Origin of the sequence: Desulfovibrio sp. SGI.230 (genome assembly GCF_050313065.1) — a bacterium.
Lineage (GTDB): Bacteria > Desulfobacterota > Desulfovibrionia > Desulfovibrionales > Desulfovibrionaceae > Desulfovibrio.
In genome coordinates this window covers 171,125-222,587 of record NZ_JBNPKS010000004.1, presented here as the reverse complement: position 1 = coordinate 222,587, position 51,463 = coordinate 171,125, and the positions used below count along the sequence as shown (strand labels likewise).

43 protein-coding genes, 5 tRNA genes, 1 other RNA gene and 1 pseudogene (1 of these 50 only partly in view) are annotated in these 51,463 nt (G+C 63.5%); 25 read left to right on the top strand and 25 right to left on the bottom strand.

Going from position 1 to position 51,463, the window contains the following annotated elements; translation table 11 throughout:
• The 8 genes from ACQRAG_RS06185 to ACQRAG_RS06150 form a co-directional block, all read left to right on the top strand.
• A partial coding sequence (locus tag ACQRAG_RS06185) for a hypothetical protein (protein WP_427805288.1) occupies nucleotides 1-363 on the top strand: 363 nt, incomplete at its 5' end.
• 319 nt (nucleotides 364-682) lie between these two features.
• Complete coding sequence (locus ACQRAG_RS06180; protein WP_168936202.1) at nucleotides 683-1,816, top strand: sulfite exporter TauE/SafE family protein; 1,134 nt, start codon at nucleotides 683-685, stop codon at nucleotides 1,814-1,816.
• Nucleotides 1,817-1,871: 55 nt separating this feature from the next.
• Complete coding sequence (locus tag ACQRAG_RS06175) at nucleotides 1,872-2,387, top strand: hypothetical protein (RefSeq protein WP_427804145.1); 516 nt, start codon at nucleotides 1,872-1,874, stop codon at nucleotides 2,385-2,387.
• A 32-nt stretch (nucleotides 2,388-2,419) separates the two neighbouring features.
• Nucleotides 2,420-4,519 carry a molybdopterin-dependent oxidoreductase gene (locus ACQRAG_RS06170; protein WP_427804146.1) on the top strand — a complete coding sequence of 700 codons (2,100 nt, stop codon included), beginning with the start codon at nucleotides 2,420-2,422 and terminating at the stop codon, nucleotides 4,517-4,519.
• Nucleotides 4,519-5,031: a 4Fe-4S dicluster domain-containing protein gene (locus ACQRAG_RS06165; protein ID WP_204625220.1), complete on the top strand. Its 513-nt coding sequence runs from the start codon at nucleotides 4,519-4,521 to the stop codon at nucleotides 5,029-5,031. The genes ACQRAG_RS06170 and ACQRAG_RS06165 overlap by 1 nt, the downstream gene beginning before the upstream one ends.
• 200 nt (nucleotides 5,032-5,231) lie before the next feature.
• Nucleotides 5,232-5,693, top strand: a complete 462-nt coding sequence (locus tag ACQRAG_RS06160; RefSeq protein ID WP_204625221.1) for a MarR family winged helix-turn-helix transcriptional regulator — start codon at nucleotides 5,232-5,234, stop codon at nucleotides 5,691-5,693.
• On the top strand, nucleotides 5,690-6,814 hold the full coding sequence (locus tag ACQRAG_RS06155; protein ID WP_289616584.1) for an efflux RND transporter periplasmic adaptor subunit: 1,125 nt from the start codon (nucleotides 5,690-5,692) through the stop codon (nucleotides 6,812-6,814). The genes ACQRAG_RS06160 and ACQRAG_RS06155 overlap by 4 nt, the downstream gene beginning before the upstream one ends.
• Nucleotide 6,815: 1 nt before the next feature.
• The gene (locus ACQRAG_RS06150) at nucleotides 6,816-11,306 is read left to right on the top strand and encodes an efflux RND transporter permease subunit (protein WP_427804147.1); all 4,491 of its coding nucleotides are present in this window, start codon (nucleotides 6,816-6,818) and stop codon (nucleotides 11,304-11,306) included.
• Between the two features lie 60 nt (nucleotides 11,307-11,366).
• On the opposite strand, the gene ACQRAG_RS06145 is transcribed toward ACQRAG_RS06150, so the two are convergent.
• The 5 genes from ACQRAG_RS06145 to ACQRAG_RS06125 all read right to left on the bottom strand — a co-directional run bounded on the left by ACQRAG_RS06145 (nucleotide 11,367) and on the right by ACQRAG_RS06125 (nucleotide 16,294).
• The gene (locus ACQRAG_RS06145; RefSeq protein ID WP_168936194.1) at nucleotides 11,367-12,047 is read right to left on the bottom strand and encodes a hypothetical protein; all 681 of its coding nucleotides are present in this window, start codon (nucleotides 12,045-12,047) and stop codon (nucleotides 11,367-11,369) included.
• Nucleotides 12,048-12,153: 106 nt separating this feature from the next.
• Nucleotides 12,154-12,729 carry a hypothetical protein gene (locus ACQRAG_RS06140; protein WP_168936193.1) on the bottom strand — a complete coding sequence of 192 codons (576 nt, stop codon included), beginning with the start codon at nucleotides 12,727-12,729 and terminating at the stop codon, nucleotides 12,154-12,156.
• A 139-nt stretch (nucleotides 12,730-12,868) separates the two neighbouring features.
• Entirely contained in the window at nucleotides 12,869-13,627 is a 759-nt protein-coding gene (locus tag ACQRAG_RS06135) for a phosphate ABC transporter ATP-binding protein (protein ID WP_427804148.1), read from the bottom strand.
• Nucleotides 13,624-15,408, bottom strand: a complete 1,785-nt coding sequence (locus tag ACQRAG_RS06130; RefSeq protein WP_427804149.1) for an ABC transporter permease subunit — start codon at nucleotides 15,406-15,408, stop codon at nucleotides 13,624-13,626. The genes ACQRAG_RS06135 and ACQRAG_RS06130 overlap by 4 nt, the downstream gene beginning before the upstream one ends.
• 52 nt (nucleotides 15,409-15,460) lie before the next feature.
• The gene (locus tag ACQRAG_RS06125) at nucleotides 15,461-16,294 is read right to left on the bottom strand and encodes a phosphate ABC transporter substrate-binding protein (protein WP_427804150.1); all 834 of its coding nucleotides are present in this window, start codon (nucleotides 16,292-16,294) and stop codon (nucleotides 15,461-15,463) included.
• 549 nt (nucleotides 16,295-16,843) lie between these two features.
• On the opposite strand from ACQRAG_RS06125, the gene ACQRAG_RS06120 reads away from it, so the two are divergent.
• The 5 genes from ACQRAG_RS06120 (at nucleotide 16,844) to ACQRAG_RS06100 (ending at nucleotide 20,041) form a co-directional block, all read left to right on the top strand.
• Nucleotides 16,844-17,110, top strand: a complete 267-nt coding sequence (locus ACQRAG_RS06120) for a DksA/TraR family C4-type zinc finger protein (RefSeq protein WP_204625229.1) — start codon at nucleotides 16,844-16,846, stop codon at nucleotides 17,108-17,110.
• A 26-nt stretch (nucleotides 17,111-17,136) separates the two neighbouring features.
• A complete protein-coding gene (locus tag ACQRAG_RS06115) occupies nucleotides 17,137-18,045 on the top strand; it encodes a DMT family transporter (protein ID WP_168936188.1) in 909 nt (302 codons plus the stop codon).
• A 365-nt stretch (nucleotides 18,046-18,410) separates the two neighbouring features.
• Nucleotides 18,411-19,355 (top strand): diguanylate cyclase domain-containing protein, encoded by a 945-nt coding sequence (locus tag ACQRAG_RS06110; protein WP_427804151.1) that lies wholly within the window; start codon nucleotides 18,411-18,413, stop codon nucleotides 19,353-19,355.
• Between the two features lie 171 nt (nucleotides 19,356-19,526).
• Nucleotides 19,527-19,603: transfer RNA gene (locus ACQRAG_RS06105), tRNA-Arg, on the top strand.
• A gap of 264 nt (nucleotides 19,604-19,867) precedes the next feature.
• Nucleotides 19,868-20,041: an HTH domain-containing protein gene (locus ACQRAG_RS06100; RefSeq protein ID WP_006004519.1), complete on the top strand. Its 174-nt coding sequence runs from the start codon at nucleotides 19,868-19,870 to the stop codon at nucleotides 20,039-20,041.
• Between the two features lie 86 nt (nucleotides 20,042-20,127).
• Here the strand turns inward: ACQRAG_RS06100 and ACQRAG_RS06095 are convergent, their stop codons facing one another.
• The 4 genes from ACQRAG_RS06095 to ACQRAG_RS06080 are packed head-to-tail and all read right to left on the bottom strand — an operon-like array spanning nucleotide 20,128 to nucleotide 24,637.
• Nucleotides 20,128-20,949, bottom strand: a complete 822-nt coding sequence (locus ACQRAG_RS06095) for a lysophospholipid acyltransferase family protein (protein WP_304038290.1) — start codon at nucleotides 20,947-20,949, stop codon at nucleotides 20,128-20,130.
• Entirely contained in the window at nucleotides 20,949-22,175 is a 1,227-nt protein-coding gene (locus ACQRAG_RS06090) for a replication-associated recombination protein A (protein ID WP_168936240.1), read from the bottom strand. Before ACQRAG_RS06090 ends, ACQRAG_RS06095 begins: the two co-directional genes overlap by 1 nt.
• A 9-nt stretch (nucleotides 22,176-22,184) precedes the next feature.
• Complete coding sequence (locus tag ACQRAG_RS06085; protein ID WP_204625233.1) at nucleotides 22,185-22,922, bottom strand: 16S rRNA (uracil(1498)-N(3))-methyltransferase; 738 nt, start codon at nucleotides 22,920-22,922, stop codon at nucleotides 22,185-22,187.
• Nucleotides 22,919-24,637 carry a hypothetical protein gene (locus ACQRAG_RS06080; RefSeq protein ID WP_168936238.1) on the bottom strand — a complete coding sequence of 573 codons (1,719 nt, stop codon included), beginning with the start codon at nucleotides 24,635-24,637 and terminating at the stop codon, nucleotides 22,919-22,921. The genes ACQRAG_RS06085 and ACQRAG_RS06080 overlap by 4 nt, the downstream gene beginning before the upstream one ends.
• A gap of 198 nt (nucleotides 24,638-24,835) precedes the next feature.
• Here ACQRAG_RS06080 and ACQRAG_RS06075 point away from each other — a divergent pair, with 198 nt between their 5' ends.
• From ACQRAG_RS06075 to ACQRAG_RS06045, 7 genes and pseudogenes are all read left to right on the top strand, one after another.
• Nucleotides 24,836-25,870, top strand: a complete 1,035-nt coding sequence (locus tag ACQRAG_RS06075) for a GAF domain-containing protein (protein WP_006004530.1) — start codon at nucleotides 24,836-24,838, stop codon at nucleotides 25,868-25,870.
• A gap of 3 nt (nucleotides 25,871-25,873) precedes the next feature.
• Nucleotides 25,874-26,899, top strand: coding sequence for a rod shape-determining protein (locus ACQRAG_RS06070; RefSeq protein WP_168936237.1), 1,026 nt, complete (start codon nucleotides 25,874-25,876; stop codon nucleotides 26,897-26,899).
• A 154-nt stretch (nucleotides 26,900-27,053) separates the two neighbouring features.
• Nucleotides 27,054-27,863 (top strand): inositol monophosphatase family protein, encoded by an 810-nt coding sequence (locus tag ACQRAG_RS06065; RefSeq protein ID WP_427804152.1) that lies wholly within the window; start codon nucleotides 27,054-27,056, stop codon nucleotides 27,861-27,863.
• Nucleotides 27,860-28,327 carry a ribosomal protein S18-alanine N-acetyltransferase gene (rimI, locus tag ACQRAG_RS06060; protein WP_204625236.1) on the top strand — a complete coding sequence of 156 codons (468 nt, stop codon included), beginning with the start codon at nucleotides 27,860-27,862 and terminating at the stop codon, nucleotides 28,325-28,327. The genes ACQRAG_RS06065 and rimI overlap by 4 nt, the downstream gene beginning before the upstream one ends.
• 16 nt (nucleotides 28,328-28,343) lie before the next feature.
• Nucleotides 28,344-29,090: a triose-phosphate isomerase gene (tpiA, locus tag ACQRAG_RS06055; protein ID WP_427804153.1), complete on the top strand. Its 747-nt coding sequence runs from the start codon at nucleotides 28,344-28,346 to the stop codon at nucleotides 29,088-29,090.
• A 42-nt stretch (nucleotides 29,091-29,132) separates the two neighbouring features.
• Nucleotides 29,133-29,504 (top strand): annotated as a pseudogene (secG, locus tag ACQRAG_RS06050) (preprotein translocase subunit SecG); the annotation flags it as partial.
• 166 nt (nucleotides 29,505-29,670) lie between these two features.
• On the top strand, nucleotides 29,671-30,663 hold the full coding sequence (locus ACQRAG_RS06045; RefSeq protein ID WP_427804154.1) for a Smr/MutS family protein: 993 nt from the start codon (nucleotides 29,671-29,673) through the stop codon (nucleotides 30,661-30,663).
• Nucleotides 30,664-30,925: 262 nt separating this feature from the next.
• Here the strand turns inward: ACQRAG_RS06045 and ACQRAG_RS06040 are convergent, their stop codons facing one another.
• Nucleotides 30,926-31,870, bottom strand: coding sequence for a helix-turn-helix transcriptional regulator (locus ACQRAG_RS06040; protein ID WP_427804155.1), 945 nt, complete (start codon nucleotides 31,868-31,870; stop codon nucleotides 30,926-30,928).
• A gap of 290 nt (nucleotides 31,871-32,160) precedes the next feature.
• On the opposite strand from ACQRAG_RS06040, the gene ACQRAG_RS06035 reads away from it, so the two are divergent.
• Nucleotides 32,161-32,976, top strand: a complete 816-nt coding sequence (locus ACQRAG_RS06035; protein ID WP_204625241.1) for an MIP/aquaporin family protein — start codon at nucleotides 32,161-32,163, stop codon at nucleotides 32,974-32,976.
• 107 nt (nucleotides 32,977-33,083) lie between these two features.
• Nucleotides 33,084-34,592, top strand: a complete 1,509-nt coding sequence (gene glpK, locus ACQRAG_RS06030) for a glycerol kinase GlpK (RefSeq protein ID WP_204625242.1) — start codon at nucleotides 33,084-33,086, stop codon at nucleotides 34,590-34,592.
• A gap of 621 nt (nucleotides 34,593-35,213) precedes the next feature.
• On the opposite strand, the gene ACQRAG_RS06025 is transcribed toward glpK, so the two are convergent.
• The 4 genes from ACQRAG_RS06025 to ACQRAG_RS06010 all read right to left on the bottom strand — a co-directional run bounded on the left by ACQRAG_RS06025 (nucleotide 35,214) and on the right by ACQRAG_RS06010 (nucleotide 35,611).
• Nucleotides 35,214-35,289 (bottom strand) — tRNA-Lys (locus ACQRAG_RS06025).
• 31 nt (nucleotides 35,290-35,320) lie between these two features.
• A tRNA-Lys gene (locus tag ACQRAG_RS06020) sits at nucleotides 35,321-35,396 on the bottom strand.
• Nucleotides 35,397-35,428: 32 nt separating this feature from the next.
• Nucleotides 35,429-35,504 (bottom strand) — tRNA-Lys (locus ACQRAG_RS06015).
• Between the two features lie 31 nt (nucleotides 35,505-35,535).
• Nucleotides 35,536-35,611 (bottom strand) — tRNA-Lys (locus tag ACQRAG_RS06010).
• 199 nt (nucleotides 35,612-35,810) lie between these two features.
• Between ACQRAG_RS06010 and ACQRAG_RS06005 the strand changes: the two genes are divergently transcribed.
• Nucleotides 35,811-37,622: a protein-disulfide reductase DsbD family protein gene (locus tag ACQRAG_RS06005; RefSeq protein ID WP_427804156.1), complete on the top strand. Its 1,812-nt coding sequence runs from the start codon at nucleotides 35,811-35,813 to the stop codon at nucleotides 37,620-37,622.
• 415 nt (nucleotides 37,623-38,037) lie between these two features.
• Here the strand turns inward: ACQRAG_RS06005 and ACQRAG_RS06000 are convergent, their stop codons facing one another.
• The 4 genes from ACQRAG_RS06000 to ACQRAG_RS05985 form a co-directional block, all read right to left on the bottom strand.
• Complete coding sequence (locus tag ACQRAG_RS06000; RefSeq protein WP_040369113.1) at nucleotides 38,038-38,259, bottom strand: hypothetical protein; 222 nt, start codon at nucleotides 38,257-38,259, stop codon at nucleotides 38,038-38,040.
• A gap of 1 nt (nucleotide 38,260) precedes the next feature.
• Nucleotides 38,261-38,887: a GDSL-type esterase/lipase family protein gene (locus ACQRAG_RS05995; protein ID WP_204625244.1), complete on the bottom strand. Its 627-nt coding sequence runs from the start codon at nucleotides 38,885-38,887 to the stop codon at nucleotides 38,261-38,263.
• A 135-nt stretch (nucleotides 38,888-39,022) separates the two neighbouring features.
• Complete coding sequence (locus tag ACQRAG_RS05990; RefSeq protein ID WP_204625245.1) at nucleotides 39,023-41,665, bottom strand: TIGR03960 family B12-binding radical SAM protein; 2,643 nt, start codon at nucleotides 41,663-41,665, stop codon at nucleotides 39,023-39,025.
• Between the two features lie 69 nt (nucleotides 41,666-41,734).
• Complete coding sequence (locus ACQRAG_RS05985; protein ID WP_040369116.1) at nucleotides 41,735-42,070, bottom strand: hypothetical protein; 336 nt, start codon at nucleotides 42,068-42,070, stop codon at nucleotides 41,735-41,737.
• 144 nt (nucleotides 42,071-42,214) lie between these two features.
• Here ACQRAG_RS05985 and rnc point away from each other — a divergent pair, with 144 nt between their 5' ends.
• The gene (gene rnc / locus ACQRAG_RS05980; protein WP_427804157.1) at nucleotides 42,215-42,946 is read left to right on the top strand and encodes a ribonuclease III; all 732 of its coding nucleotides are present in this window, start codon (nucleotides 42,215-42,217) and stop codon (nucleotides 42,944-42,946) included.
• A 461-nt stretch (nucleotides 42,947-43,407) separates the two neighbouring features.
• On the opposite strand, the gene dtd is transcribed toward rnc, so the two are convergent.
• The 7 genes from dtd to ACQRAG_RS05945 form a co-directional block, all read right to left on the bottom strand.
• Complete coding sequence (gene dtd, locus ACQRAG_RS05975; protein ID WP_168935764.1) at nucleotides 43,408-43,899, bottom strand: D-aminoacyl-tRNA deacylase; 492 nt, start codon at nucleotides 43,897-43,899, stop codon at nucleotides 43,408-43,410.
• Nucleotides 43,899-45,638, bottom strand: coding sequence for a long-chain-fatty-acid--CoA ligase (locus ACQRAG_RS05970; protein ID WP_427803885.1), 1,740 nt, complete (start codon nucleotides 45,636-45,638; stop codon nucleotides 43,899-43,901). The genes dtd and ACQRAG_RS05970 overlap by 1 nt, the downstream gene beginning before the upstream one ends.
• Nucleotides 45,635-46,873 (bottom strand): 2-C-methyl-D-erythritol 4-phosphate cytidylyltransferase, encoded by a 1,239-nt coding sequence (gene ispD, locus ACQRAG_RS05965; protein ID WP_204674137.1) that lies wholly within the window; start codon nucleotides 46,871-46,873, stop codon nucleotides 45,635-45,637. The genes ACQRAG_RS05970 and ispD overlap by 4 nt, the downstream gene beginning before the upstream one ends.
• Nucleotides 46,874-46,893: 20 nt before the next feature.
• Nucleotides 46,894-47,257: RNase P RNA component class A (rnpB, locus tag ACQRAG_RS05960), an RNA gene on the bottom strand.
• Nucleotides 47,258-47,270: 13 nt separating this feature from the next.
• Nucleotides 47,271-48,047: a zinc ribbon domain-containing protein gene (locus tag ACQRAG_RS05955; RefSeq protein ID WP_168935761.1), complete on the bottom strand. Its 777-nt coding sequence runs from the start codon at nucleotides 48,045-48,047 to the stop codon at nucleotides 47,271-47,273.
• A gap of 10 nt (nucleotides 48,048-48,057) precedes the next feature.
• Nucleotides 48,058-48,852, bottom strand: a complete 795-nt coding sequence (locus ACQRAG_RS05950; protein WP_289615768.1) for a Nif3-like dinuclear metal center hexameric protein — start codon at nucleotides 48,850-48,852, stop codon at nucleotides 48,058-48,060.
• Between the two features lie 193 nt (nucleotides 48,853-49,045).
• Entirely contained in the window at nucleotides 49,046-49,858 is an 813-nt protein-coding gene (locus ACQRAG_RS05945) for a phosphoribosylformylglycinamidine synthase subunit PurQ (protein ID WP_006004563.1), read from the bottom strand.
• Between the two features lie 208 nt (nucleotides 49,859-50,066).
• On the opposite strand from ACQRAG_RS05945, the gene ACQRAG_RS05940 reads away from it, so the two are divergent.
• Nucleotides 50,067-51,463 carry the 5' portion of a CTP synthase gene (locus tag ACQRAG_RS05940; protein ID WP_006004567.1) on the top strand. 247 nt of this gene lie beyond the right edge of the window, so only the first 1,397 of its 1,644 coding nucleotides appear in the window; its start codon is at nucleotides 50,067-50,069; its stop codon lies beyond the right edge, outside the window.

The following is a 51,463-nucleotide window of genomic DNA, read 5'->3' as shown; positions in this document are numbered from 1 at the left end:
ATCCCCGCTCCGCCGGGGATTTTTTGTTTTGGGGACGGCAGGCAGACGCCTGGAGATGTGAAGAAAGAACAGCTTGGGGGGAGGGCAACCTTTTTGGAAAAAGGTTCTCCCTCCCCGCACCCCTCCCTTCCAAAAACTTTTGCCGGTGAGTCTGCGGTGATGTCGGCGCTTGTGTCCGTGCAACAGGGTGAATCCCCTTCTGTGTGCCTCAGACAGCGCGCGATGCTCGTTTTTATTATCGTATCAGCAAACCATGCTCCCCAGCCTGTAAACGAACCGGCGTCCAATGAGGCCTCGGGCAGCAGGCACGTTTTCAGGTGGACCATGCAGATCCCGGATCTTTTCCCGGATACGCTAGACTAAAAAAAGCTGTTGTCACAGCCGTAACCGCTGCGTCCGGAAGACTGACACGGGATAGCTGCAAAAGCAGGCCCGGCTGTGCTCTTGGCTCACGGCCTTTTGTGCCATGACGAGCTGATTTGTCATCCTACCGACTGCGGTCTGCGTTCTCTTTAGGGTAATCTTTGATTTCTTCATGCGTTAGCCTGTACCACGCCGAGAGAAGTCAGAGTGCGGGCTAATCTCCTTCAACCTGTGCCCTTCACGCTGAAATGGGCTTGCGCAAAGTGTTTCTTATGGATAGTATATAAGTATTGATTATTAAATTTATTAAGGAGGCTCCATGAAAAAAATCGTCCTGGGGACTACTCTGGTCCTGGTCGGTATCGCACTTTATACCAGTCTTGCGCTGGCGGCAGAAACGAGCCCGCTTGCCAATGCCATCGCCAAACAACTTGAAACGGCGCCGCAGTCCATCGACATGCAGGCAGCCCCCGGCTATCTGGGGATTCCCGGCGGGCCGCAGACCAACATGCTGCTGGCCTTCGGCTGGGCCCTATGGGTGGGCTGGATCTTCTCCACGGTAGGAGCTTTTGGCGGCGTCATGGCCGGTGTGGGCCACATGAGTGTGCATGGCCTGGGCGCCTATGCCAAATCCTTTGGGCAGACGCCCCTCAACAAATCCATCACCGACTCTGTGCGGGCGTCCAACCAGATGCTGGCCGGGCTTTCCGCGGCCCTGAGCACCTTCAGCTACTATCGTCTGAAGCGTATCGTGCTGCCGCTGGGGATCGCTCTGGGTCTGGGGTCCATCGTGGGCGCTTTCATGGCAGTCAAGCTGACGGCCGGTAAACTGAATTTTTCCTCGTATCAGGGCTATTTTGGTCTCTTTGTCCTGCTGCTGGGCTGCTATCTGATGTGGGAGACCTCTCCCGCCGGGCAGCGTTCCAAGGCCAAGGCCAAAGAAGCTGCCAAAGCTTTCGAAGCGTCGGTGAAAAACAAGAATCCCGGTGAGGTCGTGGAGACCGGTGTCCGTCTGCGCAGCTTCAGTCTGGGACGCTGCGTCTTCACCTTCTGCGGCGTGGAGTTCTCCTTCAATCCTGTGCTGCCGTTCGTGGGCGGTATCGTCATCTCTTCCATTGCCGCCTTTCTGGGTGTGGGTGGCGGTTTCCTGCTGGTACCTTTCCTGACCAGCATCACCCAGCTGCCCATGTATCTGGCCGCAGGAACGTCCGCTCTGGCCGTGCTGGTGAGCATGATCACCGGTATCACGACCCTGCTGCTGCATGGCGTGACCGTGGACTGGTCCCTGGTGGGGCTGGAACTGGTGGGCATCGCCGTGGGCTCGCTCATCGGGCCTTACACGTCCCGCTTTTTCTCGGACATCTGGCTGAAGCGCCTTTTCATCGTCCTTGCCCTGTATGTGGGTACGGATTACGTCTTGCGCGGCTTCTTCAATTACCGTATTTTCGGGTAACTACCGGAGGGCAGGGGCTTTCCCTGCCCTGTTTTTGCGCGGCATGAAAAGTTTTTTGTTGTGGATAGATCCCTGGTGCATCGCTCCGTACCGTTGGTTCCCTGAGCTGCCGGAATGGGGCTATATAGTGGGGACATGCGTACTGGCAGCCCAGGCCGTGCTGCTGGGCCTGCTGACCTTGCGGCTCGGGCAGCGCATGCATGCGGCCCGTCTCAAGGAACTGCGCACCGAGATGCGGCATTACCACAAGCTGAGTGAGCGAGCGTTGCGCGAGAGCGGCAAGGAGGCTTACAAGGCAGTCAATCGCCAGGGGCATGAGGCCTTTGGCTATTATTTTTCCCTCAACGGAGCCCTGTGGGTAGCGTCGTTATGGCCTGTCCCTCTGGCTCTGGCCTGGATGCAGGCCCGTTTCGGTACGGTCAGCCCCTCCCTTCCATTTTCTTTGCCCCTGCTGGGGCCTGAGCCGGGCTTCGTCTTCTGGTTCGTGCTGGCCTACATCCCCTTGCGCCTGCTGCTGGGACGTCTGGTATGTCCCGTCGGGCAGGACGGACAAGGGGCGATCATCGACTAATACGCGCCCGCCATGCGGGCAGGAGTCCATATATGGCGTCATCCATCGTCTACTCCTTGTGCGGCATGTGCAATACACGCTGCCCTGTGGAGATCCATTGTGAGAACGGCGTGCCGCGCTGGATATGCGGCAACAGCCACAGTGCTTCCGGGGCGGCCCTGTGCCCCCGGGGCGCCGCGTCCCTGGCCCTGTATGCTGATGATGAACGTCCGCAGGGGCCGTTGATCCGTGCCGGAGAGCGCGGCGCAGGACTGTGGCGTTCCGTGAGCTGGGACGAGGCCCTGGATTATGTGGCGGAACGGTTGAAAACGATCATGGCCACCTACGGGCCGCGCAGTGTGCTCTGGTCCGAGCGGCCCGGGCCGTTCTCCGACATGAGCAAGGCCCTGATGCGCGGTCTGGGCTCGCCCAATTACTGCACTCATGATGACGCCTGTGCCCATAACGTCAACCAGGCCTCCTATTCCCTGACCGGTCACGGGCGCGGCAAATGGATCTATGATTTCAAGAACTGCCGCCATATCGTCGTGCAGGGCCGGAATTTTCTGGAATCTCTCAAGGTCGGGGAGCTCAATCAGGTGCTGGACGCGCTGGACAAGGGCTGTCGTCTGACCTGTGTGGACGTTCGCCCCACGGTGACGGGGCTCAAGGCGCAGCAGAACCTCTGCATCCGTCCCGGCACGGATCTGGCTCTCAACCTGGCAGTGCTGCATGTCCTGATCGGAGAAAAACTCTACGATGCCGCGTACGTGGAGCGTTATGTCCAGGATTTCGAAGCGCTGGCGGACTTTGTGCGTCCCTATTCGCCGCAATGGGCCGAAAGCCAGTGCGACATCCCGGCAGATGTCATCGCAGAGCTGGCGCGTTCCCTGGCCGCTGCGGCGCCGCAGGTCATCTGGCATGGCGGCTGGATGAGCACACGTTATCCCCAGTCGTTCATGGTCTGCCGTACGGCCTACCTCATCGACGCGTTGCTGGGCGCTTTCGGCAGTAAGGGCGGCCTGCTGCTGGCGGCGGGTCCCAAGGATGCCGGCCGCAAGGGCCTGCGCTCCTTCACCTCGCTGTATGCCGCCCCCAGGGAAAAGCGGGCGGACGGCGTCGGCTGGGCCGAACCGGCCTTTGCTCCCGGCGCCAGCCTGCTGCACAAGGCCTTCCGGGCCGTGGAAAGCGGGGATCCGTATCCCGTCAAGGCCTACTTCACCCTCAAGCACGACCCCCTGTCCGCCATGCCGGACCCTGAACGGCAGAAGGCCCAGCTGGCCGGTCTGGAGCTGATGGTCTCGCTGACCTTTTCCTGGTCGGATACGGCCTGGTTCAGCGATGTGGTGCTGCCCATGCCGTCCTTTGTGGAGCGGGGATCCCTGCTCCAGGTCAAGAGCGGCAGCAAGCCTGCCTTCATCATGCGCAGCCCGGCTGCGGATGTCCGTTTCGATACCCGGCCGGACTGGTGGATCCTGGGACAGCTGGCCCGCCGTCTGGGGCTGGAGGGTCTGGCCTGCGAGACGCTGGAAGATGTCTGGCGCTTCCAGCTGGAAGGGACTGGTGTCTCCGTGGAGGATTTCCGGTACGGTTCCGTCTCTCTCGCAGATGCGCCCATCGATCTGGGCCCCCGTTTCGCGACGCCTTCCGGCAAGATAGAAGTCCTTTTCGGTCCCTGGCGGGAAGCCGGTCTGCCTTCGCTCATGCCTTGGCAGGACGTGCCCCGGCCGGGAAAGGGGCAGTTTCGCCTGATCGTGGGACGCAATGCGCGCCACACCCATTCGCACACCCAGAACAATCCCTTGCTGTACGACAGCCTGCCGGAAAACCGTGCCTGGATCGCCCCTGAACGGGCCCGCGAGCTGGGCGTGGAGGATGGAGATGCTGTCCGTATGGAAAGAGCTGACGGCAAGGGTGGCGAGATCCGGGTGCGTGTCATCCCCGGCATGCATCCCGATGCCGTGTTCATGCTGCATGGTTTCGGGCATCGCCTGCCGGTGGAGAGCAGGGCCCGCGGCAAGGGACTGGCAGACCAGGAGTTCATGCATGGCGGACTGGACAAGGAAGATGCCATGGTCCACGGCCTTGCCCTGCAGGAGCACTTTGTGACCCTGCGCCCCGTCCGCAATGATCATGCCCGGGAGGAAAACTGATGAGCAGTTCCACCTGTATCGTTTTTGACGAAAAACGCTGTGTCAATTGCAAGGCCTGCGAGATCCACTGCCGTCAGTGGCACGGGATCTCCCTGCCCCTGTGTCGGCAGCTGGGCGGCACGCCCGCTCTGAAAGAGGGCAAGGTCAGCCTGCCCATGGGCTTCGTGACCTGTGTGCACTGTGCGCGGCCCGCCTGTCTTCGCGCCTGTACGCATGATGCCATGTGGCTGGATGAGGAAAACATCGTCCATATCGACGCCGACCGTTGTACGGGCTGCGGTGCCTGCGTGACGGCCTGTCCCTACCATGTGCCCCATCTGGATGCCGTTACCGGCAAGGCCTGTAAGTGTGATCTGTGCCATGACCGGCGCAAGGCCGGGCTGGAGCCCGTCTGTGTGGCCGGTTGTCTGGCCCGGGCCCTGCATGTGAGCAATGATGAGGACATGCATCGAAAGATGAGCCGTCAGACCATCCGCTGGATCAAGGATCTGGCAGGAAGCCTGCCGGAATAGACCATACGGCCGTCCAGACCGGTCCGCAGGGGACCAAGACAGCAGGGAGGCTTTGCCGTACGGGCAGGCCTCCCTGCTGGCGTTTCGGGCCCTTCCGGGAGGGCTTTGCGTGCGGAGCGGTTGACAAGGAGAGGAGGGCGACATAAAGAAATAGTTTAGTAACTAAACTATTTTTCAAATAAATAATTAAGAGGGCTCACATGGAATGGACGCAGATACCGGATCTTTCGGAGATCCTGCTCTCTTTGGGAAAACACCCCACCCAGGGGCCGGATATGCCGGAAGGCACACTGCCCACGGCACCGGGGCGGATCATCGAGGCCCTGGTGGCCTGTGCCCCCAGAGGGCTCATGGTCAAGGAGCTGGCCCAGTTGCTCTACCTTTCGCCGGGCTGCATCTCGCAGACGGTGCAGGGGCTGGTCCTGGAGGGGCTGGTGGTGCGGGAACCATCGGAAAAGGACCGGCGGGCGGTCTCCATCCGTATGACGGACAAAGGCATGGAGCGCTACCAGTATCATCACGACAAGATCAACGGCATCCTGGACCATCTGCTGCGTGATGTGTCGGCGGAAGACAGGGCGACCTTCGAGCGTGTCCTTGCCATCGCCCTGGAGGAAGGCAAAAAACTGCGGGCAGCGCAGGCGCAGGGAGCGGGCAAATGAGAAGATCCCTCCTGTTGTCCCTGCTGCTGTTCCTGTGTGCCGTCCCCTTTGTCCGGGCGGCCATGCCGGGGCCGGGCATGCCGGTACCGGCGCCTGTGGTGGAAGTGGGGGAAGTCCTTGCCGTACAGGACACCCAGAGCCGCCGCTATACCGGTCGGGTGGTCTCGCCTGCCACGGTATCGCTGGTGCCCCGGGTGGCGGGCGAGATCCTGGAAGTGGGTTTTCGCGATGGCGATACGGTCCAGGCCGGCCAGATGCTCTACCGCATCGATCCGGTGCGCTACGAGGCCGCGGTGAAGAATGCCCGGGGCAAGGTCGTGCAGTACAAGGCGGAGCACGCTTATGCCCGGGCCGACCTGGCCCGCAATCGCAGCCTGTTCAAAAAGCAGGCCGTCAGCCGTGATGTGCTGGAAAGCGCCGAACGGACGGAGCAGGTGGCCTATGGTGAACTGCTGGCGGCGGAGGCCGACCTTGTGACGGCCCAGGATGACCTGCGCAACACCCGGATAGTGGCGCCCATGGCCGGGCGTATCGGGGTCACGGCCTTCACGGCCGGGAATTATGTGACCACCTCGTCCGGCACGCTGGTGACGCTGGTCAGGACGGATCCTGTGCGTGTGCGCTTTGGCCTGAGCGTACGCGACATGCAGGCTGTTTTCGGTTCCGAAGAGGAACTGCGCTCGCTGGGGCGGGTGCGGGTCCGGCTTGCCGACGGTACGGACTATGGGACCGAAGGCCGGGTGACCATCGTGGACAACACGGCGGAGGGCAGGACGGACACGATCCAGGTCTACGCCGAGCTGGCCAATCCCCAGAGCCGTCTCGTGCCTGAGAGCACGGTGGTGGTGACCCTGTACCGGCAGACGGACAGCCTTGTGCCTGCCGTGCCCCCGTCGGCCGTGCAGCATGACGCGCAGGGAGCGTTCGTCTATGTGGTGCAGGAGGACGACCGGGTGAGCCTGCGCCGCGTGACGCTGGGGAATCTGGTGGGCGAATCCCAGACGGTCCGCTCGGGGCTGACCGCCCATGAGCGGGTCGTCACGGACGGCACGCACAAGGTGGCTGACGGGATGAAGGTGGACTATGCCCGCAAGGGCGCGGATGCCGGAGTGCGGGACTAGCATGTTTTCGCGCATCTTCATCGAACGTCCCCGCCTTGCCGCTGTGGTGAGCCTGATCCTGCTGCTGGCCGGCGGCATCTCCCTGGCCAACCTGCCGGTGGCGGAATATCCCGAGATCGCGCCCCCCACGCTCTTCGTTTCGGCGACCTATTCCGGGGCCAGTGCCGACGTGGTGGCCCAGACCGTGGCCATGCCTTTGGAGAACGAGATCAACGGCGTGGAGGACCTGCTGTACTTTTCTTCCACCAGCAGCAATTCCGGCTCCTATTCCTGCTCCGTGACCTTCCGCTCCGGCACGGATTCCGACATCGCCCTCGTCAACCTGCAAAATGCCGTCAAACGGGCGGAGGCCCAGCTGCCCAGCGAGGTGACCAAGGTCGGCATCACGGTGGAGAAGCGCGGCAACGATATCCTGGCCATGCTGGCCTTCCAGACCGACGGCACCTCCCTGAGCCTGAACGAGCTGGTCAACTATGTGAACAACAACGTCAAGGATGCCCTGGCCCGTCTGGAGGGGGTCTCCTCGTCGGACATGATGTCGCAGCAGGAATACGCCATGCGCATCTGGATGGACCCCTTGCGCATGTCCGGGCTCGGCATCTCGTCCAGCGAGATCAGGAGCGCCGTGGAGGCGCAGAACGTGCAGGCGGCCGCGGGTACGCTGGGGGCCGAAGGCAGCAACCGTTACGTTTCCTACAAGCTCAATGTGCAGGGGCGCCTCAAGACGGCGGAAGAATTCGGCGAGATCGTGGTCCGCTCCGATGCCGACAGCGGCCGGATAGTACGCCTGCGGGACGTGGCCACCGTGGAGCTGGGCTCCAGCAGCTATTCAGGACGTTCCACCTTCAACGGCAAGGAAAGCGTGGGCCTGTCCCTGTACCGGAGCCCTGATGCCAATGCGCTGGCGACCATGAACCGCATCAAGGCCGAGCTGGCCACCTGGGAGCAGCGCTTTCCGCCCGGTGTGAGCTATTCCATCGCCTATGACCCGACCAAGTTCATCGTCGCCTCCATGCGGGAGATGGTCTCCACCCTGGTGGTGGCCCTGATCCTGGTCGTTCTGGTGACGTGGCTGTTCATCCAGGACTGGCGGGCCACGCTCATCCCGGCGGTGGCCATCCCCGTGTCGCTGGTGGGGACCTTCAGCGTCATGTACGCCCTGGGATACAGCATCAACACCCTGACCATGTTTGGCCTGATCCTCGTCATCGGTTCCCTGGTGGACGATGCCATCGTGGTGGTGGAGAACACGCAGGGCATCATGGAACGCGAAGGCCTGCCCGCCCGTGAGGCAGCCATAAAAAGCATGCGGCAGATCACCGGGGCCGTCATCGCCACGACCCTGGTCACGGTGGCCTGCTATGCGCCTCTGGCCTTTTACGGCGGCATGGTGGGGGCCATCTACCGCCAGTTCGCGGTGAGCATGTGCGTGGCCCTTTGCCTTTCCACCGTGGTGGCGCTGACGCTCAGCCCGGCTCTGTGCGCCCTGGTCCTGCGCAGGTCGGGCGGGCAGTGTGCCCCCATCTTCCTGCCCGTCAACAGGTTCCTGGATGCCCTGCGCGGCCGCTACCTGGGCATGACGGGGCGCCTTGTGCGGCGCGGCGGGTTGACGCTGGGCATACTGGGCGGGACCTTCCTCGGCGTATGGCTCCTGTACGGGCATATCCCGCCGTCGTTCCTGCCCATGGAAGACAAGGGCGTCATCTTCTGCAATGTGGAATTGCCCGGCGATGCTGTCCAGGAACGTACCGATGCGGTGCTGGCCACGGTGCGCGAGCGTCTGGCGGCCATCCCCGGCATCCGTTCCGTCATGCAGGTCTCGGGCATGAGCATGCTCAGCGGCAGCGGGGAGAACGCGGCCATGTGCATCGTGGAGCTGGATCCCTGGGAGGAGCGCAGCGCGCCGCAGACCCGCCTTTCGGCCATCATGGGACAGATCCAGGGACGGACGCATGACATCGCCGCCGCCAGCATCGTGGCCTTCACGCCGCCGGCCATCATGGGCCTGGGCGCCACGGGCGGTGCCTCGTTCGACATCTGCGGCATCGGGGACATCGATGCTTCCGCACTGGCCACCGTCACAGACGCCTTTGTCCGTGATCTGTCGGCACGCCCCGAGACCATGTTCGCCATGACTGCCTATGATGCGGCCACGCCGCAGCTCCGCCTGCGCCTGGATCGCGAAAAGGCCGAACTGCTGGGCGTACAGGCCGGGACCGTGTTTTCCACGCTCCAGGATGTGCTGGCGTCCTACTATATCAACGACTTCACCCTGAGCGGCAACAATTTCGAGGTCAAGCTCCAGGCCGGGGCCGACTCCCGCTCGTCGCTGCATCATGTGGAAGAATTGCTCATCCCCAACAGCAACGGCGACATGGTGCCCCTGAGCGCTCTGGGCACGCTCCAGTATGAAGTGGGGCCGCGCCAGATCACGCGCTTCAACAAGATGGTCGCGGCGGAGATCAACGCCCAGAGCGCCCCCGGTGTCAGCTCCGGCGACCTGTACGCGGCCATCGAGGGCATCAAGCTGCCCGCGGGCTACCATATCGAATGGACGGGCCTCAGTTATCAGGAAAAGCAGAACACCGGGCAGATAGTCTTCCTCATGGGGCTGGCCCTGCTGTTCGCCTATCTTTTCCTGGTGGCGCAGTACGAGAGCTGGACGATCCCCGTGCCGGTGATGCTGACCGTCAGCTTTGCCGTGCTGGGGGCCCTGCTGGGGCTGACCGTCTGCGGGGAATCCATGAGCATCTATGCCCAGCTGGGCCTGGTCATGCTCATCGGCCTTGCGGCCAAGAACGCCATCCTGATGGTGGAGTTCTCCAAGCAGGAGCGCGAGGGCGGCAAAGGCATCGAGGAGGCGGCCCTTTCGGGGGCTAACCTGCGTTTCCGCGCCGTGATGATGACGGCCTGGAGCTTCCTCTTCGGCGTTCTGCCCCTGGTGTTCGCGGACGGTGCGGGTGCCGCCAGCCGTCAGGCCATCGGCATCACGACCTTTGCCGGCATGCTGGCGGCCACATGTGTGGGCATCGTGTTCACACCGGCCCTGTATGCCGTTTTCCAGCGCCTGCGAGAAAAGGCTTCGAGAAAGTTCCGCGGCGGTCGCGCGGCCCTGTGCCTGCTGCTGGCCGTGGGCCTGTCCGGTCTGGGCGGCTGCACCCTGGGGCCTGACTTCAAGCGGGCGGACGCGGACGTACCGGAAAACTTCCTGCCCGGCACGCTTGCCGGTACGGGTGCTCCCCTGCGCCCGTCCTGGTGGGAGGATTTTCATGATCCGCTGCTGACGGCCCTGGTGCTCGAAGCCCAGGAGGGGAGCCTTTCCGTCCGGCAGGCCGTGCAGCGGGTGGCCCAGTCGCGGGCGGCACGCATGGAGGCCCGTGCGGAATTCCTGCCGGATGCCACGGGGACGGGCGAGCTTGCCCGCTCCCGGAACTATGCGCCCGACGGGACAGCCACCAAACTGGACGCCTCCGTGCAGCTGGCCTTGGCCGTGGACGTGTTCGGCGGGCTGCGGCGCAGCCTGGAAGCTGCCGGGGCCGATCTGGAGGCCGCGGGCATAAGCCTTGCCGACGCACGCGCCTCCCTGGCGGTGGAAGTGGCCAATGGCTATGTGGATCTGCGGCTGGCACAGGAAAAACTCCGCATCGCGCTGGAGAACGTGGCCGTGCAGCGGGATACGGTACGCGTCATCCAGGCCCGTGCCGATGCCGGTACCGTGGCCATGCTCGACCTGCATGCCGCCCGGGCCCAGATGGAGACCACGCAGGCGTCCGTGCCGTCGGCGGAAGCGGAGGTCGTGGCGGCCATCCGCGGTCTGGAGGCCCTTGCCGGCCGCAATCCCGGCATGTTCGATGCCCGGCTGTCCCCCGCCGGGCCCATACCGGAATTGCGCAGTCTACCTTCGGCCGTGCCTTCCGATCTGCTGCGCCGCAGGCCGGACGTCCGCAAGGCCGAAGCCGAGCACCATGCGGCCACGGCACGCATCGGGGTGGCCCAGGCCGCGCTCTTCCCCAGCTTTTCCCTTGTGGGCAGCGGGGCCGTCACTTCCTCGGACTTCGTCTCCTGGAGCGACGCCATGAAGAGCCTGGGCGTGGGGCCCATGGCAAGCTGGAACATCTTCTCGTTCGGCCGGAACAAGGCCATGGTGGATCAGGCCCGGGCAGCCGCGGCAGAGGCCGCTCTTGTGTACCGGGAAACGGTCCTGGAGGCCCTGCATGACGTGGAGACGTCCTGGTCGGCCTATGAAAAGGAATCACGCCGGGAAGACGGCCTGCGTGCGGCCCGGGACCATCAGAGACAGGCCCTGCGGCTTTCCCGCGATCTGTACGCGGGGGGCAAGGGCGACTATCTGGATGTCCTGACGGCCCAGGCATCCAGCTTGAGCGCCGAGACGGAATACGCCTCGCATCGGGCGGCCATGGCCAAGGATGCTGTTTCTCTCGTCAGGGCCCTTGGCGGCGGCTGGACAGGTGAAAACATGACGCAGCCTTGATGAAGAAGAGCCCTGCCGGAGACCGGCAGGGCTCTTTCATATCGGTGGACCGGCCGCATCTCAGTTGGCCGTGACTTCCTTTTCTTCCACCACAGGCGCTTCATCCTCATCCAGCGTCACGACGAAATAGCGTCGCCCGCCGGTATCCTTGCCCAGGTGCTGCTGCAAAACGGGCAGCATGGCCTGCAGCAGGGTGCGGAAGTCATCATCCCGTCCCGTACAGCGGATCTCTGTCCGCCAGAGGTTCTTGCCGCGTCCGCCGTCCGGTGCCCGTGTGCAGCCTTCCAGCAGCAGCCCGGCATGGAAAAAGACCTTGGTCCGCGTCTCTTCCTCGCGCACCCAGCGGGTATGGCGAAAATGCCCCCGGCCCCAGGTGTAGGGCACATAGCTGACCGTGGTGTAGATGCGCACGTCGGGCTCGCTGATGCCGAAGCTGATGAAGACCAGGTTGTCGCTTTTGTCCTGCGGCTGTCCGTCCAGTTTCAGGGTGTAGCCCCGGGCCGTGAAGCAGGGCTCCAGCTGTGCGGCCACATCCCGGAACAGCAGGTCGTCCTCGGCCATGCCTTCCACGCCGGGGCGGGGCACATAGACGGTGCCGGCGCTGTCGGCCTGGGGGCCGCGCAGGGAATCCACGCTCACGCCGTACTGGGGAGCGCAGGCGCCCAGCCAGGGCAGGAGCAGCAAACAGAGCAGAATCAGGCAGCAAGGCCTGCCGGTATGACGGAAGCGGGGACGGATCATGCGACACCCCCCTTGGTATGCCGAGGTTCAGGAACTGTCCGCCTGTGCCACGGGGCACCGGCAGGCAGGGCACTTTTTGCACCCGGATGTTTTTTGACGGGGCCTGTTACAGGGTCGCGCCGAGGGCGGCGAGGCACGAGACCCCGGCCAGCAGGACGGCCAGCAGCAGGGTCAGCAGCTTGCCGCCGGTGGAGATACGGCGCGGGGCCACCTGCATCTTCAGGGCCACCATGCCCTGGAGGATGCGCTGCAGGGGCCAGAGCACGCTCAGCAGGAGACCGCCGGCACAAATAAGGATCATGCCTTTGACGCCCTGGACTTCCAGCAGCTGGACGAAGGCGTCCTTCCAGGGCATCTGCTGCCGGCTCATGGCGGTGCTGATCTCGTTGATGCGCTGCTGGGACTCCGCTCCGATCAGTGTCGAGCTGGCGGTGGCCATGCCGCCGATGAGCAGGAAGACCAGCAGAAGGAAGAGCCCGGCCGAGCCCATGATCCAGGAGGCGTGCTGGGCATCGTCCTCCAAGCCTTCCTTGCGGGCGCTGTTGCGGATCGTCAGGGCCAGCAGGGGGGCGATGATCCAGAGCAGGAAACTCAGGTTGGACAGGGGCGTGGCGAACATGGCCACAAGCAGCAGGAAGTACAATCCCCACAGCGGCAGGGGATTGCGGATGGCAGCAGACATGACGGATCCTTGCAAGGGGTTAGACGATCTGCCCGTCACGGACAGGGGTTCCTTCTTTCTGGATAGCATGATGCCTGCCGCCCTGCCAGCGGAAAAACACCGGCCCGCCGGACGTGGTGTTGACTGCGAGCCCCTCGTCTCAGGCCTGTCCCGTCGCATCCTCATGGGGGAAGATGCGGGCCAGCTCTTCCGGCGGGAAGGGGCCGCGGGCATGGCCGTCCTCAAAAAGCAGGAGTCGGGTCGCCAGACGGCGTGCCTGGGCGATCCCGTGCGAGACGAGGATGATGGCGTAACGTTCCGAAAGCTGCAGGAGCAGATCCTCGATGCGGCGGGTACTGGTCGGGTCGAGGGATGCCGTGGGCTCGTCCAGCAGGAGGATCTGCGGCTCCAGGGCCAGCGTGCGGGCCAGACAGAGGCGTTGCTGCTGGCCGCCGGAAAGGGAGCCGGCAGGGTCGCCCAGCCTGTCATGGACTTCCGGCCACAGGCCCACGTCTTCCAGACTGCGCCGGGCCCGTGAGCGGGCCTCGGCCATATCCAGCCCGGCAGCCAGCTGCAGGGGCAGCAGCAGGTTTTGTCCGATGCTGGCCGGCAGCACATTGGGGGTCTGGAAGACCATGCCCACCTGACGGCGCAGACGGGAAAGGGCCTCCTCGCCCCGCAGGCGGCTGATGTCCCGCATCTCCCCGTCCAGCAAGAGTTCCACCTGCCCCTGCATGCGGCTGTCCTTGGTGCAGTCGTGCAGGCGGTTCAGGCAGCGCAGGAAACTGGTCTTGCCGGAACCGGAACGCCCCAGCAGGACGCTGATGCCGTGGCGCGGCAGTTCAAGATCCACATGGTGCAGGATGGCGCGGCCGTTGAGGTGCAGGCACAGATCATGGATGCGGACAAGAGGGGTCATTGCGGTCCTCCCGAAAACGTCAGGGGCGTCATGCCCGGCTGCCGTTCCCGGCGGAAACGTTCATGCAGCCACCAGGCCAGCAGGAGCAGGCCGCCGGAAAGGGCCAGCAGGGTCAGGGCGGCGCCGAAGCCCCGCTGCAGCTCTTCCGGTGTCTGGTATTGGGCAGCCGTGTAATAGATGAAAAAGGGCAAGGCTTCGAAACGCAGGCCCAGACCGGCGGGGAGCCCCGCGTTGGCCACTACGCCGGTAAGCAGGATGACGGCCGTATCTTCGGCGGAGCGGCCCAGGGCCAGCATGACGCCGCTCAGGATGCCGCGGCTGGCCTGCGGCAGCAACAGGTGGCGCACGACCTGGCCGTGACGCAGGCCCAGGGCGGCCCCGCTCAGGCGCAGGGAGGCGGGCAGGCTCTCCAGGGCGGTGCGCGTGGTCACCACCAGCGCGGGCAGGACCAGCAGGGCCAGGCAGCCCCCGGCCAGCAGCAGGCCGGAACTGGCCCCGGCAAAGCCCAGACGATGCAGGAACAGGATGAGGGTGAAGCCGAAGATGCCCATGACGATGGACGGGACGCCGGACAGGATGTCCATCAGGCTGTTGAGCAGGCGCTGCATACGGGGCGGGGCGTATTCCGCCAGGTAGATGCCGCAGCCGATGCCGGGCACGAGGGCCAGGGCCATGGTGATGCCCAGCAGGCAGAGGGTCCCCAGACAGGCGGGCCAGATGCCGTCCCAGATGGGGAAGCGTCCCAGCAGGGCGGGCCAGAACGGCGCGTCACCCACCAGAAGCGCGGCATCCAGCACCGGCAGCCCCCGCCAGAGCAAAAAGCCCAGCAGCGCGAGGACACAGGCGCTGCACAAAAGACCGGCACCGCGCGCCAGCAGATGCAGGCCCGCGGGAGCATGGCGGCGCCAGAGGGCGGGCACGGGCGGCAGGAGCACGTCCTGCTTCTTTTCCAGACGCCGCAACACCAGGCTGACGCCGGTACTGATGCAGAGCAAAAGCCCCCCGGCCACGAACAGGGAATTGTAGGCCGGGCCGCCCACGTCCGTGGCCGTGACCAGCCCCATGTGGGCGGTCAGGGTCCGCAGCCCGGCGAACAGGTTTTGCGGGACGTTGGGCGCATTGCCGCTGAGCATGAGCGGGATGAGGGTGTCCCCGATGGCCCGGCCGAAGCCCAGCAGGCCGGCGGTCAGCAGCCAGCGGCGGACGGCGGGCAGGGCAAGGCAGGCAAGGACGGTATCCCTGCTCATGCCCAGGGAAAGGGCGGGCAGGAGCAGGCGGCGCATCTGTTCGCGCAGGGCCACATCCATGACCAGCACCATGGTGGGGCTGATGAGCAGGGCTAGGACACAGGCGGCGGAGAGCCAGCACAGGCCGGAGCCCTGTCCGGCGGCTTCCCTGACCAGAGGCGTGAGCAAGAACACGGCGGCAAAGCCGTAGACCACCGTGGGGATGGCGGTCATGAAGCGGATGAGGCCCGTGAGCCATTTTTGCCGGAACGCCGGGCGGGGATCCTGCAGGGCGCAGGCCAGCCCCAGGGACAGGGGCCAGGCCAGCAGCAGGGCGGAAAAGGACAGGATGAGGGAGCCCGCCAGCATGGGCAGGATGCCGAAGTCCGCGGGGGGACGCCACGCCCAGGAGAAGATCAGGCTGCCCTGCGCGCTCCAGAGCACCGGCAGGGCAAAGCAGCCCACCAGGGCGAACAGGGCGCCCGTGGCAAGGATGACGAGCAGGCCGCACAGACGGGGCAGGGTCCCGCTGCGCCGCAGAAAAGGAAATGCCATGTTCAGGATCCCGGCGGGGCGGCATGGCCGCCCCGCATAGTGTGGTGACAGATTACTTGCGGCCGGTGGGGATGTAGCCGCTCTTTTCGATGATGGCGCTGCCTTCAGGCGAGTAGATATAGTCGATGAAGGCCTTGGTCAGGCCGGAGGGCGCACCCTTGGTGTTCATGTACAGCAGGCGGGTCAGGGTGTAGGCGCCGGAGGCGGCGTTTTCCTGCGAGGGGACCATCTTGTCGAAGGTCAGGGCAGCCACGCTCTTGTCCACATGGCCGATGCCCACATAACCGATGCCCAGCTTGTCCTGGCCGATGGCCGTCTTCATGGCACCATTGGAGTTCACCACATTGGCGGAAGCCACGATGGGGCCTTTTTTCAGGGCCTTTTCCACAAAGACTTCACGGGTGCCGCTGCCGTCTTCGCGGGTGTAGACCGTGATGGGGGCGTCAGCGCCGCCCAGGGTCTTCCAGTTGGTGATCTTGCCGGCAAAGATGTCCTGGGCCTGCTGGGCCGTGATGGCCCGCACCTTGTTGGCGGGGTTGACCACCAGGGCCACACCGTCGATGGCAAAGGGGAAGCTCTGCAGGCCGTACTTGGCGATCTCCTTTTCCTTGAGAGCGCGGCCGGTATTGCCGATCTGCACCAGGCCTTCGCCCACCTGCTGCACCCCCACGCCGGAGCCGCCGCCGGCCACGGTGATGCGGATGTCGGGATTGGCGGTCATGATGTTTTTGGCGGCGCCTTTCATGACCGGGATGTGGGCCGTGCCGCCGGCGATATCAAGCGTGCCGGAAAGGCCCTTGAAGCTGTCCAGCGGAGCGGCGTGGGACGTCATGGCAAAGATCAGGCCCGCCATCAGGGCGGGCAGCAGGAAACGGCAGGTTTTCATGATGACCTCTCGTACGGAAAATGTGGGCTGTTGCGGGAACAGCGGGAAACGCGCCGGGCGCGTCGCCTCGAACCGGGAACACCGGCAGAGGACGGGCGCGTGCGTGCGGTCCGGGACCGCGACGGCACGCCCCGAAAGCATATCGGGACACATTATCCAGGAAAGGTGCGGGAAAGCGGCGGGCGGGCGATGCTGGGCAGCATCCTACCTCGGAGGCATCGCCCGGAAAGGTCTTGCGCTGTCTGGGAGCCGCCAGGACCATCCGTTTCCGGCACACATGCCTGAACGCACAGATCTCCCCACGGGAGTCCGGCGCATGCGTCAACAGAAACGGATATGCATGGTGACCTCCAGCCATTGCCGCCCAAAGGCGGCGTGTTCACAATAATGTCCCAGTGTAAGAAGAAAGGAAGGCGGGGTCAATACGATGCCCCTGCATACGATAACGCCTTCTTGCCTTGGAGCGGGGAGCATGACTATAGTCTGTCCCCGTTGCCGCAAGACGGTAGCGCGGCAGGATCACTGCGGAACATATCGGGGAGGTACACCATGGCGGTAGGCTGGGCGGGCGACAATGCCGTGCAGGATCAGATCCAGGATTCCATCGCTGACGAGGTGCGGCGGGCCAGAGCCTGTCTGCCCCGGGGCGAGAGCCGTGCCTTTTGTGAGGAATGCGGCGAACCCATCCCCGAAGCCCGGCGGCGGGCCCTGCCCGGTGTGCGGCTGTGCCTGGAATGCCAGCAGGAAGCCGACAAAGAGCAGCACGCCGTGCATCTGTACAACCGCAAAGGCAGCAAGGACAGCCAGCTGCGCTGATCCTGAGCAAGGACGAGGAAGATCGTATGTCGGGCTTGTTGGCGCGTCTGCGGGCGCGCATCCCCCTGGAGGAAGGTTCGCTGGTCCTGATCACCATGATCTGGGGCGCCACCTTCATCATCATCCGCAGTGCCCTGGAAGCCACGGGGCCCTTCTTTTTCGTGGGCGTGCGTTTCGCTTTTGCCGCCCTGGCCCTGATCCTGTTCTCCCTGCCGCTGCTCAAGGACTTCACCTGGCGGGAAGTCTGGGCTGGCATGAGCATAGGCCTGTGCATCTTTGGCGGTTATGCCCTGCAGACCTGTGGCCTTCAGACCATCACGGCCAGCAAATCGGCTTTCATCACGGCCTTCTATGTGCCGCTGGTGCCCCTGCTGCAATGGCTGGTCATGAAGCGCCCGCCGCATTTGATGGCCTGGGTGGGCATCGCGCTGGCCTTTCCCGGCGTCCTGCTGCTGTCCGGGCCCGATGACAGCAGCGCGGGCTTTGGCTGGGGCGAGATGCTGACGGCCATCAGCGCGCTGGCCATCGCCATGGAGATTATCCTCATCGGTCTGGTGGCCCGCAGCGTCAATGCCCGGCGCGTCACCATCGTGCAGGTGCTCATGGCCTCTTTGCTCAGTTTTGCCACCATGCCCCTGGTGGGCGAAAGCGTGCCGCCGCCTTCCTGGCTGGTGCTGGGCAGCGCCTTTGCCCTGGGCGTTTCCACGGCGGGCATCCAGTACGCCATCAACTGGGCGCAGAAAAAGGTTTCGCCCACCCGTGCCACGCTCATCTATTCCTGTGAACCGGTCTGGGCGGGCATCTTCGGCCGCATGGCCGGGGAACGCCTGCCGGGGCTGGCGCTGCTGGGCGGGGCCATGATCCTGGCAGGGGTGCTGGTCAGCGAGCTGAAACCGGGCGGCCGGAAAAAGGGGAAGGACGCGGCCCGCTCCTAGCCGGATACCTGTTTTTTAGCAGGGATGCCGCTCCTGAAGGCCCGAAGGAGGCAGCAGGCTATAGCCATGCGGGACAAAAGGGGGTACCATCCAGAAAGCTCGAAGTATCATATCTTCAGCCATGATGTGTTTGGACGCCCGGATCGGTCTGCTTCGCGCGCATGGGAGCAGCTGCGTGTGGTGCGGCTGCCGTATTGGTCATCGCCTTTCGGAAGGAAGACCCGGCATGGCGGGACCGGAGCCTGAGGCCCGCGCGCATGGGGGATCGCTACCGGCAATGAAGACAAGGGGGTGCACGGATGCCGCATGCCTCTTTGACAGACGATGCGAAGCAACGGAAGATCGCGGAACTGACGCGGCTTTTTTTGCATAAGCACTACTGCGAGAACGATACGGAGCTCCTGCTCTCCCATCTTGATGATGCCTTCAGCTGGTTCGGTGCCGGAGAGCATGAGTACGCCGTCGATCCGGCGACCGTCATCAGGACGTTCCGGGCCTTCGCAGGCAGGGTGCCCCGCTGCGAGATAGGCGAAGAGCACTATGACGTCATCCGGCCCATGCCGGACCTGTTCATCTGTACGGGCATGCTCTGGGTCGCCACTGTTCCGGATTCCGGCATCTGCCTGCGCGTTCACCAGCGCATCACCACGGTTTTCCGCTGGACGGCGCAGGGGCCCCGCTGCTGTCATCTCCACCTTTCCAACCCTTACAGCGAGATGGACGCGAGCGACAGCGGATTTCCTGAAAAAATGGCTGAGGAGTCCCGCCGCTATCTCCGGGAGCAGATCGAGCTCCAGAAAAGGCAGATCGCCGAGCAGCACGACGTCATCGCCCAGATGTATGTGGAGGATCTTTCCACCGGGCTGTACAACAGAAACAGATACAACCAGGTCTGTGACTCCCTGTCCGGAAAGGATTGCGGCAGCCTGGGCATCGCCTACTTCGACCTGAACGGCCTGAAGAAGATCAATGACCTTCAGGGACATCAGGCCGGTGATGCCCTCATCCGTCGCACCGCGGAGTGCCTCCTCCAGGCCTTTGGCAAAAAGGCCTACCGCATAGGTGGCGACGAGTTCATCGTCATCGACCGCGAATCCGGCCGCGAAGCCTTCCATGCCTGTGTCGAGAATGCGCTCCGGGCCATGGAGGAAAGCCATCTCTCCATCTCCTGCGGTATTTCCTGGCGTGCCGAGCGGGGCAATATCGACGAGCAGATCAACGAAGCGGACAAAAAGATGTACCTTGCCAAGCGGGATTTTTACGCCTGCAAGGAGCATGACCGCAGGCACTATTGGCCGGAACAGGAATGACCGGCGCTCCCTGTGTTTTGCCCGTAGGGCAGGGCCGGCGGGAGAGGAGGGCTGCCCGCCTTTTCCAGGGCGGTGGAAGCATCTTTTCCGGCATCCTTTCACTTTTTTGAAAAATTCTTTTGCTAAACGCTTGACTCCGTGAGCTGTTTTCTATACATAGCTTCTCACGACGCGCTCGTAGCTCAGCTGGATAGAGCAACAGGCTACGAACCTGTAGGCCAGGAGTTCGAATCTCTTCGGGCGCACCATGCAAATTCAGGCGATCAGTTTTACTGGTCGCCTTTTTTGCTATGTACAGTGGCATTTCGAAAGGCCTGCATCAGTGTATCTGTCCTCCCTCCTGCGGCGTACTGCAAAGCAGCGCCGGGATCTCCTGCCGGGTCTCTTTTCAGGCCGCAGGCTCTATGCTACAAGGCGGACGTCGGCCCGGGCCTGCGTTCCCAGACAGGTCCGGCCGTTCGGTCCAGCCCCCCGTAACGTGCATACGCACATCCCAAGGAGGAAAACAGCCCATGGAAAACAAAGTTCTGGAAGTCCTGGTCAATGCCGGAAAGCCCCTGCGTCCTGGCGACATCGCCAAGGAACTGGGAGTGGATTCCAAGGAAGTCAGCAAGGCCATTGCCGAACTGAAGAAGGAAGGCAAGGTCATGTCGCCCAAGCGTTGTTATTACGCTCCGGCGGAATAATCCTCGCAGCAACGAGTATGGAAAAGGGCGGGCCCGCAAGGGTCCGCCCTTTGTTATTCACTTCCCCGGCCGCAAGGGGCTCAGGACTAGGCGTTGATGCCGTCCTCTTTGCGCCAGCTGGCCAGCTGGGTGCCGATGAAATCGCAGATGAAGGCCTGCTCCTCGCGGCCGTTGCCGTGGATATCCATGGGCGCGGCAAACTTGTAGCGCACCGGCAGGCCGCTTTTGATGGGGCCCAGCTCCTTGAGCTTTTTCCCCGTGCCCCAGGCATCGGTCTTGAGAGCCAGCGGCACCACGGGCACACCGGCCTTGCGGGCCAGTTTGACCCCGATGGTGTTGAAGTGCTGGGGATCGAAATCCGGGGTGCGGGTGCTCTGGGGAAAGACGATGATGGAGATGCCTTTCTTCAGGCGTTCCACCCCGCCTTCCAGGACGGCCGTCAGGTCTTCGCGGGGATTGGTGCGGCCCACAACGATGGGATCGCGGGAACGCATGACGGCCCCGAAGAAGGGCAGGGTGACCAGGCTTTTTTTCATCACGAACGTCACGGCACGGTGGGGCCGGATGATGCCGGGCAGCATGAAGGTCTCCAGCGTGCTCATGTGGTTGGCCACGAAGACGCAGGGGCCGCGCGTGGCCGAGATGTTCTCCATGCCTTCGATGCTCACCGGGCAGCCCACACGTTCGATAAGTTCCGTCACACGCAGGCTGGCGTGGACCCAGGCGCTGTCGTCACACAGACCTTTGGCGGCCCTGCGGCACAGCCAGAACACGGGGCCAGCCAGCAGGCTGCTGTAGAATCTCAGGGCCGGGAAACGGGCAGGGGCGCCCAGTTGCGGGGCCGTGCTGACATAGGTGGAAAGATCGCCGAACGGGGCCTCGACGACCCCTTCTTGATACTGCTGCATCAGGATTCTTCCGTTTTTCTGATTTTATGGATCTTGCGCCACCACTGGCTCAGGCGGGCTTCGTCGCCCATGTCGCGGGGCTGGTAAAAGCGGCGTCCCACGAGCTCGGCGGGCAGGTAATCCTGTTCCACCCAGCCGTCAGGGTAGTTGTGGGGATATTTGTATTCCTTGCCGTAGCCCCATTCCTTTTGCAACTGCGTACTGGCGTTGCGCAGATGCAGGGGCACGGGCCGCGCTCCGTTGTATTTGACTTCGCGGGCGGCGGTCAGATAGGCGGCGTAGCTGCTGTTGCTCTTGCGGGCCAGGGCCAGATAGACCACCGTCTCGGCCAGCGGGATGAAGCCTTCGGGCATGCCCACGAATTCCACGGCCTGCTGGCAGGAGACGGCCAGGGGCAGGGCATTGGGATCGGCCAGGCCCACATCCTCCGAAGCGGAGAGGATGAGGCGGCGGCAGATGAAGCGCGGGTCCTCGCCGCCTTCCAGCAGGCAGGCCAGATAGTAGAGGGCCGCGTCGGGATCGCTGCCGCGGATGGATTTGATGAGGGCCGAGGCCAGCTCGTAATGGCTGTCACCGTCCTTGTCATGGCGCATCATGACTTCGGGCAGGGCGGACTTGAGCTGCTCGGGCTCGCGCATCTCCTCGGGCAGGGAGGCGGCGTACTCCACCAGATTGAGCAGGGTACGGGCATCCCCGTGGGCCGCGGCGGTGATGATGTCCAGCACCTCGTCGCTAAGCGTCACGCCCGTCTGTTCGGCGCCGCGCCGGGCCAGCTCCATCAGTTCCGAGCGTCCCAGGGGGCGCAGGCGCAGCACGTGCAGGCGCGAGAGCAGCTGCCGGGTGACGCTGAACGACGGGTTCTCCGTCGTGGTGGCCAGCAGGGTCAGCTCGCCCGATTCCACCAGCGGCAGGAAAAAGTCCTGCTGCGCCTTGGAAAAGCGGTGCAGCTCGTCGAGTACCAGGATCTCGATGCCGTTGAGGGAGCGGCGCAGGTGCTGCAAGCCTGCCTCCGGCGCGCTGAGACGCAGATAGGGACGCTTGCGGGAACGCGCCAGCAGCAGGGCCAGCGTGGACTTGCCGCAGCCCGGCGGGCCGAAAAACAGCAGGCTGGGCAGGCGCTCCGCCGCCATGAGCGACTTGAGGCGGCTTGCCAGATGGCTCTGCCCGAGAAAAAGATCGGGATCGTCGGGGCGCATGCGCTCCGGCAGGGGCTTTTGTGCGGTCATGGCTGTCCTTTATTCCGCCGGATCCGCCAGATGGGAGGCCCACCAGTGCAGGCCCAGGCACAGGGTCGCGGCGGTCTCGCAGCGCAGCACACGGGCCCCCAGGCTGACGAAGGTGAACTGCGCCGCCCGCAGGCTGTCCAGCTCCCGCTGGGAAAAGCCGCCCTCGGGGCCGATGACGTACACGGTGGTGCCGGGACGTCCGGCCAGCTGGGGCGTGAGCATGCTCACGGTGTCCTGCATCTCCCAGGGCAGGATGCGGCGGTCGGCCGTGGCGGCGCGGCGGACCAGCTCGTCCACACCGCCGGTCAGGGCCTCCACCTGCGGCAACCAGGGATTGCCGCACTGCTTGGCTCCGGCGATGAGCTGCCCCCGGCAGGCCTCGGCGGCATCGGCAGGCAGTTTGCCCTGGCTGTGGTCTCCCTGCCAGAGCCAGACGGCATGGGCACCCAGCTCCACGGCCTTTTCCATAAAGAAACCGCGGCGCACGGCCTTGCTGAAGGCCAGCGCCATGACGGCGCGGGATTCCGGCGCGGGCGCCATCTGTTCTTCCTGCAGGACAAGGCGGGCCTTCTTTTTGGCTGTTTCGGCGATGGCGAAACGGCCGCTGCGGCCCTGGCCGTCGAGCAGCAGGACCTCCTCGCCCGGGGCCAGGCGCAGCACCTGGACCAGATGCTTGGCTTCCTGACCTTCCAGCCAGAGATCGTGGGCCCATTGTTCGGGAGGAAGATAAAAGCGGTGCAGACTCATGATGCGTTGGATCCTTTTGCCGTCCGCGCGCGGCGCACGGCCTTGAAGCCGTCCTGCAGCGAGACGAGACGGCCGTAATTCTTGCGTATCTCCAGACCGGCCTTGGTCAGCCGGGATTCGGGAGGTTCCATGTAGGTGCGGCGCAGGTAGGCATCGGAAAGGATGCGTTCCACGCTGTCCACGATGCCGTCCACCAGTGCCGGGAAAAAGTTGACGATCTCGAATTTCAGGTCCGTCAGCAGGTCGAGGGCCTCGCGCATCATCTGGCGGTAGCCCATGCGGCCCACCTTGGCCTTGCGCTGGGCCAGGTCCTCGAGGATGCGGACGCGCCGAGCCTGCTGGATGTAGCTGAAGCGGGTACAGACCTCGCGGTGCAGCTCGCGCATGTTGCTGAAGGCATCGTCATTGTCCGGCGAGTAGAGATAGCCGTTGAGTACGCGGCTGACCTTGGCAAAAAAGTCGTCGCTGTAGCCTATCATGCGCCGCTGGTGCTTGGTGAGCCAGGCATAGAGGAATTTGAGGCGCTTCTCGTCGGTATCGGTGTTCTCCACGATCTCCGTTCGCTTGAAGACGATGCGGCCGGTGTATTCACCGCGCACGATGTCGTTGAGGCGCAGGAACATGTTGGAGGTGTCCTTGATGATGTTCAGCCCGGCCAGGGGCGCGCCCGTGAGCGGATGCAGGATCTCCTGCCAGGCCACGGAAAGGGCGCGGTCCTGCTGTACGTTGCTGGCATCGAAGCGGTGCTGCCGGTAGGTGACGCGGATGATGACGACCCGGCGGTCACGGTCCAGGAAGTAGCCGCCTTTTTCCAGCGTCTCGAGGGCTTCCTCCTGATCCTCGTCCACGGAGATGAGGGCGATCTTTTCCAGCAGGGGGTAGCGGGTGCTCTGGCCCATGGACGTATAGGTGGTGATGGTACGGTCCGTCTGGCCCAGGACGCGCAGCATGAAGTGCTCGCCCAGCTTGTGCAGCTTGCGGGCAAAGAGCGCGCTGGAGGTGCGGCGTTCCGAGACGATGGGGAAGCCGTAGAGCTCCATCAGGTACTGGTAGACGAACATGCGGTTGCGTTCGTAGATCTCGCTGTCGCCATAGACGAATTTGCCGATGCGCATGCCGAAGCGTTTGAGCTCGCTGTCGATGTCCGACGGGAAGGAGGCGAAGACCCCCGCCAGGTGGAACTGCCGGTCCGCATCGAGGGCGAGCACCTGGGCCCTGTCCATGGCCAGCAGATAGGGCATGAGCGAGGGATAATTGTCCAGGATCACGGTATCGGCATTGGCGAACTGCTGGCGGAAGATGTCCTGGTGCATGCGCGGCAGGCGGGAGGCCAGGGTCTGCACGTTGCGGGCAAGGACCTGGTTCTCCAGCGGGCAGCAGGCGCCGTCGGCTTCCATGACGATGGGGTGCAGTTTGTCGAACTGGAAGGTCTCGGAAAAATAGTCCAGCTGGCGGGCAAAAGCCACCATGGAGAAGCCCGGCAGGTCCTTGTATTCGAACATGTCGTTGTCGAACGAGGGCAAAAGTTCGCGGCCTTCCACCAGCGGGTAGTTCTTGTGCTCCTGATAGGGCTTGACCAGACAGAAGCGGATATGCACGGCATCGAGAAAGCGCTTGAGCTCGTCAAGACGCGCGATGACGACCGGCTCGGATGTCGTATAGGCATCCTGCCAGTGAAAGCCGTCCTTGCTGAAGATCTCTTGCCACTTGATCATGTGCAACCTTACCCGATTCTCCGTAAAGAGTAACTGCTTTTGGGGGGAATTTCCAGAGGCGCTCCCGGGATTTGTCGTTTTTGCCCGCCGGGCCGCCGGTGCGGGCGAAAAGCTGTTGCGGGCGCTATGCTGCTTTGGTACACTTCCGTGCGTCAGTCCCGGGCTTGTGCCCGGGCCCACCATCAAACGCGTACCGACATGACTGCCAATACTCTTGAACAACACATCCTCAGCATCGTTTGCAGTGTTTTCGATGCCTACTCCGCCGTCCTTTTCCTGCCCTCCGAAAATGGTGAGGAGCATTATCTCGCGGCCTCCTTCAGCCTTGGCGAAGGGGTGGAGCAGGGGGCCATGCTTTCGTCGGGGAGCCTGGTAGACTGGATCATCCGCAACCGCCAGCAGATGCTGGTCCCCAATTTCGACCAGCACAAGCACAAGCTCGGCTATTACCGGGAAGGCGAGGAAGCCGGCATCAAGGCATTCATGGGGTGTCCCGTGCCCACGGGCGGTGCCCTGTGCGTGGACAGCAAGCGGCAGTATTCCTTCACTGACAGGGACTACAAGCTGCTGCAGCTTTTTGCCGAGCTGGTCTCCCGCCAGCAGGCCAGCAAGGGTCGTCAGGAAATGGCCGGGGACATCCCCCGCTATTTCGCCGAGCTGGCCGTGATCCAGGAGCTGCGCTTCCGTTACCGCCGCTGGTCGCAGTTCATCCAGAATTATGTGCGTACCATGGTCGATGCCACGGGCTTCGACTACTGTGCCTTCGCTTCGGTGGATGTTCCCGGCGAGAGCTACTGTGTGGAATGCGAGTCCGCCCGCCTGGTGCTGGAGAACGGCGAGCCCATGGTCCTGCCCGTAGGCAGCGGCATCGCCGGCTGGGTCTTCAGCAACGACCAGCCCGTCATCAACGAAGGGCTGGAAGGCGCTCCCTCCACCATGCTGTTCGGCAAGCTGCCGGGCATGCCCGATTTCCAGGCCATCATCTGCCTGCCGGTACAGATCAACAAGAGCACGCGCGGTGTGCTCTGTCTGGCGCATACGTCCACGCGCAGCATCGACGAGTCCCTGCGCTCCTTCGTGCGTCAGGCCGTGGACCATCTGGCCCTGTTCCTCGAAAATCTGTACCTGCGGGTACGTCTGCGTTCCCTGCTGCCGCAGGGCACGGTCCACAGCCAGGGCCCCCGCCGCTACGATCCCGATACCGCTCCGGTGCCGCCCGTCAAGAATCCTTAAGCCATGCTGTCCCGATTTTTCAGCAGGTTCCTGACCCAGGACATTGCCATGGATCTTGGTACGGCCAACACGCTGCTGTACACCAGGAAGCATGGCATTTTCATCAATGAGCCCTCGGTGGTGGCTGTGGACGCGGTCAGCCGCAAGGTGCTGGCCGTGGGCGCTGCCGCCAAGGAATATCTGGGCCGCACGCCCCAGAACATCTGCGCCATTCGGCCCATGAAGGACGGCGTCATCGCCGACTTCGACATCACCCGCGAGATGATCGCCCATTTCGTGGGCAAGTGCATCTCCGGTCTGCGTCTGGTCAAGCCGTCCATGGTGATCTGCATCCCCACGGGCATCACCCAGGTGGAGAAAAAAGCCGTCATCGACGCGGCCCTGCTGTCGGGCGCACGTTCGGTCTCCCTGGTGGAAGAACCCATGGCCGCGGCCATCGGGGCGGGCATGCCCGTGCAGGAGCCTCTGGGCAACCTGGTGCTGGACATCGGCGGCGGCACCAGCGAAGTGGCGCTCATCAGCATGACGGGCATAGCGGTCTCGCAGTCGGTGCGCGTGGCCGGTGATGCCATGAACCTGGCCGTGCAGCATTATCTGCGCGAGGTCTTTCGCCTCGAAGTGGGCGAGAATACGGCGGAAAACGTCAAAAAGATCCTTGGTGCGGCCCTGCCCCAGAACAACAGCCTGCGGCTGGAAGTGTCCGGCAAGGATCTTGTCTATGGCGGTCCCCGGGTGGTGACCGTGACCGAGGGCGACATCTGCGAGGCCCTGCACGACCCTGTCCAGGCCGTGGTGGAGACCGTGCTGCGCGCGCTGGAGCAGGCGCCGCCGGCACTGGCCGCCGACGTGTACGACAACGGGCTGCTCATGGCCGGCGGCGGGGCCCTGCTGCGCGGTCTGGACCAGTGCATCGCCCGGGCGACGCACCTGAAGGTCGCGGTGGACAAGGATCCCCTGACCACGGTGTTGCGCGGGACGGCGCAGGCCATGCTGTACCGCGAGGATTACGAAGGGATTTTCATTAATTAGGACAGACGGGCGCTTCTCCTGCCTCGTTTGGACATGGCGTCCGCCATGCCGGAAGGGCGGGCATGTTTTCGGCCGGGATGGCCGCCGTGCGTCCTGTCCTTGCAACTGCCGTGCGCCCCTGCCGGGCAGGGGGCCGGTCTTGGGACATCGTTTCATGCTGACAGCCCGATTTTTGCAGGATGTGGTGGACGTCGTGCGCGAGAGCGGCGACATCATCCGCCGCCAGTGGGAAAAAACGCATGCCGTCAGGCACAAGGGCAGTATCGACCTGGTGACGGAAACGGACGTGGCCGTGGAGGCCTTCCTCAAGGAACGTCTGGGAGAATTGCTGCCGCAGGCCGAATTCCTGGCCGAGGAAAGCTGCGTGGCCGGTCAGGAGCCGTCGCCCCTGTGCTGGATCATCGATCCCGTGGATGGCACCACCAATTTCGTGCACCGAATCCCCCAGGTGGGGACGTCCGTGGCCCTGTGGGCGGACGGCCATGTGGTGCTGGGCGTGGTGAACGTGCCCATGATGGATGAATGTTTCTGGGCCGGTCTGGGCATGGGGGCCTTCCGCAACGGCGAGCCCATCCATGTGAGCTCGGCCGAGGTCCTGTCCGATGCCGTGGTGGCTACGGGTTTCCCCTATGTCATCGCCGAACGCCTGGACGATGTGCTGGCCCGTCTGGCCCTGGTGCTGCCCAAGGCCCAGGGCGTGCGCCGTATCGGGGCCGCCTCGGTGGATCTGGCCTATGTGGCCGCCGGGCGGCAGGACGCCTTCTACGAGATGCTGCTCAAGCCCTGGGACGTGGCTGCCGGCTGGCTGCTGGTGGAAGAAGCCGGCGGGCGGGTCACGACGCTGGATGGACGTCCGTATACCTTCGGGGACGAGATCATGGCCAGCAACGGCCTGGTGCACAAGGAACTGCGGCATCTGCTGGCGGCCGTGACGCCCGTGCGGGCGGAAAGGCGCCCCGCATGAGCCTGACTGCCGGGGATACGGCCCCCCGCCGCCTGACTGCCGGGGACGCTGCCGCCATGCAGGCACTGGAGGCCGCCTGTTTTTCCCTGCCGTGGAGCGAGGAGCAGTGCCGGGCCGCCTTCAGCCAGCAGGCTTTCGTGGCTTACGGGCTGGAAGAAGCGGGCGTGTTGCAGGGCTATATCTCGCTCTATCAGGCAGCGGACGAGCTGGAAGTGCTCAACCTGGCCGTCCTGCCCGTTGCACGGCGGCAGGGACTGGGCGAACGGCTTTTGCGCACAGCCTTGCAAGAAGCTGAAAAAACAGGTATCAACAGGGCTTTGCTTGAAGTCCGTACCGGGAATGCCCCGGCCATCGCCTTATACGAGAAATGCGGCTTCGTCCGGGTGGGCAAACGGCCCCGCTATTATGCGGACACCGGCGAAGATGCCCTGATCTATCAGTGTGATCTGGCACCGCAGGACTGACAGAGAGGATATTTCCATGCAGAAGATCATCGCTGCCAACTGGAAAATGTACAAGACCCGGCAGGAAGCCCGCGAAACGGCCGCTGCCGTGGCTGCTGCCCTGAACGAACAGCCGACCCCGCACGAAGTGGTGGTGTTCGCGCCCTTCACGGCCATCGCCGAGGTGGCGGATGCTTTTGCCGCTTCGCAGGCGCAGGCCGGTGCGCAGGATGTGTGGCCTGCCGTGGAAGGGGCGTTCACCGGCGAGATCTCGCCGCGCATGCTGCAGGACGCCGGTGCGGTCTGGGTGCTGACCGGACATTCCGAGCGCCGTCACGTGCTGGGCGAATCCGATGAGCTGGTGGGCCGCAAGACGGCCTTTGCCCTGGAACAGGGCCTCAAGGTCATGCTCTGCATCGGGGAAAAGCTGGAAGAGCGCGAATCCGGCCAGCTGGAAGGCGTGCTGCGCCGCCAGCTGGACAGCGGCCTGCCCGCCGGAGGGGACGCGCTGGAAGGCCGCTTTGCTGTAGCCTATGAGCCCGTGTGGGCCATCGGTACCGGCAAGGTCGCCGGTCCCGACGAAGTGCTGGCCACCCACGCCGTGGTGCGTCGCCTGCTGTGCGAGCGCCTGGGCGAGACCGGCAACAGGATCCCGATCCTGTATGGTGGGAGCGTCAAACCGGCCAATGCCGGTAACCTTATCGGACTTGACAATGTGGATGGTCTTCTGATAGGTGGCGCTTCTTTGGACGCGCAAAGTTTTGTGCAGATTATCCGGGCCTAGGCCTGAAGTTCTTCATTTACGTCGTGCCCCTGGGAGGCTCTTGTGCAGACCCTTATTCTGACGCTTCATATCATTGTTTGTGTGGTGCTCGTCATTCTCATTCTCTTGCAGGCCGGCAAGGAAGGTATGGGCGTCATTTTCGGTGGCGGCAATACCTCTGTGTTCGGCAGCAGCGGTGCCGGCGGCATGCTGGCCAAGATGACCGCCTTCATGGCCGTGGTCTTCGTGGTGACCTCGCTGAGCTACACCTATGTGACCAGCTCGCGTCCCAGCGATGAATCCGCCGTGCTCAAGGTCGAACCCCTGACCATCGAAGACGTGCCTGCCAAGCCCGCTGCCGCGCCTGAAGCTGCTGCTCCGGCCCAGCCTGCCGCGACCAGCGAAGCTCCCGCGGCTGCTCCGGCTGCTGCCGCCCCTGCCGATGCTCCTGAGGCCCCTGCGGCTTCCGAAGCTCCCGCCGCTGAGGCTCCTGCTGCGGACGCTCCTGCAGCCCAGCCTGCCCAGCAGTAGACGTTTTTTTGATCCAATGGAAAAAGCCGCGGTCCTGCCGCGGCTTTTTTTTCAGCAACAGGGGGCTCCCATGACAGACGACAACAGCTTCAAGAACAATCCCTTCAAGGCTCTGGAAAAAGGACGGTTCCCGCAGCAGAAAAAGACGGGTGCCCCTGCGGCGCCGGAAAAACGCGGCAAGCGCATCGCGCGCCAGGCTGCCGTGCCTGCGGACGACGAGGACTCCTCCCTGTTCCTGTCCGCCATGAGCAATGTGGAGCGCCAGTCGGCTCACGGCGGTGCGGCCCGCGCTCAGGGAGCGGGGCAGGGCGGCTTTGCCATGGAAGAGCAGTGCGCCATGCCGCAGGTGAAGAAGCTCAAGGAAAAGAAGAAAAAGGGCAGCGCCCCCCACAAGGAGAGCGGAGCCGCGGTCCCCGCAGCTGCCGGAGCTGTTGCCGCACCTACCGGTAAGGCGGATGCGGCCGCCGGGCTGGAAGCTGTGGTGGCGGCCAGTGAGGAAGATGACTTTTTGCTGGCCATGAAGCAGGTGACGCCGCTGCAGGGCAAGGGGCGGGACGTGCCGCCCGCAGTGGCCCAGAGCACGCCGCCGCCGTCCGCGGATACCAGCCTGCAGGATTTCCTGGACGGCAAGCTGGAATTTGCCCTGTCCATGACCGATGAATACATGGAAGGCCATGTGGTGGGGCTGGACCAGATGATCATGAACAAGCTGCGCGCCGGAGGCCTGAGCCCCGAGGCGCACCTCGACCTGCACGGCCTCAATGCCCAGCAGGCTTTCGAGACCCTGCGCGGTTTCATGCGCGGCAGCTGGTACAAGGGCCTGCGGACCATTTTGGTGGTGCCCGGCCGCGGCAAGAACTCCCCGGACGGCGTGGGCGTGCTGCGCGGCAAGTTGCAGTCCTGGCTCACCCAGGACCCCTTCAAGCGCGTTGTCCTGGCCTTCTGCACGGCCCAGCCGCACGACGGCGGTCCCGGCAGCGTCTATGTGCTGTTGCGCAAATACAAGAAAAAGGGCCGTGTCTACTGGGAGCGGATGCCCGCTGACGCGGATCTTTACGAATAGGCAGCGCTGTACGAACTGCGCTGCCCTTGATGACAGGCATAAAAAAAGGACGTCTTCGGACGTCCTTTTTTTATGCCTGTTTTTTGTTCCCTCAAACGCAGGTATGCAGGCTGCAAAGATACGGGCTTGCCCCGCAAGGCGGAAAGCACATGCTTGTCGGCACAGTTGCAGGAGAGGGGGAGCCCCTTGTCCCTTTGTATCCTGCAGGTGGGCACAGGGGGCGCCTGCCGTTTCCGCAGGAGACAGGCGGAGGGGCTGCGCTTTAGCCCTGCTCCCGGGGCGTGTCGTCCTCCAGCAGGACAGCCGCATCTCCGAAACTGCGGACCCAGGCGCGCAATTCCGGTTCGCTGCGGGTGGTCAGGGTCAGGATGAGGCCACCATCTTCGCAGTCCTCGATCTGCTGGTTGGTGGCCCAGATGCGCTCCCGTACATAGTCGGCGGCATCGGGGGATACGCGGATATGGAAAGTTCGCGGTTCGTGCCAGGGCAGGCCAAAGCCGCCATGCTCGTCATCGTCGCGGCTGTAACGGACATGGTCCCCGGTCAGCTCCACATTCTGGATACGATGGACGGCCAGGGTACAGGGATGTTCGACTTCGAGCCCCTCCTCACCCAGCTGGCCGCCCAGCACATACAGGGCATTGTTCATGGCGGCCATGCGTACGGGGATGAAGCGGTGGATTCGCGGCTCCGCCTTGCCCACGGCTTTGTAGCGGATCCGGCAGACGGTCTGGCAGCGGGCGGCCTGGACGAGGCGCTCGATGGTGTCCGCAAAGGGTGTGTAATTGATGCGCCCCTTGATGTAGAAGGCAAAATCGTCCTGATCCTGGAAGTGCGGATCCGCCATGTGCATGGCCAGGCGCTGGATGGTCCTGTCCACACGCTGCAGGGTCTGTTCCGGCAGGATGCCTCCCGCCATGCGGCGGCACAGGGTCAGAAAGCGCAGCTCCTCGAAATCGAGGCCCAGATGCCCCTTTTCTCCGGGATTCAGGCGATACCAGCGGCGGCGTTGTTCCGTGCCCATTTCCAGGGCGATGCCTACGGCGCTTTCGATCTGTTCCATCAGACGGATGACCGTCTGGGGCGAGCAGTTGAGTTCGCGCGCCAGGTCCTGCTGGAAATGGCGCCTGTTATCGAAGAGCAGCTTGCGGAAAAGACGCAGCAGCTTGTCGCCGGTACGGGCATCGGGATCCAGTTTACTGGGCATGGCGAACCTCCTGTCCGGCTTATGCTAGATGCTGACATGCCGTGAAGCAAGGCCAATATTGCACAGGCAGGTGTTTTTTTGTAGGTTCTGGCTGTTTTTTGTGACCTGTGCACGGATGCAGGATGATGTGACAAATAAAAGACAATCATTCCTCTTTGTTACAGAATTGTCACAATAGCGTGGTAGATGTGCTGCCACAGAGCAATTGGTGATCCTGGAAGAGCCGCAAGAGCCTTATGGAGAAAGCTTTCGCCCTCTTGCAGGAATTGGGAAACAATGGTGGAGAGTTTATGAAAAAAACAGGTAATACGCACATTTATCTTTCAGAATTTCTGGGCACCTTCATTTTCCTGCTGTGCGGCATCGGCTGCGTGGGGGCGCTCAAGCTGGCGGGGGCCAGCTTTGGCCAGTGGGAGATCAGCATCGTCTGGGGTCTTGCCGTGGCCATGGGCGTCTATGTTTGCGGCGGCGTGTGCGGCGCGCACCTCAATCCGTCCGTGACCATCGCCCTGGCGTTGTTCGGGGATTTCGACAAGCGCAAGGTCGTGCCCTACATCCTGGTGCAGATGGTGGCCGGTTTCTGTGCTGCGGCGCTGGCCTATGCCATGTATTACAATCTGTTTGCCGATGCCGTGGCCGCCACGGCGGGCGATCCCGCCAAGATGACGGCGCTGGCCGGGATCTTCTGTACCTTCCCCCATCCCAAGATCACCTTTTTCCAGGCCTTTTTCGTGGAGCTCGTCATCACGGCCGTGCTCATGTGCCTGATCTATGCTCTGGTGGATGGCCGCAATACGGCTCCCAAGGGCAATCTGGGCGGCCTGCTCATCGGTCTGCTGGTGGCGCTCATCGGCGCCAGCTTCGGCCCGCTGACCGGCTTTGCCATGAATGCCGCGCGTGACTTCGGCCCGCGTCTGTTCGCCGCTCTGGCGGGCTGGGGCACGGATGTGATGACCGGCTATCCGCTCAACGACAACCTGAGCCTGCCGTACTTCCTGGTGCCGCTCATCGCGCCCATCATCGGGGCCTGTATCGGCGGCTGGATCTACAAGCGCATCATCGTGGTGGCCCTGGATCGCAACGCGGCCGCCGAGGACAAGGCCTAAAGGCCCTGAACGGAGGGGCCGATGGACAGGTGACACGTTCTGCGGTTATCCTGTCACACAGGCCGGTGCCTGCCGGTCCCCTTTGAACATCACTGGAGAAAAAAGCTATGCAAGGCAAATATATCGTTGCCCTGGACCAGGGTACCACCAGTTCCCGCACCGTCGTGCTGGATCAGGACGTCAACATCGTGGCTGTGGTGCAGCGCGAGTTCCCCCAGATCTACCCCCGTCCGGGCTGGGTGGAGCATGATCCCCGCCAGATCTGGGCCACCCAGAGCTCCACGCTGACCGAAGCCCTGGCCAGCGTGGGCATCTCTTCGGACGAAGTGGCGGCCATCGGCATCACCAACCAGCGCGAGACCACGGTGGTCTGGGAAAAGGATACGGGCAAGCCCGTGTACAATGCCATCGTCTGGCAGTGCCGCCGTACCGCGCAGATCTGCGACGAGCTGCGCAAGAACGAAGGCTTTGAGGAATACGTGCGGGAAAATACCGGCCTGCTGCTGGACCCCTATTTCTCCGGCACCAAGATCAAGTGGATCCTGGACAATGTGCCCGGCGCCCGTGAAAAGGCGGAGAAGGGGCAGCTGCTGTTCGGCACCATCGACACCTGGCTGATCTGGAACATGACCCAGGGCCGCGTGCACGTGACCGACTATACCAATGCCTCGCGCACCATGCTGTTCAACATCCACAAGCTGGAGTGGGACGAGCACATCCTCTCCATGCTGGGCATCCCGCGTTCCATGCTGCCCGAAGTCAAACCTTCGTCCACGGTCTACGGCCAGACCAACATCGGCGGCAAGGGCGGTACGCGCATCCCCATCGCGGGTATCGCCGGTGACCAGCAGGCGGCCCTGTTCGGGCATCTGTGCGTGGAAAACGGCATGGCCAAGAATACCTACGGCACCGGCTGCTTCATGCTCATGAACACCGGCAAGACCGCTGTCAGCTCCAAGAACGGCCTCATCACCACTCTTGCCTGCGGTCCCCGTGGCGAAGCCTGCTACGCCCTGGAAGGCTCCATCTTCGTGGGCGGTTCCGCCATCCAGTGGCTGCGGGACGAGCTGAAGATAGTCAACGATGCCCGTGATACGGAATACTTCGCCAACAAGGCGGAGACCTCCAACGATGTCTATGTGATCCCGGCCTTCACCGGTCTGGGCGCTCCCTACTGGGATCCCTATGCCCGCGGCGCCATCGTGGGCCTGACCCGCGGCACCAACGCCAGCCACATCATCCGCGCCACGCTGGAATCCATCGCCTACCAGAGCAAGGACGTCATCGAAGCCATGCAGGCGGATTCCGGCATCCCGCTGCAGGCCCTGCGTGTGGACGGCGGCGCCAGCGCCAACAACTTCCTGATGCAGTTCCAGTCCGACATCCTGGGCGTCAATGTGGAACGTCCCGCCACGCTGGAAGTGACGGCCCTGGGTGCTGCTTTCCTGGCCGGTCTGGCCGTGGGGTACTGGAGCGGCCTGGACGACGTGCGCAACCGCCTGCACATCGAACGTGTTTTTGAGCCTTCCGCGGACAAGGAAAAGCAGGTGCAGCGTTACAAGGGCTGGAAAAAGGCCGTGTCCCGCGCCCTGCAGTGGATCGACGTGGAAGACTAGGTACAGCCTGAGACAAGATTTGTGATGCGCGGTGACCGCCGCGCTGACAGGAGGAAGGGAAGCCCCGGCTTTCCTTCCTCTTCGTTTTATGGGGGCAGTCTGCCGGGGGGCTCGACGCGAAGTGGCAGGGCACCGCTATGTGCGTGTGTTCGACCGGCAGTGGCAGGTCAGGTAAACAGGGCAGAGGAGGAGGGCCACTTCCGGTTGGCATATGATGCCCCAGGGCAACCTGATGTCCGTTTGTCGCGCCGGATTGCCACAGGTGGGGCAGGGTGCGGCAGAGGAGTCCCGTGGCGGGAAAGCGGATCGAAGCGGGACGGGGGCACAGAGCGCTTGCCGCAGGGTAAAAAGAGCTATGGCCGTCCGCATCGGGAGGACTGGAGAGGCGAAAGGAAAGACCGTGCGGCCGGTCCAGATGCATGCAAGATGACGCAGGCAGGCTGCAAAGGCTGACCGGGGATAACGTCAGGCCTCTGATGCGGCCCGCCCAAAGGAGGGAGGAAGCGCAGGGTGGCAGTACGCAAAGAGGAGCATGAAAGCGCATCCGGGAGGGGCGTCCGCAGTCAGGCAGAAGCTATGCGCATAAAAAAAGCCCTTGCAGTTTCCTGCAAGGGCGAAATATGGTGGGCCATCAGGGACTCGAACCCCGAACCAACTGATTAAGAGTCAGCTGCTCTACCAATTGAGCTAATGACCCATGATGTCCGCAAAAGGCGGTTGATATCTTGTGGTGGGCCATCAGGGACTCGAACCCCGAACCAACTGATTAAGAGTCAGCTGCTCTACCAATTGAGCTAATGACCCACGATATCCGCAAAAAGCGGTTGTTATCATGGTGGTGGGCCATCAGGGACTCGAACCCCGAACCAACTGATTAAGAGTCAGCTGCTCTACCAATTGAGCTAATGACCCACAAGCGTGGAAACATATGCGATTGTTAGGATGGTGGGCCATCAGGGACTCGAACCCCGAACCAACTGATTAAGAGTCAGCTGCTCTACCAATTGAGCTAATGACCCATCCGCGAAAAAGAGACCTACTCTTTTGCGGCCTCTCTGTCAACACTTTTAAAAGAAAAAAAAAGATTTTATAGTGCCTTCCCAGAGGTATTTGATGAAAAAAACACGGAACTTTGCTGCCCTGATTGGGGTGCTTGTTTTATTTTTGTTTATATTCCAAATAGATACGAGAGAATCCGCTGCGGCGGACATCGTATCCGTGCAGCCGCATTTTGCTGAAGGCCCTGACGGCATCGTCATGGCTGTGGAGATGGCATTCCCGCAAGGCTACCATGCCTATGCCCATGAATCCGGAGATGCCGGACGCCCGACCACGCTTTCCATCCGTCTGGATGACGGCAGCGGTCTGCCCGTCTGGTATCCGCAGGGCTTCATGCAGCGGGATCTGTTCGATCCTGATGCGACCGTCTACGTTTACGAAAGCCCCACGACCCTGTTCGTCCTTTTGCCGCACGAGGCCCGGCATCGCAGCTTTGAGGCTGTCCTGAGCATGCTGCTCTGTTCCTCGCGCAATTGTCTTCCGGTCTCGCAGACCATCAGCGGCCAGGTACCGGATACCTTGCCCGGATTGGAAGAGGCCCCCTGGAAGGCCCGCTGGGAAGAATTGCGGCGTTTGCCGCCCGTGCTCTCCAAAGGCAGCGCCCCTGTTTCCGGTCTGCCTTTTGCCATGGACGAGGGCGGAGCGGGCGGCCTGAGTGCCGTTACGGATCCGGCGCAGGACCCGCTGGCCGCCCTGCAGGAGGAAGACGGCGAAAAGCCCCTGCCGCCCCCGGACGGTTTTGCCCTGGAGCTGACGCCGCAGTATGCTGACGGCTCTGTGGAGATATCGGGATTCGGCATGGCGCTTGCCGTGGGCATTCTGGCGGGCCTGCTGCTCAATGCCATGCCCTGCGTCCTGCCGGTGCTGACTTTCAAGATCAGCGGTCTGCTGCTCATGGGCGGCAGGGGAGACAAGGAGAGCCTGCGGCGTTTCCGCGAGCACAACCTCTTTTTCTCCGCAGGCATCATGACCCTGTTCACCCTGCTGGCCCTGGTGCTGGGCGCTGCCGACATGATCTGGGGGCAGCTCTATCAGCAGCAGAGCCTGCTGCTGGGCCTGGTGATGCTGGTTTTCCTCATGGGCCTTTCCATGCTGGGGGTCTTTACCCTGCCGGTCATCGACCTCAAGGCCGGCGCCAACAGCAAGAATCCCCGTCTGCAACCCTACCTGACCGGTCTGGTCTCCACCTTCCTGGCCACGCCGTGCAGCGGCCCGCTGCTGGGCGGTGTGCTGGGCTGGGCCTTCACCCAGCCGCTGCTGGTCCTGATGGTGGTCTTTTGGGCCGTGGGCCTGGGCATGGCCCTGCCGTACATCCTGTTCAGCATCTGGCCCCAGCTGGCCCGCATCCTGCCGCGTCCGGGCAACTGGATGAAAGTCTTTGAACGTGTCCTGGGCTTCTGCCTGCTGGGCACGGCCCTGTATCTGCTCTCCATCCTGCCGGTGGAAAAGCATATGCAGGTCCTGTGCGTGCTGCTGGTGCTTTCGCTGGTGGCCTGGCTCTGGGGCCAGTTCTGCGGCCCCGCCTCCCCCCGCCTGCGCTGCCGCATCATCGGGGCCCTGACGGTCCTGATACTGGTGGGCTCCTTCATCTGGGTCCTGCGGCCTGCCGCACCGCTGGTGCAGTGGCGGGAATTCAGCCCCGAACAGTTCCAGGCCGATCTGGGCCAGAAAGCCATGCTGCTGGAATTCACGGCGGATTCCTGCCCCAACTGCAAGGTGCTGGAAGCTACGGTGCTGACCGATGAGCGGATGCGCAAGCTGCGTGCGCGCTACGGCATGGAACTGATCCGCGTGGACCTGACGGGCGTCAATGCGTACGGCATCCGCCTGCTGGAGGCCCTGGGCAGCAAGAGCATCCCGCTGACGGCCCTGTTCCCGGCAGGCGAGCAGGCTTCGTCCCCGCTGGTGCTGCGTGACGTCTATACGGCCGGGACGCTGGAAGATGCCCTGGAAAAAGCGTTCGGGCAATAGCCTGAGCCGTATGACCTGAAAATGATGAAAGGCCTGTGGTGACGCCACAGGCCTTTTTTTATGGGCTTTCTTTGCAGGTATCCCTGTCTGGCATGGGGGACTTGAGGCCTGGCGAATGATGGATCGCCCCGGAAAGGAAGAGGGCGTTTGCGGCTGCGGCCATTCCTGGGGCGCGAAAGCTGCGGCTTTCCTATGCTCGTGGCGCCAAAAAGGAATGTTCGGGCCGCATGATGCGAAAAAACTGGGAAAAATGAAGGCCGGCCCCGCGAGGGGACCGGCCTGAGGAAACGTGTTTGAGGAAGGGCAGGGAGGGGAATGGCTTCCCTCTGTGCGCCGGACGGCGCGCTGGCGGTCGCAGATTGTATCTGTGAGCAAGACAAGCCCACGGGACCGCCCGCCCAACGATCCGGCAACGCTAGCGGACGTGCAGCAAAGCCCTGTTGCTGCGCAGCTGCAGCTCACTGACGATGAGGCGCTCGTATTCGGGGGCCATGGCAAGGTCGGTCTGCATCTGGGTGCGCAGCAGATCTTCCAGCTGCTGGGTCTCTTCCCAGATCTCCAGCAATTCATTGTCGGCAAGCGTCTTCACGCGCTTGTCAAAGGGTTCGTCATCGACGAAAGGCTGGCAGGAGCCCATATCAATCTTCCTGTTTGGCGGTCAGAAAAAAGCGGCGTACGGCCGGGTCTTCGGCCAGCAGACGGGCCATCAGGGCAGCGCCCTGCGGGCCGGGATGCAGGCCATCCTCAAGATCATCCATGTACTCGGGCGAGGCCGCCAGAGCGGCGTGCACATCGGCACAGGGATGTCCCTTGCGGGCACATGCCGTCACATAGGCCTCGCAGAGCGAGGCGATGCGCTGGCTCATGGCGGGCTCTTTAACAGGAGGCGGGCAGATAAGCAAGACCGGACCCAGGGCCGAGGCCTGATCCAGCATCTGCATGACCGTGGCGCAGACCTCGTCCACCGGCCGCATCTGGGCAGGAGACATGTCCACCACGCCCGGGCAGAAGGCCAGATGGTTGATGGTGCCGGGGATCTGGCGGGACGCCACTTCGGCCTGCCAGCGGGCGGCGATGTCCGTGGAGGTATGGCGGCGCACGCCCAGGTTGTAGAAGGTGGCGGGCGGCATATCGTACCAGCCGGCCTGGGAACCCAGCAGCACAAGGCGGCTGACCCAGCCGCCGGGCATGGCATTGTCATTGACGCCCAGGGTCAGGGAATCACCGAAAAAGAAGAACGTTTCCGTGGTGGAACGGGGAGCCATGATGCCTCCTGATATGAGCAGAACATATTGGGCGGGATGCTTTCCGGCACGATGGCGCGGCCGGAGCAGAGCCGCAAAAAGGGCCTTCCGCAACCGGATGGAGCATCCATCCTCGGAAGGCCCTGAAATGATCCTTTACGGGCAGACCTGGCCGTCCGCGAAATGCTGGGCCGTCTTGCTCAGGCGCAGCAGCGCCCGCAGGCGGGACTCGTCACCCAGTGAGGCGCAGATGCTGGTGCAGAGCAGCAGGGGCGAAAGGTAGCCGTCGCTCCAGTCCAGGCTGAATTCCAGGCTGCCGTCCTCCAGTTCCTTCCAGCGCAGCAGGTGGCGGCGGATGTCGCTGGTACGCGGGCCCTTCTTGGTCTCGCGGGTCAGCATGACGCTTTCCTGGGCGGCGAAGGCCGCGAAGCAGTCGCGTACGGCCGCCAGCGAAAGGCCTTCACCGTCGATGCTGCCGGTGCGCAGGCGGAAGGTCTCGGCCACGGACTGTTCCGTGCGGCGGCTCTTGTCCACTTCTTCCACGCGGATGACGGCCATGCCCGTGGGCAGGGCCGCGGCCAGACGGGTATGCACTTCGGCAGCGGACATGGGGGTGCGCAGGGTGATGGCGAACCATTCGGCCCGGCTTTCCATGCCCACCGGCAGGGCCCGGCCAAAGGACATCAGCGGCATGGGATGGAAGCCCTGCGAGAAGGCCATGGGCAGATCGGCACGGCGCAGCGCGCGGTCGAGGATGGCCTGGAGCTCCAGCTGGCTGAGGTAGGAGCTGCCGCCGGTCTTGGTATGCCAGATGCGGTACTGGACGGCCTTGACGGCCAGCTCCGGCGCGATCTGCGGCGGTTTGTTCTCGTGAGTACGGCAGATGATGCGTCCTTCCTCGTCACGGGCGGGCTGGTGGGCCTGCTGGTCGCGCTGGGGGAAGACCAAACGGTTGTGGTGCTCCAGCGGCTGGCCGTCCTCGCCCAGGCTGGCATGGGGCATGCGCGAAGGCCCGGCCTTGGTGTCGCAGGCGCCGCACTGGCGGCAGGCATGGTAGCGGCAGTCTTCCGTGACCTTGCCCGCCAGCGCACGCTCGTATTCGCGGCGCAGGAATTCGGGCGAGATGCCGGCCTCCAGATGTTCCCAGGGCAGGTATTCGTCCATGCTGCGGGCCCGGGTGAATTCGTCGGCGGTCAGACCGCATTCTTCCAGAGCTTCCAGCCAGGGGGCCAGATCGAAACCTTCGATCCAGCTGGTGAAGATGCCGCCCTTGCGGTAGACCTTTTCCACCACATCGGCCAGGCGGCGGTCAGCGCGGGAAAGGATGCCTTCCAGATGGCTCATGGCCGGTTCGTGCCAGCGCAGCTTGAGGAACTTCTGGCCCTTGAATTCGTTGCGCACCACCTGCACACGGCGCTGGATCTCTTCCTGGCTGATCTGTTCCACCCACTGGAAGGGCGTGAAGGGCTTGGGCACGAAGGGCGAGAGCGCCGCCGTGACCTGCAGGCGCGGATTGCCCTTGCCCGCGGCGTCGCGCACCTTGCGGCAAAGGTCGGCGATGGCCTTGAGGTCCTCGTCGGTCTCGGTGGGCAGGCCGATCATGAAATAGAGTTTGACCTGACGCCAGCCGTATTCCAGCAGCTTCTGCACATGCAGCAGCACCTGTTCCTCGGTGACGCCCTTGTTGATGACGTCACGCAGGCGCTGGCTGCCCGCTTCGGGGGCCAGGGTACAGCCCGTGCGGCGCAGGTCGGACATGCGCTGCATGATCTCGTCGTCGATGGAGCCCACGCGCAACGACGGCAGCGAAAGGCTGATCTGTTCCTGGGCGCAGCGGCCCAGCACGCCGTGGCTCAGGGTCTTGAGCGCGGAGAAGTCGCCCGTGCTCAGCGAAAGGAAGGAAATCTCGTCAAAGCCCGTCTTTTTCAGGCAGTCGTCCAGCAGGCCGGTGATGGTGTCTAGCGACCGTTCGCGCACGGGGCGGTAGACCATGCCCGCATGGCAGAAACGGCAACCGCGCGTACAGCCGCGGGCGATCTCCAGCGACAGGCGGTTGTGCACCGCGCCGATGGGCACCACCTGGCTGGTGGGGTAGGCCACCTTGTCGAAGTCGGCCACGATGCGGCGCGAGGGCCGGGCGTGGTCGGCAAAACGGGGCTGCAAACGGCCTTCCGCATCCGGCGTGAAGAAAGAGGGGATGTAGACGCCGGGGATGTGGCGGGCCTCTTCCAGGCAGCGGTCACGCGTCCAGCCTTCGTCCAGGGCCTGTTCCAGCAGGCGCAGCACGTCGGGCAGGGATTCTTCGCCGTCGCCCAGCACCATCAGGTCGATGAAGGGGGCCAGCGGCTCGGCGCTCAGCAGGGCGCCGCCACCGGCGATGACCAGCGGGCACTGGCGCAGATCCTGCGGTCTGTCGGCCGTGCGTAAGGGGATGTTGCCCAGCTCCAGCATGTAGAGCACGTTGGTGTAGCACAGCTCATGGGTGATGGAGAAGGAAAGGCAGTGCAGGTCACGCAGCGGCGTGCCGGATTCCAGCGTGCCCAGCGGGCAGCCGTGTTGCCGCAGGATGTCGCCTGCTTCGCGTTCCGGGGCCATGACCCGTTCGGCCCACCAGTGTTCGTGGCTGTTGACGATACCGTAAAGGATCTTCTGCCCCAGATAGGACATGCCGACTTCATAGGTATCGGGAAAGGCCAGGCCCACACGCAGGCGAACCTGGGCAGGGTCTTTGTGGCAGGCGCCCTCTTCGATACCGGCGTAGCGGCTGGGGCGGGGCAGAATGGGGAGCAGTGCGCGCATAAACATCCCTGTTGTCTGGATACAAAAAAGGGCGGCAGATGCCGCCCCGGAAACCTGATGGAAAACGGGCTACTTGATGAGGCCGCTGCCGGTCTGCACGGAGGGACCGAAGCTCAGCTTGCCCAGGCCGCCGGCCACGGTGAGGTTGGTGCAGGCTTCGATGTACTTGTCCTGCAGTTCCTTGGGGGTGTCGGCGTAGCGGTACAGGAAGTGACGGCCTTCCAGGGTGCCGGTGAAGTTGGGCTCGAAAGGATAGCCGTAAGGCAGGAGCATCATCTGCATGCCCTGCTGGGTGGGGATGCTCTGCAGGCTGGCCACTTCGTTGAGGCAGTCTTTTTCGGCGTCGTACTTGCCGATGACCATTTCACCGGTCACCAGCTTCATGAGGCGGATATCGTAAGCCATAATGTCTCCTCGCCAGCATGGGGCCGTATGACGGCCGGACATGCGGAAGTCTCTGAATTTTGCTCCAAATAGGTAGGCGCTGAAAGGCCGGGTGTCAAGAAAATTTCTGTTGCCTTGCGTCCTGAAGTGACTAGACTGCTGCGCATGGAACACAGCAAAAAACTCGACCTCAGCATCTCGGCGGCGGACCTGGAACGCATCGAACAGATCCTGGACTATCATTTTTCGCGCCCGGAACGGGTGGCCCTGGCCCTGACCCACAGCTCGTGGGCCAATGAGCACGGGCTGGGACAGGCGCACAACGAGCGCCTGGAGTTCCTGGGCGATGCCGTCCTTGAACTGTGCATCTCGTGGGAGCTGTTCACGCGCTTCCCGCAGGCCCGCGAAGGCGACATGACCCGTGTGCGCTCCCAGCTGGTGGGCACCACCAGTCTGGCCCAGCGGGCCCGGGAAACGGGTATCGACCAGCTGCTGCGCCTGGGGCGCGGCGAGGAGCGGCAGGGCGGTCGCAGCCGTGACGCCGTGCTCAGCGACGTGTTCGAAGCCGTGCTGGCCTCCGTGTACGAAGACGGCGGCTATGCCGCGGCCCAAAAGGTCGTGGCCCGCATCTTCGGGACGCTTCTGGACGAGGTCAGTGTGGGCAAACCCAAGACCAAGGATTTCAAGACCAGTTTGCAGGAACGCTCGGTGGCCCTTTTCCACGATCGCCCTGTCTATACGACCCTGGCCTGTGAAGGCCCGGAGCATGCCCGGCACTTCACCGTGCAGGTCTCCCTGCCCTCGGGACAACAGTTCACGGCCACCGGCACCAGCTGCAAAAAGGCCGAGCAGGAGGCCGCCCGCCTGGCATTGTGCGCGCTGGAGGCACGGGGATAGGCTGCAGCGCGGATGTTTTTTGAGGGGGGAAGGGAACCTTTTGGCTGGCGCACAAAAGGTTCCCTTCCCCCCTCAAGCTCCCCCCATCCCTCCCAAACGCGCTTTACTATGGAGGATGATGGGTGACTGCCTGTGGCAAGGTTGCCGCTACTGATGGTCCCCCGAAAAAATGCTGAGCCTGGCCGGTGTAGGTCAGGCTTTTCGTTTTTTCTCTCTCTTCTTCTTCTTCTTTTTTTCTTCTTCTTTCTCTTTTGCTGGCAGTATCCGGTGGACGGGAGGCCATAAAAAAGGACAGCCGTACGGCTGTCCTTTTTTATGGCTTTGGGGAAAGCATATTGGAAAGAGGAGCGACCGGATGCCGGTCGGCCTGTACCCGTTCGTCGTGGACGTTACAGCCTGCAAGAACGGTATTAGCCCTGGGAGAGGCCTTTCACGCGAGGAAGAGGGACCCCCTTGCCGCCTTAAAGGTACAGATGCGGCAGCACCTCGCGGGAATCCAGCCATATGGTCACGGGGCCCCAGTTGATGAGGTGGACGCGCATGTCCGCGCCGAACACGCCCGTAGGCACGGGGCGGCCGCTTTCCTCGCTGACTTTTCGGGTGAAGCGGTCGAACATCTCGCGGGACCAGGCAGGATCGCCGGCATGGGAGAAGGAGGGGCGGCGGCCCTTGCGGCAGTCGGCATACAGCGTGAACTGCGGCACCAGCAGGACATCGGCCCCGCAATCCCGGGCGGAGCGGTCGAACTTGTCGCAGCGGTCTCCTTCGCCGGGGAAGATGCGCAGATCCAGCAGCTTGCGCGCCATGCCTTCAAAAACAGGACTGTGGTGGAAGTCCGGGCCGTCTTCGTCACCAAAGCCGGTCATGACCAGCAGGCCCTTGCCGATGGCGCCGGTGGTCTGGCCGTCCACAGTGACGGCCGCTTCGAGGACACGTTGAACCAGGAGTCGCATCAGTCCTCCTTGGCGGACGCGGCACCGTCCTGCCGGACGGCGTGACGGGCAGCTTTCTTGGCCTGTTTGGCCATCTCTTCTTCACGCAGGGCGCGGCGCAGGACCTTGCCCACGATGGTCTTGGGCAGTTCCTCGCGGAATTCCACCAGGCGGGGCACCTTGTAGGAGGCCAGGCGCTGGCGACACCAGCCCACGATATCGGCCTTGGTCAGTTCCACGCCGGGACGGGGCACGATATAGGCCTTGAGGGCCTCGCCGCGCACGCCGTCGGGGATGCCGACGCTCACGCCTTCCAGCACGTCGGGGTGTTCCAGCAGGACTTCATCCACTTCACGCGGATAGACGTTGTAGCCGCCCACGATGACCATGTCCTTCTTGCGGTCCATGATGAAGAAATAGCCTTCCTCGTCCATGACGGCCAGGTCGCCGGTATAGAGCCAGCCGTTGCGCAGGGCGCTGGCGGTCTCGTCGGGCAGGTGCCAGTAGCCCTGCATGACCTGCGGGCCACGGATGACCAGTTCCCCCAGCTTGCCCACAGGCAGGGGGGCGGTGCCGCTTTCGCTGTCCACGATGCGGGCATCGGTGCCGGGCAGGGGCATGCCGATGGAGCCTTCTTTCTGCTTGCTGTCTTCGCGGGGATTGATATGCGTGATGGGCGAGGCTTCCGTCAGGCCGTAGCCTTCGAGGATGATGGCGCCGGTCAGCTCCTGGAAGCGGCGGAAAGTATCGCGGGGCAGGGGAGCGGAACCCGAGATGCAAAGCTTGATACAGGTCAGGTCATACTGGCCCAGGGTCTTTTGCTGCAGCAGCGAGCTGTAGACCGCGGGCGCACCGGGGAAGACCGTGGGGCGGTGCTTGCCGATGAGGTGCAGCACGTCCTGGGGCACATAGCGGGGCAGGGGCAGCACCGTGGCGGCCAGGGCGGCCGGGATGGTCAGGCCCGTGGTCAGACCGTAGACGTGGAAAAAGGGCAGCAGGCCCACGAAGCGGTGTTCCGTCTCGGGGGTCTCCTGGATGATGCTCAGGATCTGGCGGCAGTTGGTGCCCAGATTGCTGTGGGTCAGGGCCACGCCCTTGGGGATGCCGGTGGTGCCGCCGGTATATTGCAGCAGCGCGGGCGTGTTCTGCGGGTCGGCGATGGGTTCGCTCAGGGGCTGGGCGCCCCTGCTGAAGTCCTTCCAGGCGATGACCTTGTCATCATAGGGGATGGGGACGGCCTTCTGGCGGCCCTTGGTGAAACGGTAGATGAGGTTCAGCGGGAAGGAAAGGGCGTCGGCGATGCCGGTGACCACATAGGTCTTGACGGGCAGACGGTCACGCAACGGCGCCACGCGGGGCCAGAGCATGTCCAGCAGGACAAGGCATTCGGCACCGGCGTCATTGAGGTTCTGGAGCAGCTCCCGTTCCATGTAGAGGGGGTTGACCATCACGGCCACGGCCCCGCATTTGACCACGCCCCAGAAGGCGATCATGGTCTGGGGCAGGTTGGGCAGCATGACGGCCACGCGCTGGCCCGGCCGGATGCCCGCGCGGCGCAGGGCCCCGGCAAAGCGTTCCGCGGCCTCATGCAGGGCCTTGTAGCTCAGGCGGGTGTTCTGGAAGATCAGGGCCGGGCGCTTGGGATAGCGTGCGGCGGCCTCATCCAGCAGGCTGTACAGGGGCTGGTCGAAAACAGTGACGGTACGGGGAACGGACGGTTCGTAATGGGAGAACCAGGGACGGTGCAGCTCGGGGGTCATGCCATTTCCTTGGTGTTGCGCGAGTGAGGGGGAAGCTGGAACGCCGTGGCCACGGCATAGGCCTTGATGCCTTCACAGGCACCGGTAAAGCCCAGCTTTTCTTCCGTGGTGGCCTTGATGTTGACCGAGTCCGTACCCAGGCCCAGCAGGCGGGCCACATTTTTGCGGATCTCTTCACGATGGGGAGCCAGTTTGGGGGTCTGGGCCACGACGGTCAGATCCACGTGGCAGAGGGTCAGACCGGCATCCCGGAAGCGTTCCAGCACGTCGTCCAGAAGGACAGCAGAGGAAATATTGTCGAAACGGGCGTCGGCATCAGGGAAAAGACGGCCGATGTCGCCCAGGGCCGCGCAGCCCAGCAGGGCATCCATCAGGGCATGGAGCAGGACGTCGCCGTCGGAATGGGCGATGACCTCGGGAGCATTGGGGATGATGATGCCGCCCAGCTTCATGGGGCGGCCGCTGCCGTAGCGGTGGACGTCATAGCCCATGCCCACGCGCGGCACCGGCATGACGGGGGAGCGTTCTTCCAGCAAGGCAAGGTCCTCGGGATGGGTGATCTTGATATTGGCGGCTTCGCCCGGCACCACCAGTACGGGGTGCCCGTGGGCTTCCATCAGGGCTGCATCGTCCGTGGCCGCGCGTCCGGCGGCGCTTTCCTGCCGGGCGGCATCGTGGGCGGCCAGGAGGGGAGGCAGGGCAAAGCCCTGGGGGGTCTGCACGGCGCGCAGCCGGGCACGGGGCGGCGTGTCCGTCACAAGATCGTCGCAGACGACCTTTATGGTATCCGTGACGGCAAGGCCCGGGATGACGGCCACGGCACCTGCGGCGAGCGCATCGCACACACGGTGGACGAGGGCCGCGCTCATGAAGGGCCGCGCACTGTCGTGTACCAGCACATGCGTGGCTTCCTTGGGCAGGGCGGCCAGCCCGTGGCGCACGGAGTCCTGCCGTTCCGCCCCGCCGGCCACGGCCAGCCAGGGGATGCCGGGATCCTCGTCGCGGGCCAGCTGGGCCAGGCGCTGTTTTTCTTCTTCCAGGCAATCCTGGGGGAAGACAAAAACAAGGCCCGCCACGGCCCCGGAACGGGCCAGAGTGCGGGCTGAATGCCAGTAAAGGGGAACCCCTTTCCAGAGCAGGAACTGTTTGGAGTGGCCGCCTGTAGCGGCGGACAGGCGCTTGCCCTGTCCTGCGGCCAGAACGAGGGCCCAGGGACGGACGGGAATTCGTGTCATGCTGTACTCGCAAAAAAACAGGCAGGAGTCGAACGATAAGCCGGGTTCTGTTCGCGCCGGGGCGCGCGATCGCCATTCCTCTAGAAGAGCAGTTGCCTGCCCTCTCAAGCAGCCTACCCGGAAGGTATGGCCGGGCAAGCCTCCTTCCCTATTTGGCCTTGCTCCAGACGGGGTATGCCGAGCATGCCGTGTCACCACGGCATCTGGTGGTCTCTTACTCCACCGTTTCACCCTTACCCGGCCGGTACGGGACCGGCCGGGCGGTTTACTTTCTGTGGCGCTGTCCGAAGGTCGCCCTTCCTGGACGTTATCCAGCGTCCTGCCCTGTGGAGCCCGGACTTTCCTCTCCGGGCCAATGCCCGCAGCGGCGATCTGTCCGGCTCCTGCCTGTTGATTTTTAGTCCACCAGAGTCTTGGGTTTGGCCGGAGCGGCCTGCAGTTCCATATCCGGGAAGTGCTCGTTCCAGAAGATCAGGCGCTGGCAGTTGGGGCAGCTCAGGATCTGCTGGCCGCGCTGCAGTTCGATGAAGGACTGCGGCGGGATGGCGATGTGGCAGCCGGAGCAGATGCCTTCGCGCACACCGACGATGACGGGATGCTCAAGACGCTTGCGGATGAATTCGTACCGCACGAAGACGGGCTGGGGGATGACGCCGGCGGCATGCTGGCGCTTTTCTTCCAGTTCGGCCAGCTTGGCCTGGGCCAGCTGGATCTTTTCTTCCAGGCCGTCGCGGCGCACTTCCAGTTCGGCCTGGAGGGCGCCATGGGTCAGGTCCAGCTCGGCCAGGGCTTCGTTCTGGCGCTGCACCTCTTCCATGAGGGTCATCTTTTCTTCCTCACGGGAGCGGTTGATCTTTTCCATGCTGTCCATTTCGCGCATCATGGCATGGTATTCGCGCGTGTTTTCCACCTGCATGAGCTTGTTCTTGCTCTTCTTGATGCGGGCGGAGTCGTCGTCGATCTCCATGGCGAGGCGCTTCTGCTGTTCCTGCAGGTGGGTCAGCTTTTCCACGATGCGTTCGCGCTGGGCGTTGCTGGCATCGAATTTGGCCTGCAGCTCGTCCAGCTGGCGGGGAGCGGATTCCAGTTCCTGACGCACGGCAAAGATGGCGTCGTCCACTTTCTGCAGCTCGACAAGCTGGCGGATCTGGTCAAGGTAGACAGCGGTGCTCATGAGGTTCCTCCTAAAGAACGCGGGGATGGACAGGCTGGAAAGGGGAGGCCGAAGGCACGAAGACGACTTCGAGCATCGGGCAGGCGTGCTGCAGGTGGATGGCGGCACGCCGCATCATTTCTTCTTCCAGGCTGTGATGACCCACGTCGAAAAGACAAAGTTGCGTATCCAGCGCCGTATGGTATTTGACGTCGCCGGTGATGAAAATGTCGGCACCTGCGGCGCGGGCCTCCTCCAGAAGGGAGGATCCCGAACCGGTGCAGTAGGCCACCCGCCGGATGCTTTCCGGGCAGGGGCCGCTGACGGTGGCGGTGCTCAGGTCGATGTGCGCGGCCAGCATGCCGGCCAGCTGCTGCAGGTCCACGGGCTCGGCCAGATCGCCGGCCAGGCCGAAGCCATGCGGCAGATCCCCCGTGCCGGGGCCGGTGGGTTCCAGCACGGCCAGATTGTCCAGATGCAGCTCGCGGGCCAGCCAGGACACCGGGCCGTCGCTGTTGACGTCCAGCGAGGTATGCGCGGCGTAAAGCGGCACATCGTTGGTCAGCAGCAGGCGCAGGACTTCATGGTAATGGTCGATGCGGTTGGGCAGCGAAGGCTTGAGCGCCAGCGGATGATGGCTGAGGATGCACTGCGCACCGAGCTCGAGCGCGGCCGAGACGGAAGCCGGGCTCGGATCGAGGCAGACAGCCAGACGCGTGGCGTCGGTCCTGTGCGCGGCCACCTGCAGGCCCGAAACGTCCCAGGACGCGGCGCCTTGCAGGGGGGCCATCTGTTCTATGATGCTAATGATCTCTGCTATATGCATATCGATCCCTCACAGTAAAAAAGCACTTCCCTGAAACCAGAAAAGTGCTTTCAAAAGCAAAGGGCGGCAGGCTCGCTGCAAATGATCGACACCTGTGTCTGCGACCACTGGGGCCGTAACCAGCAAAATGGTTCAAAGAATTTAGCTGGCCCTGAGCCCGCTGTCAAGCGGGAAGTCCCCTCCCTTCCTTATATTAAAGGGCGCGCAGGTAGCGCACGGCGTTGGAGAACAGCTGGGTGGCCGGGGGCACGTCGATGGAGCCGCGGGTCCAGGTGGGATAGTTGGTCACATGGTGGAACGCTTCGGGGTGGGGCATGAGGCCCAGCACGCGCCCGCTGGGATCCGTCAGGCCGGCGATGGCCAGGCTGGAACCGTTGGGGTTGAGCGGGTATTCCATGGTCGCCTTGCCGGTCTCGGGATCGGCATACTGCAGGGCGATGAGGTTTTCATCGGCCAAGCGCTGCAGGGTGGCGTCGTCACGGGCGATGAGCTTGCCTTCGCCGTGGCGCACGGGCATGGCCATCATGGGCAGATCCTTGGTGAAGACGCAGGGGCTCTTGGGGTTGGGCAGCAGGTGCACCCAGCGGTCTTCGTAACGGGCGGAGTCGTTGTGGCTCAGAGAGACCTGGCGCTCGAAACGGTTGTTGTCCAGGGCGGGCAGCACGCCCAGCTTGACCAGAAGCTGGAAGCCGTTACAGATGCCCAGGATCAGTTTGCCGTCGTTGATGAATTCGGTCAGGGACTGGAGCAGGGGAGTGCCCGTGCTGTCCTTCAGATAGCGCCAGCGCATGCTGGCAGCCTGGGCGGCACCCAGGTCGTCACCATCCAGGAACCCGCCGGGGAACACGAGAAAATGGTAATCGCTCAGGCGGACTTTGGCGGCCACGATGTCGGAAAAGTGCACGACGTCAGCGCGGTCGGCACCCGCGAGACGGGCGGCGTGGGCGGTTTCGAGATGGGAATTGGTGCCATAGCCGGTGATGACGAGAGTATTGACTGTGCCCATGCGGCAGAAGCCTCCTTGCAAGCGGTAGCCACAAAGGGCCACTATAGAAATGGAAAAAGAGACTACCTGCAAAGTTTATAATAGTCAATGCTGGTAAAATGATTCGGATTGGTGTAAAACCTCCCGATTGCGCGAGGGCGGTTCGCCCGGGCGCAGCACATGCGGTCCGGACCACGGTCCGCTGTATGTCATCAAAAGGTAGGAGTTCATGAAAACCAAGTTCATTTTTGTTACGGGCGGTGTGTTGTCTTCCCTGGGCAAGGGCCTTGCCGCGGCTTCGCTGGGCGCCCTGTTGCAGACCCGGGGACTTTCCGTCACCATCCAAAAGCTGGATCCGTATATCAATGTTGACCCCGGCACCATGAATCCCTTCCAGCACGGCGAAGTGTTCGTGACCGATGACGGGGCCGAGACCGACCTGGACCTGGGCCACTACGAGCGTTACCTCAACGTGCCCATGTCGCGCAAGAACAACACCACTTCCGGTGCCATCTACAACCACGTGATCGCCAAGGAACGCCGGGGCGATTACCTGGGCGGCACCGTGCAGGTGATCCCCCACATCACCGACGAGATCAAGCGCACCGTGCTTTCCTTGGCCGAAGGCGACAACGCCCCTGACGTGGCCATCATCGAGATCGGCGGCACCGTGGGCGACATCGAAGGCCTGCCCTTCCTGGAAGCCATCCGCCAGCTCAAGTCCGAGCTGGGCCGCGACAACTGCCTGAACATCCACCTGACGCTGGTGCCCTACCTCAAGGCCGCCGGTGAGCACAAGACCAAGCCCACCCAGCACAGCGTCAAGGAACTGCTTTCCATCGGCATCCAGCCCGACATCATCCTCTGCCGCTGCGAGCACAGCATCCCCGAAGAGATGCGCCGCAAGATCGCCCTGTTCTGCAACGTGGATCAGGATGCCGTGTTCTCCTCCGTGGACGTGGGCAACATCTATGAAGTGCCCCTGCGTTTCTACGAGGAAGGCTTCGATCAGAAAGTGGCCATCATGCTGCGCCTGCCCGCGCGCAACGCCCACCTGGAAGACTGGAAAAAGCTGGTCTACGACTGTGCCAATCCCCAGGGCAGCGTGACCATCGCCATCGTGGGCAAGTATGTGGACCTGAAGGAAGCCTACAAGAGCCTGCATGAAGCCCTGATCCACGGCGGCGTGGCCAACCGCGTTTCCGTGAACCTGCGCTACGTCAATTCCGAGAACGTGGACGACAGCAACGTGGCCGCCACCTTTGCCGGCTGCGACGGCATCCTGGTGCCCGGCGGCTTCGGTTACCGCGGCGTGGAAGGCAAGATCGCCGCCATCCGTTATGCCCGTGAGAACCGCATCCCCTTCTTCGGCATCTGTCTGGGCATGCAGTGTGCGGTCATCGAGTTCGCCCGTCACGTGGCCGGTCTGGAAGACGCCAACTCCGAAGAATTCGATCCCCTGAGCGCCCACAAGGTCATCTACCTGATGACCGAATGGTTCGACTTCCGCACCAAGAACCTGGAAAAGCGCGACGCCGAGAGCGACAAGGGCGGCACCATGCGCCTGGGCGCCTACCCCTGCAAGATCATCCCCGATACCCGTGCCTTTGAAGCGTACGGCAAGGA

Excerpts from the sequence above, each read along its gene's own strand:
- ACQRAG_RS06180 (WP_168936202.1), top strand. The coding sequence starts at position 683 with ATGAAAAAAATCGTCCTGGGGACTACTCTGGTCCTGGTCGGTATCGCA.
- ACQRAG_RS06170 (WP_427804146.1), top strand. The coding sequence starts at position 2,420 with ATGGCGTCATCCATCGTCTACTCCTTGTGCGGCATGTGCAATACACGC.
- ACQRAG_RS06165 (WP_204625220.1), top strand. The coding sequence starts at position 4,519 with ATGAGCAGTTCCACCTGTATCGTTTTTGACGAAAAACGCTGTGTCAAT.
- ACQRAG_RS06160 (WP_204625221.1), top strand. The coding sequence starts at position 5,232 with ATGGAATGGACGCAGATACCGGATCTTTCGGAGATCCTGCTCTCTTTG.
- ACQRAG_RS06155 (WP_289616584.1), top strand. The coding sequence starts at position 5,690 with ATGAGAAGATCCCTCCTGTTGTCCCTGCTGCTGTTCCTGTGTGCCGTC.
- ACQRAG_RS06150 (WP_427804147.1), top strand. The coding sequence starts at position 6,816 with ATGTTTTCGCGCATCTTCATCGAACGTCCCCGCCTTGCCGCTGTGGTG.
- ACQRAG_RS06145 (WP_168936194.1), bottom strand. The coding sequence starts at position 12,047 with ATGATCCGTCCCCGCTTCCGTCATACCGGCAGGCCTTGCTGCCTGATT.
- ACQRAG_RS06140 (WP_168936193.1), bottom strand. The coding sequence starts at position 12,729 with ATGTCTGCTGCCATCCGCAATCCCCTGCCGCTGTGGGGATTGTACTTC.
- ACQRAG_RS06135 (WP_427804148.1), bottom strand. The coding sequence starts at position 13,627 with ATGACCCCTCTTGTCCGCATCCATGATCTGTGCCTGCACCTCAACGGC.
- ACQRAG_RS06130 (WP_427804149.1), bottom strand. The coding sequence starts at position 15,408 with ATGGCATTTCCTTTTCTGCGGCGCAGCGGGACCCTGCCCCGTCTGTGC.
- ACQRAG_RS06125 (WP_427804150.1), bottom strand. The coding sequence starts at position 16,294 with ATGAAAACCTGCCGTTTCCTGCTGCCCGCCCTGATGGCGGGCCTGATC.
- ACQRAG_RS06120 (WP_204625229.1), top strand. The coding sequence starts at position 16,844 with ATGGCGGTAGGCTGGGCGGGCGACAATGCCGTGCAGGATCAGATCCAG.
- ACQRAG_RS06115 (WP_168936188.1), top strand. The coding sequence starts at position 17,137 with ATGTCGGGCTTGTTGGCGCGTCTGCGGGCGCGCATCCCCCTGGAGGAA.
- ACQRAG_RS06100 (WP_006004519.1), top strand. The coding sequence starts at position 19,868 with ATGGAAAACAAAGTTCTGGAAGTCCTGGTCAATGCCGGAAAGCCCCTG.
- ACQRAG_RS06095 (WP_304038290.1), bottom strand. The coding sequence starts at position 20,949 with ATGCAGCAGTATCAAGAAGGGGTCGTCGAGGCCCCGTTCGGCGATCTT.
- ACQRAG_RS06090 (WP_168936240.1), bottom strand. The coding sequence starts at position 22,175 with ATGACCGCACAAAAGCCCCTGCCGGAGCGCATGCGCCCCGACGATCCC.
- ACQRAG_RS06085 (WP_204625233.1), bottom strand. The coding sequence starts at position 22,922 with ATGAGTCTGCACCGCTTTTATCTTCCTCCCGAACAATGGGCCCACGAT.
- ACQRAG_RS06080 (WP_168936238.1), bottom strand. The coding sequence starts at position 24,637 with ATGATCAAGTGGCAAGAGATCTTCAGCAAGGACGGCTTTCACTGGCAG.
- ACQRAG_RS06075 (WP_006004530.1), top strand. The coding sequence starts at position 24,836 with ATGACTGCCAATACTCTTGAACAACACATCCTCAGCATCGTTTGCAGT.
- ACQRAG_RS06070 (WP_168936237.1), top strand. The coding sequence starts at position 25,874 with ATGCTGTCCCGATTTTTCAGCAGGTTCCTGACCCAGGACATTGCCATG.
- ACQRAG_RS06065 (WP_427804152.1), top strand. The coding sequence starts at position 27,054 with ATGCTGACAGCCCGATTTTTGCAGGATGTGGTGGACGTCGTGCGCGAG.
- rimI (WP_204625236.1), top strand. The coding sequence starts at position 27,860 with ATGAGCCTGACTGCCGGGGATACGGCCCCCCGCCGCCTGACTGCCGGG.
- tpiA (WP_427804153.1), top strand. The coding sequence starts at position 28,344 with ATGCAGAAGATCATCGCTGCCAACTGGAAAATGTACAAGACCCGGCAG.
- ACQRAG_RS06045 (WP_427804154.1), top strand. The coding sequence starts at position 29,671 with ATGACAGACGACAACAGCTTCAAGAACAATCCCTTCAAGGCTCTGGAA.
- ACQRAG_RS06040 (WP_427804155.1), bottom strand. The coding sequence starts at position 31,870 with ATGCCCAGTAAACTGGATCCCGATGCCCGTACCGGCGACAAGCTGCTG.
- ACQRAG_RS06035 (WP_204625241.1), top strand. The coding sequence starts at position 32,161 with ATGAAAAAAACAGGTAATACGCACATTTATCTTTCAGAATTTCTGGGC.
- glpK (WP_204625242.1), top strand. The coding sequence starts at position 33,084 with ATGCAAGGCAAATATATCGTTGCCCTGGACCAGGGTACCACCAGTTCC.
- ACQRAG_RS06000 (WP_040369113.1), bottom strand. The coding sequence starts at position 38,259 with ATGGGCTCCTGCCAGCCTTTCGTCGATGACGAACCCTTTGACAAGCGC.
- ACQRAG_RS05995 (WP_204625244.1), bottom strand. The coding sequence starts at position 38,887 with ATGGCTCCCCGTTCCACCACGGAAACGTTCTTCTTTTTCGGTGATTCC.
- ACQRAG_RS05990 (WP_204625245.1), bottom strand. The coding sequence starts at position 41,665 with ATGCGCGCACTGCTCCCCATTCTGCCCCGCCCCAGCCGCTACGCCGGT.
- ACQRAG_RS05985 (WP_040369116.1), bottom strand. The coding sequence starts at position 42,070 with ATGGCTTACGATATCCGCCTCATGAAGCTGGTGACCGGTGAAATGGTC.
- rnc (WP_427804157.1), top strand. The coding sequence starts at position 42,215 with ATGGAACACAGCAAAAAACTCGACCTCAGCATCTCGGCGGCGGACCTG.
- dtd (WP_168935764.1), bottom strand. The coding sequence starts at position 43,899 with ATGCGACTCCTGGTTCAACGTGTCCTCGAAGCGGCCGTCACTGTGGAC.
- ACQRAG_RS05970 (WP_427803885.1), bottom strand. The coding sequence starts at position 45,638 with ATGACCCCCGAGCTGCACCGTCCCTGGTTCTCCCATTACGAACCGTCC.
- ispD (WP_204674137.1), bottom strand. The coding sequence starts at position 46,873 with ATGACACGAATTCCCGTCCGTCCCTGGGCCCTCGTTCTGGCCGCAGGA.
- ACQRAG_RS05955 (WP_168935761.1), bottom strand. The coding sequence starts at position 48,047 with ATGAGCACCGCTGTCTACCTTGACCAGATCCGCCAGCTTGTCGAGCTG.
- ACQRAG_RS05950 (WP_289615768.1), bottom strand. The coding sequence starts at position 48,852 with ATGCATATAGCAGAGATCATTAGCATCATAGAACAGATGGCCCCCCTG.
- ACQRAG_RS05945 (WP_006004563.1), bottom strand. The coding sequence starts at position 49,858 with ATGGGCACAGTCAATACTCTCGTCATCACCGGCTATGGCACCAATTCC.